This is a genomic window from Flavobacterium sp. (assembly GCF_027533505.1).
Classification (GTDB): Bacteria; Bacteroidota; Bacteroidia; order Flavobacteriales; family Flavobacteriaceae; genus Flavobacterium.
The window spans coordinates 1-47,806 of sequence record NZ_JAPZUB010000069.1; the positions used below are offsets into that span (position 1 = coordinate 1).

A 47,806-nucleotide genomic window follows, 5' to 3' on the forward strand; every position below is an offset into this window, starting at 1 on the left:
TGGTATGCGCTAAAATCAATCATAAATGAAAGTCAAAGTCCGCTAAAGAAAACCGTGTTGTTAATAGCTACATCATTCTCCGCATGGTATGAATTTAAAAACATAATAAATTTACCGTATATTAATTAGACCATAGCCTAATCAATGTATTTATTTATAATATTGATTATATAGCACAAGAGCATTACTTTTTTCATTAACCAAAAACCTACATGAGTTGCGCCAAAAAAGATCCGAATTTTGCCCGATAAATTCCCTTTATTGATTAAAGAGCTTGTGGTGATTGCCCCCCCAGATTGCGATAAACAACCGCAGAAATTTGTTTCAAAACCTCAGGCAACGTTCTAAAATCATTACCTTTTGTCATAACGGTGAGTAAGTAAGTCTTGTCTTGGGTGTAAACGACCACGGTTTCATGCAACTGTTTTTCCACCATATCACCTGCTTCTCCAAATTTGTGAAAACAATCAATATTGTTAGGAATTCCCGCCAATACACCTTGTTTAAATTCCGATTTACTTAATAAAGAAGCTGCGTATTCAGAATCTTTACTCGTGAGATAGGAGGCATTATATAAGGCTCGCATGAATAAAGAAATTTCGTAAGAAGTGATAAAATAATCCGTGGCATTCCAATCAGGAGCGGCCAGCCCTAAATCGGTAAAAACATTTTTAAATACTTCTACATCGATATTTTCATTCAAAAGATACGTGGCATTATTGTCAGAATAAACAATCATGTAGTACAAAAGTTCACGAATAGAATACGATTTACCAAATTCAATCGATTTTGAAGTAAACAAAGGCTTTTTATCGGCTTTGTATATTTTGTTGAAAAGAATTTTTTTGTCCAATAATCCTGGATTTTTTTCATTCATCTTTAAAAAAGCAATCAACTCAGGTACTTTCAAAAGCGAACCAGGTTTAAACTTTTCCTCCAAATTGATTCCCATCCAATCATTGGTACTGTAATCCTTGAGGTATACAGAGGCAGACTTAATCACATTTTTTTGTTGAAAGGCCTGAATAATATTTTGCACCTCTGCCTTCATTGAAACCATGTCTGATGATTCATCAAGATCAACATACAATAATGGCTTAACAAAACGATATCCCTCCAATCGTTTTACTTGTAAGGTATTGGCTACACGAGTTGAAGTTTCACTTGTTTTTTCATTAAAAAAATGGTGGGTAACAAAGTAAGTGGCTATAACTGAGATAAATACTAAAACAGAAACGTATTTAAAGTTAATTTTAAAATTTAAGATTCGGGTCATTTTCTAATTTGAATTCTAATATCGCAAAAATAGGATATTAATTATGAAGAAAACAACACAATTCTCACTCAAAATTGTTAATTTCTCAGTGAAAGGGAAGCATATAGCTTTAAAGGAGTTAGCGCTAACAAAGTGCAATACGCTCTATTTTTTATACAATTTTTACGAATTTTATCGTTTTAGGAATAGTAACTTGCACGAAAATAAAACCGCATGAATCCGATAAAAATTCTTTGGGTCGACGATGAAATCGATTTACTCAAACCCCATATCCTCTTTCTTGAACAAAAAAGCTACCACGTAACGACGTGTAACAACGGTCGTGATGCCTTGGATATTTTTCAAGATGAAAATTTTGACGTGGTCTTTTTGGATGAAAATATGCCCGGCTTGTCGGGTTTGGAAGTCCTTTCGGAAATGAAAGAAAAAAAGTCATCCACGCCCATAATCATGATTACCAAGAGTGAAGAAGAATTTATCATGGAAGAGGCCATTGGTTCTAAAATCGCCGATTACCTTATCAAACCCGTCAATCCCAATCAAATTCTTTTGAGTTTGAAGAAAATCCTAGACCATTCGCGACTTATCTCAGAAAAAACAACCTTAGATTACCAAAAAGAATTCCGAAAAATTGCCCTGGATATGGGCATGGCACGTTCGTTTACTGATTGGTTTGAAGTCTATAAAAAGTTATTGTTTTGGGAATTAGAATTGGAACGCACCGAAGATTCCAACCTAATTAATATCCTGGAATCGCAAAAACAAGAAGCCAATTTCCAATTTGGAAAATTTATTGAACGGAATTACGAAGATTGGTTTGATTCCAAAGCCGATAAACCGGTTCTCTCACATACGGTGTTTAGAGAATGGGTGGTGCCCGAATTGGTTAAAAAGGAAAAACCGATTTTATTTTTAGTTGTTGATAATATGCGCTATGACCAATGGAAAGCCATGGAGTCTTCGGTAAATACTTACTATAAAGTCGAAAAAGAACTCCCCTATTTTGCTATGTTACCTACCGCAACACAATATGCGCGAAATGCTTTATTCTCGGGACTGTTACCTTCTGAAATGGAAAAACAGTTTCCTCAGTATTGGAAAAATGACACCGATGAAGGAGGAAAAAATAATTTTGAAGCCGAATTTTTAACCGCCCACTTAAAACGATTGGGCTTAAACATTAAACACGATTACTTTAAGATAACAAATTTTCAAACCGGAAAAAAATTAGCCGAAAATTTCCGAGGGTTAAAAGACAATCAATTGGTAGCTGTCGTCTACAATTTTGTGGACATGCTGTCGCATGCCAAAACGGAAATGGAAGTGGTAAAAGAATTGGCTTCCGATGACAAAGCCTACCGTTCACTCACCTTGAGTTGGTTTAAAAATTCTCCTCTCTTGGAAATCATTCAACAAGCCCAAAAGTTAGGTTTTAAACTTATCATCACCACCGACCATGGCACCATCAATGTGAAAAATCCATCGAAAGTCATAGGCGATAAAAATACGAGTCTCAACTTACGCTATAAAACCGGAAGAAGTCTCACCTATGAAGACAAAGATGTTTTTGTGGTAAAAGATCCCAAAAAAGTAGGATTGCCAGCCATAAACATGAGTAGCTCGTTTATTTTTGCGAAAAACGATTTATTTTTGGCTTATGTAAATAACTACAATCATTACGTTAGTTATTACCGAAATACCTACCAACATGGCGGTATTTCCCTGGAAGAAATGATTATTCCGTTTATTGTTTTAAATCCGAGATAACCTATGGAAATTCTTTTTTCATTGGATGAAATTGCGCAAGTGGCTCAAAAAATACTACGCGAAAATCCTGCGAAAGTTATCGTATTCAATGGCCCAATAGGCGCCGGTAAAACCACTCTTATCAAGGTTTTATCACAAACTTTGGGCGTTAACGATGCCACGAGCAGTCCCACTTTTTCCCTAGTTAATGAATACGAAAATCAACAAGGAGAGAAAATTTATCATTTTGACATGTATCGCTTAAAATCGGAAATGGAAGCGCTCGACTTTGGGATTGAAGATTACTTGTATTCGGGGCATTGGTGTTTTATCGAATGGGCAGAAAAAATTCCCAACCTTTTGCCAGCGCAATATGCCCGAATTGATTTGAGTGTGCTCCCAGATGGAAAAAGAAAATTGACGTTGCAGGTCTCGTAGATTTTTTATACTTTAGAAGAAAATATAGTACGGTATGCCACTGACCCCTTTCAGTCCGGAACAATTAATTCCTCAAGAAGAAAAATTAGAAATTGCGCGCCATAAATCGGAATTATTTATTGGAATTCCCAAAGAGACGAGTTACCAAGAACGACGTATCTGTCTCACGCCCGACGCCGTAAATTCATTGACTTCGCATGGCCATCGAGTACTGATGGAAGCAGGTGCAGGGTTAAGCTCCAGCTACACCGACAACGAATACCGTGATGCGGGCGCTGAAATTACTAACGACACCCAAAAAGTTTTTTGTTGTCCCATGCTTTTAAAGGTGGAACCTCCTACCATGGCTGAGATTGAAATGATGCAACCCGGGACGATACTAATTTCAGCCTTGCAAATTAAAACACGAAAGAAAGAATACTTTGAGGCCTTGTCCAAGAAAAAAATAACCGCCTTAGCATTTGAATATATTAAAGATGAAGACGGTTCGTATCCCGCTGTAAAATCGCTTAGTGAAATTGCAGGCACCGCATCGATACTCATTGCTGCCGAGTTAATGATCAATAATAGTTTTGGGAAAGGACTTTTGTTTGGAAATATAAATGGAGTTCCCCCAACGGATGTTGTGATTATTGGAGCAGGAACCGTAGGCGAATTTGCTGCGCGTACCGCTATTGGTTTGGGAGCCAATGTTAAAGTGTTTGACAATTCAATCACCAAATTACGCCGTTTACAAAACAACCTCAGTCAGCGGGTTTTTACGTCTACTATCGAACCCAAAGCATTACAAAAAGCGCTACGCCGCTGTGATGTGGCCATTGGTGCAATGCGCGGAAAAGACCGTTGCCCTGTAGTTGTCACAGAAGGTATGGTCGATTTAATGAAAAAAGGGGCGGTCATCGTAGATGTAAGTATCGATACGGGAGGTTGCTTTGAAACCTCAGAGATTACCACTCATGAAAAGCCTACTTTTATTAAAAATGATGTCATCCATTATTGTGTTCCCAATATTCCGTCGCGGTATTCAAAAACAGCTTCCCTTTCTATCAGCAACATCATCATGCCGTATTTGTTACAAATCGCAGAGGATGGCGGCATGGAAAATGCATTGCGATTGAGTAAAGGATTGAAAAATGGAGTGTATTACTATCATGGAATTTTAACCAATAAATCTATTGGAGATTGGTTTCATTTACCCGATAGCGACATTAATTTAATTGTATTTTAATACCGTTTCGGCTTGAGATTTTTTACTTTTGCTAAAAATATGTTATGAAATTTTATCAACGCCTCGCCTACTATAGTTTTGGAGTTTTACTAGGTGCCCTTTTTGTCGCTTTCGTCTTAACAGGCAAAGAGACCCGTTGTAGTTATTTTCCAAACGAACGCGTACTCAATAACATTCGCACTAAACCCTTAAAATACAGTCTAGAAGCCTCACGGAAACTCGCGGAAGATTGGATTGATACCATTGATATTAAAAATACCTTAACCTATGGCGATGTAGATTTTGATAAAAGTAATGTGAAATTTGAGGAGGGTAAATTGTACTGGATTGAAGGATATACCACGCAAAAAGACACGATTCAATTAAAAATTGTGAACTATGAAACCCGAGCGGTTTTAGAAGACATTATTCGGTTAAAAACAAAAAAGAATGTACCTTAAAAAAATCCGGCGTATCACCGGATTTTCTTTATTTAATAAATTCTATTTTTTGAACTTCCTCCGCATTAACGCTGTCAAAGAATCCTTGTTCACTCATCCACTCGTCACTAAATACCTTACTCATGTAGCGTGAACCGTGATCAGGGAATACAATAACCACATTACTTTCAGCCGTAAATTCACCTTCTTCAGCAAACTGTTTTACCGCTTGAAAGGCAGCTCCACTGGTATATCCAACAAACAAGCCTTCTTTCTTGGCAATTTCACGAGCCGTATGTGCACTTTCTTCGTCACTTACTTTCATGAACTTGTCAATGACATCAAAGTCTGTGGCCGTAGGAATCAAATTTTTACCCAAACCTTCTATACGATAGGGGTAAATCTCTGCAGTATCGAATTCTTTAGTTTCGTGGTATTTTTTTAAAACAGATCCAAAAGCATCCACCCCTAAAATACGTATGGATGGATTTTTTTCTTTCAAAAAACGAGCGGTTCCCGAGATGGTGCCACCTGTTCCACTACAAGCCACTAGATGCGTTATCTGACCCCCGGTTTGCTCCCATATTTCAGGCCCTGTAGTATTGTAATGCGCATCAACATTCAAATCATTGAAATACTGATTAATGTAGACGGAACCCTTTGTTTCCTCATGCAATCGCTTAGCTACAGAGTAATACGAACGCTCATCATCAGCAGAAACGTGGGCGGGACAAACATAAACTTTAGCGCCCATGGAACGCAACATATCAATCTTATCCTTCGAGGATTTGGAACTTACCGCCAAGATGCAATCATACCCTTTGATAATGCTCACCATGGCTAAACTGAAGCCCGTATTTCCCGAAGTAGTTTCAATAATGGTATCGCCCGGTTTAAGTATTCCTCGGCGTTCGGCTTCTTCAATAATGTATAAGGCAATTCGGTCTTTGGTGGAATGCCCCGGATTGAATGCTTCAACCTTAGCAAAGAAATTTCCTGAAAGATGCTCAGCAATCCTATTGAGTCGAATAATCGGAGTATTCCCTATTAATTCGAGTACATTATTGTAGGCTTTTATTGTTTCTTTCATAAAAAACAGATTAGCGTCAGGGAATTCGATTAGCAATCCTAGAATGTCCCCAAACCTTGCAAATTTAGTAAATTAATTTAAACTAACTTTTAATTTTTTCTAAATCCAATAAAAAAGCAAACTCTTTTGCCACCTCTTTTAGCGCTTCAAATCGGCCCGAAGCACCTCCATGCCCAGTCGCCATATTGGTGTCCAAAAACAACTGATTCGCATCGGTTTTCATCGCCCTCAATTTTGCCACCCATTTGGCGGGTTCCCAGTATTGTACCTGTGAATCATGCAATCCGGTTGAAATGTACATGTGTGGATAATCCTGAGCACAAACATTATCATAAGGCGAATACGACAACATATAGTCGTAATACACTTTATCATTGGGATTGCCCCATTCGTCATATTCTCCCGTCGTCAAGGGAATTGTGTCGTCCAACATCGTAGTCACTACATCCACAAAGGGCACTTGAGCGATGATTCCGTGAAATAAATCGGGACGCATATTGGCAACGGCTCCCACCAACAAACCACCCGCTGATCCGCCTTCTGCATACAAATGCGATTCACTGGTATACCGCTCTTGGATTAAAAATGCAGCACAATTGATAAAATCGGTAAATGTATTTCGTTTTTCCAATAATTTTCCCGTTTCATACCATCGTCGGCCCAAATCCTCTCCCCCTCGCACATGCGCCATAGCATAAACAAACCCACGGTCTAAAAGACTTAACCGAGTAGTTGAAAAATAAGGCTCTAGCGTAACACCATAGGAACCATAGCCGTAGAGCAACAGCGGATTAGATTGATTTTTTTGAAGTCCTTTTTTGTATACCAAAGAAATGGGCACTTGAACACCGTCGTCTGCAGTGGCCCATATACGCTCTTCGATATAATTGTGCTTATCAAAATCTCCACCCAACACTTCTTGCTCCTTCAAAATTCGTTTTTCGCGCGTGATCATGTTAAACTCAATCACCGAGGCCGGAGTGGCCAACGATTGATACGCATACCGAAGCCACGGCGTGTCAAAATCAACGTTGGTCGTTGTATAAGCAGTATACGTCTCTGAAGCAAACGGAAGGTATTCATCCATAGTACCATCCCAACGAATAATGCGCAATGCATTTAACCCATTATACCGCTCGGAGACCACCAAAAAATCGCTAAAAATATCAATGCCCTCCAACAAAACATCCTCCCGATGCGGCAACACATCAACCCAATGTGGTAATGCAGTGTGCGCGACTTCTGTTTTCATTAATTTAAAATTAGTCGCTTCATCTTTGTTGGTAAGTATGTAAAAATGCGAGCCATAATGCGATACCGAATACTCCAAACCCCGAACACGCGGCTGAAAAAGCTGGAAATCTGCCAAAGGCTGAGCGGCTTTTATAAATCGATACTCTGAAGTGAGCGTGCTTTCGGAGGCTATCATGATGTATTCGCGTGATTTGGACTTAAATACAGAAACGTCAAATGTAGCATCGGCTTCAAAATATACCTTTACGTCCTCGCTTGGATCAGCACCTAAAGCATGCCGGTAAATACTATCCGAACGCAATGTTTTAGGGTCTTTTCGACTGTAAAACAAGTATTTTCCATCTGCCGACCAAACCGCGCCACCTGTAGTATTATCTATAGCGTAGGGTAAAATTTCACCGGTTTCAAGATTTTTTATTTGAATGCTGTACTGACGTCGGGAGACTGTATCAACTCCAAACGACACCCAAACATTATCTTCACTGATGGATAAACCTGTCAAATGAAAATAGGAATGCCCTTTTGCCATTTCGTTGGCATCAAACAGCAGCCGTTCTGGAGCTTCCATGCTTCCCTGTCGTCGGGTGTAGATTGGATAATCGCCTCCTTTTTCAAAACGTGTAATGTAATAATATCCATTGTAAAAATAAGGTACCGAACTATCGTCTTCTTTGATACGACGTTTCATTTCAACAAATAATGCATCCTGCAATTCCTTGGTATGTGCCGTTGCTGCTTGATAATACGCATTTTCTTGTTCCAAATAAGCAATAACTTCAGGATTTTCCCGATCATTCAACCAAAAATAATCATCAATTCGTTCGTGATCATGGTGAAAAAGACGGTGGGGATTTTTCTTCGCTTTGGGCGGTTGAAAAGTAGACATAAGAAATAAACTAATTTTTGCAAAGATACACCGCGAATACGGGCTATGATGAATGAAAAAACTTAAATTTTCAACCAATTCTTTAACAAGATTATTACGTACATTTGTGTTACTAAAAGTAGAAAAATATGTTTGGAGATTTAATGGGAATGATGGGAAAATTACAAGAAACCCAGCAAAAAATAGAAGAAACAAAGCAACGTTTAGCTACCGTTTATATCGATGAAAAAAGCAGTGATGGACTACTTGAAGTGACTTGCTCAGCCAATCGCATCATTCGGTCTATTGTAATTAACGAAGCGCTTTTAGAAGATAAAGAAATGCTCGAAGATTACTTAATTACGGTTCTCAATAAAGCGATTGAACGAGCGGGGCAAATTCAAGAAGCCGAGTTAGCCGCGGTCGCCAAAGAAGGACTTCCAAACATTCCGGGAATGAATTTATTCCGATAATATGCGTTGGGACCTTGGTTTTCTTTTGCTTACACTTGTTGCAGAAATTGTAGGCACTGTGGGAGGTTTTGGTTCTTCGGTTTTCTTTGTTCCTATTGCTAATTTTTACTTTGATTTTCACCATGTATTGGGACTCACCGCGGTCTTGCACCTTGCGAGTAACATTACCAAAATTGCACTATTCAGGAAAGGGCTTCATCGGCCGCTATTACTCACCATGGGGATTCCCTCTGTGCTTTTTGTATTGATCGGTGGATGGCTTACGCCCTATTTATCTTCTCAAATACTGGAACTAATTTTAGGAGTATTTTTGACGTTTTTCAGTTTGTTTTTTATTATTGAAACTAAAAAAACACTATTACCAACCACCAAAAATGCAGTCCTTGGCGGGGTATTTTCAGGGTTTTCAGCGGGATTGATGGGAACAGGCGGTGCCATTCGCGGGTTGACGATGGCTGCATTTAATCTTGAAAAAAATGTTTTTATAGCCACGTCTGCTACAATCGATTTAATGATCGATGCTTCACGAACCGTAGTGTATGCTCAAAATGGCTATGTGACCCAAGACATCATCTATGCAATTCCCGTTTTAATTGGAATTAGTTTACTCGGTTCGGGTCTAGGAAAATTGCTCTTGCGTTATATCGATCAAAATCGGTTCAAACAAATCGCTCTTTTTTTAATTCTGGGTATCGGCCTGTTGACCTTAGGTAAAGTTATTTTACACTAAAATATAAGTTTAGCCAAATGCTCCATTACGTAACTATGCATCACTTGTTTATAGTCCAAATGGGTAACCATTCTAAGTTTTCCGGGGCCCATCGAACTGATGTGTATGTTTTTCTGTTTGAGTTTATCGATCACCCATTGCTCATCCAACGTAGGACGAACAGAGAAAATAATAATATTGGTTTCAATTGGTTCGACTTTTGCTACCCAAGGTAAAGTAGCCAAAAGAGCGCCTAATTCTTGTGCCCTTTTATGATCTTCCTCCAATCGTAAAATATGATTTTGCAACGCATACATTCCCGCCGCCGCCAAATAGCCCGCTTGACGCATTCCCCCACCAAAAATTTTACGTATACGCAACGCTCTTTTCATATCGGCTTTTGTACCTAGCAAAAGAGATCCTACTGGAGCACCCAAACCTTTTGATAAGCAGACCGAAATGGTATCAAATAACTCCCCAAATTGTTTAGGATGTTGTTTCTTGGCCACCAAGGCATTCCAAAGACGCGCACCATCCAAATGATACTTCAAGTTATGCTCAACACAAACTTGTTTAATGCGCTTTAATTCAAGAACTTCATAGCAAGCACCGCCCCCTTTATTGGTTGTATTTTCGATACTCACTAATGCCGTTTTTGGAGCATGATAAAATTCAGGATCGTTGATAGATGCCCTAACTTGCTCTGCTGTAATCATCCCGCGGGTTCCATCGACGAGACAGCAAGAAACACCACTGTTGAAGGAAGCACCGCCGCCTTCATAATGATATATGTGCGAATATTTGTCGCAAATGACTTGCTCTCCAGGTTGGGTATGCAACTTTATCGCCGTTTGATTGGCCATAGTGCCACTCGGAAAAAACAAAGCCGCTTCCATACCAAAAAGATGCGCTACAGCTTCCTCCAATTCGTTTACCGAGGGATCCTGTTTATAGACATCATCCCCTACTTTGGCCCGAAACATATACTGCAACATTTCTTGGGTGGGTTTGGTAACGGTATCGCTGACTAAATTAATTTCCATATCCGACAACAATGCTTTACTTTTGCGGCTACAAAACTACATTAATTTATGACAAATACCGAACAAATCAAAGGTATTGTAGAACGCCTTGGTGCGTTGAGGAGGTATCTTTGACATTGATGCCAAATTAATCGAAATTTCGAATGAGGAAGAGAAAACCTTTGCACCCGACTTTTGGAACAATGCCAAACAAGCCGAAATAATCGTTCGCAATTTACGCTCCAAAAAAAAGTGGGTCGAAGATTTTACCAAGGCCGAAAATCTTGCCGAGGAACTTCAAATTACCTACGAATTTTTCAAAGATGGCGATGCCTCCGAAGAAGAATTGGATACGCAGTATGCCTTGACGTTACACCAAATTGAAGACCTAGAGTTCCGAAATATGCTTTCGGATGAAGGCGATTCCATGAGTGCCGTGTTGCAAATTACCGCAGGCGCTGGTGGTACAGAGAGTTGTGACTGGGCCTCCTTGTTGATGCGTATGTACTTGATGTGGGGTGAAAAACAAGGATATAAAATCAAAGAGCTGAATTTTCAAGAAGGCGATGTGGCAGGGATAAAAACAGTCACCTTGGAATTTGAAGGTGATTTTGCTTTTGGGTATCTAAAAGGCGAAAATGGAGTGCATCGATTGGTGCGTATTTCTCCTTTTGATAGCAATGCCAAACGCCATACTTCCTTTGCTTCAGTTTATGTATATCCTTTGGTAGACGATACGATTGAGATCGCCATTAGTCCTGCCGACATTGAAATTACTACCGCACGATCGAGTGGTGCTGGAGGACAAAATGTAAATAAAGTGGAAACCAAAGTTCAATTACTTCACAAACCGACTGGAATTCAAATTCAATGCTCTGAAACCCGTTCAAAACACGATAACCGAGAACGTGCTATGCAAATGTTACGCTCACAATTGTATGAAATCGAGTTGAAAAAACGCATGGAACAGCGCGCTGATATTGAAGCAGGGAAAATGAAAATTGAGTGGGGCTCCCAAATTCGAAATTATGTGATGCATCCCTATAAACTCGTGAAAGATGTGCGTACAGGACATGAAACCAGTGATGTCGATGCCGTTATGAATGGAGAAATCGATACGTTCTTAAAAGCGTATTTGATGATGATGGGACAAAAAGAATCTTAAATAACAACCTACAACGGTCTAGAAATAGACCGTTTTTTTATTCAAAAACTTCCAAAAGAAATTGCAGCAACCGATTCCAAGATCGTTTTGCAGCATTGGCGTTGTAGGCCGCTCCCCTCTTATTATCCGAACCAGCACCTTTGTCGGTAAAGGAATGTACGGCATTAGCATAATATATCATTTCCCAATCAGCTTTGGCAGTGCGCATTTCTTCTTGAAAAGCTTTGATTTCGTCTTGTGGAACATACGGATCGTCGGCTCCATGCAGCACTAAAACACGCGTTTGAATAGGTTCTATGGAACGTGAGGCATCGCGACCTAATCCCCCGTGGAAACTAACAACCCCACGAACGGGTAAATTCATTCGAGCGGCCTCCAAAGCACCTGTCCCGCCAAAACAATACCCCATGACCACAATGTTTTTGGGAGACACCCCCAACTGCACCAATTGGTCATAAGCCAATTGGATTCGTTTTTGATAGGCTAAAATATTTTTCTTGTAAAATCCGGCCTTTTCTGATGCTTCTTTAAAATTTTTGGGGCGTTGGTCAACCCCATAAATGTCGGCAACGAAAGTATAAAATCCTAATTTTTGCAATTTCTCAGCGGACTCTTTCGCATGTACATCGATCCCCATCCAAGCGGGAAGAATCAAAACACCTCGTTTTTCCGCTACCTCTTTTTGAGGAATACCTGCAAAACCCTCTAAAGCTTGTGTTCCATCAACATAGGAAACAGCATTGAGATGTGCGTTTGTAACAAGGGTAAACAAACAAAAGAGCGAAAACCATTTGGATTGCATAGTACGTTGTTTTTTTTAAATTATTTATATCCCCATTTCGATTTGAAATCGAACATACCAATTGTTTTGCTCACTACTTTGCGAAAACTGTAGGCGATCGTAGGTAACTTCAGCCTGTATTTTGAAGGCATGTTCCCAAACATATTTAGTAAGTCCCAATGTATATTCTTGAGTATCGGTCGCTAGATTTACAATGTCTGCTCCGACTTTTTGGGTCGAATACCGAACAATAAACTCGTAATTAGACGGGGTTAGATAACTGCATTGATAGTCAAATCCACTACCAACATACACAAAACGTGTTTGCGTGGGATCAAGAGGGTTTACTGTAATCGCATTTCGCGTTGTGGATCGAGACATGTACGTGGCCATCGCCGCAAATCCTTTGTATTTAAACATACCGTCTAGTAAAACCGACTTTAACGTTCGGGCTTGAAATAAATTGTCGCCGAGTTGCCCCTGAGTGCGCTGGGCATTGTTGTTTTGCTGAAAGGCGGCAGAGAAAAAGAGTTTGGGTTTGGCTTCCCGAATCAAATCCCCTTCAAAGTAAACGCCGTCTTTGGTAAAAGCGCCTAAGGGCATCAATTCGACTTTACCGGTAAGGGCCAAGCCACTATCAGGACCGTTGGTTGTGTTGCGTCCCTCTCCTGTTGACAATGCGGCTTTGAGATTATACGAAAACTGGTTACTGCGCTGTTTTAGATGGTGAACTTGAAATCCGAAATCGCGGTCAATATTAAAACGCGCATTATTTATTGAACGGTCGGTTAATTGAAGGGCTCCTGAAGAATTAATTCGCTGGCGGTTTCCGGGCAATTTCGTCTGTCCAAAACTAAAATTCCATTGTGGATTAGGACGATACGTAATTACAGCATCCCGTATTATGTTATAATTATCCCCTTCACGAATTTCGCCAGTATCCCCTGGAGCAAATGATAATTGAATGACGTATAAAAACTTTGGACTTCCCACAAAACCATCAAAACGAAGGCGCAAGCGACGAATCTGCCAATCATAGCCTCCTTCTTCAAATTCATTTTTGACATAAGTAGCCCGGTTTTGAATCCGGAAACGCAAATTCATTTGAAATAAGCTGTCAGGGGCGGTAAGCCCTAATCCTTTTCCGAAACTGTAATACGGTAATGTGGATAATTTCAGGTCATTATCACTTTTGTTTTTTTCCAAAACGGGTTGTGCCCAACTATTGGTAAAAATTAAAATAAAAAGAAGAAAAAAATAGGTTCTAAATTGTATTCCCATAAAATAATCTATTGGCGTACAAGTTAGAAAGAAAATTAAACATGAAGCAAAAAAAAGTCACCGTTGTAGGTGACTTATTATTTTATAAAAGCAAATTAACTAAGTAATAGAAAAGAGCAGCCATAATAGCTGATACGGGTATGGTTAATATCCATGCCCAGAGTAAATTAACAGTAACCCCCCACCGAACCGCAGAAATGCGTTTGGTAACCCCTACTCCAATAATCGAACCGGTAATGGTGTGTGTGGTGGAAACCGGTATTTTAAAATGTTCGGTTGAAAACAAGGTCAAAGCACCCGCCGACTCGGCTACAACACCTTCAAAAGCATTTACTTTGGTAATTTTGGACCCCATCGTTTTCACAATTTTCCAGCCTCCACTCAACGTACCTAGGGCAATCACCGTGTAACAGGTAAGTGGAATCCATTCGGGCATCTGACTTTTTATACCTTCCTCTTCATTGGGTAAAACCACACGCAACCACTCGGGCATTGTTAACACTTCTTGATGGGTTGTATTTAAATACACGGCTACGGCAGCCGCAATAATACCCATTACTTTTTGCGAATCATTCCCCCCATGTCCCAAACTGAATGCGGCAGAAGACAACAACTGCATTTTTTTCAACACTGACTCTGCTTTGGCTGCAGAATACGAACTGAAAATAAGATTGAATAGGGCCAAACTATAAAAAATAACAGCCACCAATAACCATTTTATATTATGCGGTTCAGTGACCACCGACCAAAAATGACTTTCGAAACGTGGTTTTTCAATCGACTCATACCCAATCATCACGGTAGACAAAAACCAAAAAACCAAAAGCATTAAGGCTACTGTAAATACTTTAGGGCCTATCGCTTTACGCGAAGAGTACATCATCCATAACGACAAACAGTAGGAAATAAACATTCCTACCAAAGGTGCTAAGACAATAAAACAAATTACAATCAAAACCCCACTCGGTAACAAATCACCTTCTTTGTATTTATACCATGATACAATATTCCAACCCGCATGTTCCAAATCGGTCACTCTTCCTGAAAACCCATGTGCAATAGCGGCGCCGGCAAAACCACCGATCAAGGTGTGCGACGATGAGGACGGAATTCCTTTCCACCACGTTAATAAGTTCCAAACAATAGCAGCTAAAATTCCCGCGAGAAGAACCGTTAAATCCAAACTACTGGTTTTGGCGGTTTTGGCCACCGTATCGGCAACCCCAAATCCAAAGACCCAATACGCCAAAAAGTTAAAGAAAGCGGCCCAAAGTACGGCTTGAAAAGGAGTCAATACTTTTGTCGCAACAATAGTGGCAATCGAATTGGCCGCATCATGAAATCCATTGATGTAATCAAAGGCAAGCGCCAAAAAGATAATAAGAATTAATAGGGTAAATTCCATGAATCCAATGATTAAGAGTGTTTCACAGAAATTTGCTCCATCACATTGGAAACACTTTTACACTTGTCAGAGGCCATTTCTAAAGACGACAATACTTCTTTGTATTTTATGATGTTTTTGGCATCGGTTTCATTTTCAAAAATATCGGCCACGGCTTTGTCAAAAACGGCATCAGCTTTGCTTTCCAAACGATTGATTTTTTTACACGTATCTTTAATCGCTTTAGGGTTTTTAAGATCTTTTAACTCCTTAATTCCTACTTCAATTAACTGACAAGCTTCCAAGTTAATTTCAGTTAATTTTCTAATGGATTTGGTAATTTTATCCACCTGATACAAACGAATTCGACTAGCGCCACCATGCATATTATCGGCCACATTGTCGATTGACTTGATCAGAGAATGAATATCTTCACGGTCAAAGGGTGTGATAAAATTACGACTTAATTCTAAATGGGTTTTGTGCGCAATATCTTCAATGATAGCTTCCAATTCCTCAACCTTGCGAAACAATTCCTCACGCTCCGCCTTGGGTGCATTGACGGCGTCGTGCAATGTACTGGCCATAAGCGTCAAATTTTTGGAGGCTTGTTCAAATAATGGGAAGAATTTTTTATCTTTAGGAACTAAGAACTGAAATATGCTGTTAAGTGTCATGTTTTGTCGATTTTTGTGCTACAAAATTAGAGTCGCAATGTTAAGTTAACATTAATAAAAAAACAAGTCCCCGTTATTTTTTTACAATAAATTAATATAGAACATTTTTTGGTGATTAGTCCAATTTCAATCGTTTTCGTACTTTAGCGACGCAAAAAAATAACCCCATGGACCTGAACTTTAATAAAAACGAAGACCACAATAGATTACTGCTTTCTGAACTTAAACAGCGCTTTGCGAAAGTGAGATTGGGCGGCGGTGAAAAACGTATTGAAAAATTACATGCGGAAGGTAAAATGACCGCCCGTGAACGTATCGATTACCTGTTGGATCAAAATACACAAAGTATTGAAATTGGGGCTTTTGCTGGTGATGGCATGTATGCCGAACATGGCGGATGTCCTTCGGGAGGGGTCGTGGTAAAAATCGGATACATTCACGGAAAACAATGTATGGTTGTTGCCAATGATGCCACGGTAAAAGCGGGAGCTTGGTTCCCCATTACAGGCAAGAAAAACTTACGTGCCCAAGAAATTGCGATGGAAAATCGATTGCCTATTATTTATCTAGTCGATTCAGCAGGAGTTTATTTACCCATGCAAGACGAAATCTTTCCTGACAAAGAACATTTTGGTCGTATTTTCCGAAACAACGCGATCATGAGTAGCATGGGCATTACCCAAATTGCAGCAGTCATGGGGAGTTGTGTGGCCGGAGGCGCCTACCTTCCTATTATGAGTGATGAAGCGCTTATTGTGGATAAAACAGGAAGCATCTTTTTGGCAGGCAGTTATTTGGTCAAAGCCGCCATTGGGGAAAATATTGATAATGAAACGTTAGGAGGCGCTACTACCCATTGCGAAATATCGGGTGTAACCGATTATAAAGCCAAAGACGACAAAGATGCTTTAGACCGAATTCGTCGTATAGTTCAAAAACTAGGGGCTTACGAACAAGCCGGTTTCAATCGTATCAAAGCCGAAAAGCCAGCCTTAGAACCTACCGATATTTATGGTATTTTACCCAAATCACGTTCCGATCAATACAATATGATGGAAATCATCAAACGTTTGGTTGATCAATCGGAATTTGACGAATACAAAGCGGGGTATGGACAATCTATCATTACAGGATATGCCCGTATTGACGGCTGGGCTGTGGGTATTGTGGCCAACCAACGCACGGTTTCCAAAACCAAAAAAGGAGAATTACAATTCGGAGGTGTAATCTATTCCGATAGCGCAGATAAAGCCACACGGTTTATCGCCAATTGCAACCAAAAGAAAATTCCATTGGTATTTTTACAAGATGTCACCGGATTTATGGTGGGCTCCAAAAGTGAACATGGGGGTATCATTAAAGACGGCGCCAAAATGGTAAATGCAGTTTCCAACTCCGTAGTGCCTAAGTTTACCATAGTCATCGGTAATTCATATGGAGCAGGGAATTACGCTATGTGTGGAAAAGCATACGACCCACGACTTATTGTGGCTTGGCCGAGTGCCGAATTGGCCGTGATGGGAGGTGCGCAAGCCGCCAAAGTATTAATGCAAATTGAAGCCGCTTCCCTAAAAGCGAAAGGAGAAGTAGTAGATGAAGTAAAAGAACAAGAGTTGTTTGACCGTATTAAAGCACGCTACGATGCCCAAGTTTCCCCCTACTACGCTGCTGCGCGATTGTGGACCGACGCCATTATTGATCCATTGGAAACACGTACATGGATTTCTATGGGAATTGAAGCCGCCAATCATGCCCCGATAGAAAAGAAATTCAATTTAGGCGTGATTCAGGTTTAAGTTTCTATTTTTAGATAAAAAAATGCCCCGAGAACAAAAACTACGGGGCATTTTCATCTATATAGAAACCTAACAAAATTATGGTTTTTCCTCACCACCTACCAAAAACGGTGCCTTGCCGTCGGTGATGATGATTTTACTGTTGTTGGATTTTGCCAATTCCAAGAATGCTTCGATACTACGCAATTTTATGATTTCTTGCGACAAACCTTCGGCTAAAATTTTCTGTGCATCGCGGGTTCCTTTGGCTTGGATAATTACGCGATCAGCCTCCAATTTTTCTTGCTGCAATACAAACTCCATACGCATGGCCTCTTGCTCAGCTTGCAATTTTCGTTCAATCGATTTGGCTAAACCATCAGGGAGCTGAATACTTTTTAACAACACCGATTCAATACGAATCCCTTGTGGCCCAAGAATGGTATCCATTTGTTTCCGAATTTCCTCTTCAATATTGGAGCGCATCCCCGAGTGCATGTCTTTGGCATAAAAACGCGCACACACATCGGCTGAAGCAGAACGAAAAACATTGGAAATAATTCCTTCATAGCCTAAACCTAAATTGCGAATAATATTGGGCACCTTGTCTTGATCCAATCGGTATAAAATCGAAATTTGTGAACTGATACTAAGCCCTTCTTTACTAGGCAAACTCAAGGTCAATTCTAAATCGTTGGTTTGAATGGAAGTCTTTACCACTTTGGAGGTAAATGGATTGAAAAACACTGCGCCTTGGGTGTGAATCTTGTCCGATAATCTTCCCATTTTCTGACGAATGCCGACCTCTCCGGGACGAACAACGGCACAACTAACCGAAAGTATCGCAAGGCCTGAAAGTAAAAGTATTTTTTTCATAGTCAAAAGTTTTTATTTCAAAATTAAAAGTATTACTTTCAGCATGCTCCCAACAAAATGCCAAAATTTTATTAAAAAAATCTTAATTTTTTCTAGCACAAATGCTTTCATTTCCTACGGAATGACTAGTTTTAGCCCATGGATCGGCCAACACATTTTATTCCTTTCTCCACTCCTGTAGAAGGTATTGCATTGCCTGAAAAATTTACGTTTCCTTTTTTCTATGAACCTCATGCTTTGAGTCGTATCGCAGCCAAAGAACTACAAGCTTATTTGACGCATCAAACGGATTTCGACCACAATTTTGGATTAAATGAAAATAAAAGTGGCGCTGTTATTGGGAAAATGTTTGGCGTTTTAGTGGTACAAACTTCCTCAGGCGACCTCGGACAATTATGGGCTTTTTCTGGGAAATTGGCCGATCAAAACCATTGGCCCAAATTTGTGCCCACCGTTTATGATATGCTTACGGAAAAAGGATATTTTAAAAAGGAAGAGCTCGTTTTGAATGCCTTGAACGAGAAGATTGCTCAAAAAGAAACTTCGCCCGAAGGGTTGGAAGCCCAAGCAAATGCCTCGTTATTAATCAACCAAGCCTCCAAAGCAATAGCGGACTATAAAAAAATGCAAAAACAGAATAAGCAACGAAGAGCTGATTTTCGAACAAACAATCCTACGCTATCGGAAGAAGTAGTACAGCAATTGATACAGGAAAGTCAATTAGAAAACATTCGTTTACGCCATTTGCAACTCGAATGGAAAGCAAAAATAGCGACTGCACAGGCAACTTTTCATCGATGGGAACAAGAAATTGAAGCGCTAAAAGAGGAACGTCGGCAACGCTCGGCCCAATTGCAAAATCAATTGTTTTCAGAATATGCGTTTCTCAATCGCTATGGCGTTACCAAGAATTTATTGGACTTGTTTGAAGGAAATCCCCCAGCGGGAGCGGGCGAATGTGCAGCCCCAAAACTGCTGCATTATGCCTTTCAACAGCAGCTAACCCCTTTGGCTATGGCTGAATTTTGGTGGGGACAATCCCCTAAGTCAGAAATCAGAAAGCACCAACAGTTTTATCCCGCTTGCACCGGCAAATGCGCTCCGATACTGTCTCACATGCTCGAGGGAATTCCACTCGAAGACAATCCGTTTTTAGTAAATGAAGGGCAAACAAAAACTTTAGAAATAATTTACGAAGATGCCTATCTTATGGTAATCAACAAACCCGAATCGTTGTTATCAACACCGGGGAAAAACATTTCCGATTCGGTTTATACCCGAATAAAAGCGAAATATCCCGAAGCAACCGGTCCATTGTTGGTGCATCGTTTGGACCAAGCTACCTCGGGCTTACTTTTAATCGCCAAGACGCAAGAAATTCACAAAAAATTGCAATATCAATTCATTTCTAGAAAAATAGAAAAGAAGTATATCGCTGTTTTAGAGGGTGTCCCCCAAAATAGTGAAGGTACTATCGATTTACCCTTGCGGGTTGATTTGGACAACCGCCCCTATCAAATCGTCTGTGAAACCTATGGAAAACCCGCTACAACATATTGGAAGATTTTGCAAAAAGACGAAAAAAATGTTGTCGTTGAATTGCAACCCGTCACCGGAAGAACGCATCAATTACGAGTGCATGCCGCTCATCCTGGGGGACTTAATTGCCCTATTAAAGGGGATGATTTGTATGGAACGAAAGCAGATCGATTATTTTTACACGCATTTGAAATAAGCTTTTGGCATCCCATACACAAGTGTGGTATAACAGTGAAATCAGAACCAGATTTTTTTAATATTTAATTTTGACTAAGATGATGAATCCCTATGCAATATATTTTAGTTTAATGTTTAGCTTTTCATTGGTAGCCCAGCCCTTCACCCGAAAAGACTCCCTCATGGGCGGATTTCCTAAAGAGCGTCTTTGTTTTGATGTGAAACGCTATGAAATTGATATACGTGTAAATCCAGAGAAAAAATTCATTTCAGGCCACAATGCCATTCGATTTGAGGTGACAGAAGCTACCAAGCGTATTCAGTTGGACTTGTTTGCCAACATGCAAGTGGATTCTATCCTTTGGCAAACAAAAAAACTATCGTATACCCGCGAATTCAATGCTGTTTTTATTGATTTTCCCGAAATATTACCCTCAGGAGCAACCGAACTACTAACATTTTATTACTCGGGACACCCAATTATTGCACGTCAAGCGCCTTGGGATGGCGGTTTTGTTTTTTCGAAAGACAAATTAAATCGTCCTTGGATTGGTGTCGCGGTGCAAGGTACAGGCGCTTCGGTTTGGTATCCCGTTAAAGACGGACAAAGCGACGAACCTGAGCAAGGCGTATTGCTCAAGGTTGCCGTCCCCAACGAACTGATAAATGTCTCCAATGGCCGATTAAAAGGTTCGACTCCACTGAATGATGGGTATACCCGATGGGATTGGGAAGTATTGAATCCTATCAACACCTATAATGTGACCCTAAATATTGGACACTACACCCGAATTACAGACCGTTTGGAAGACTTGGATATTGACTATTATGTCTTGGATTACAACCGCGAAAAAGCCATGAAACACTTTGAAGAAGTCAAACCCATGCTGACCTGCTTTCAGTCCAAATTTGGTCCCTATCCTTTTAAAGAGGATGGGTATAAATTGGTAGAAACTCCTTATTTGGGTATGGAACACCAAAGTGCGGTAGCCTATGGAAATAATTTCCTTAAAGGATATCGCGGGATGGATTTATCGGGTAGTGGTGTCGGACTTACCTTTGATTACATCACCATTCACGAAAGTGGTCATGAATGGTTTGGAAATAGCATTACCTCGCGCGATATCGCTGATATGTGGATCCATGAAGGGTTCACCCAATATAGTGAACTCGTGTTTATTGAATGTCAGTTAGGGTACCTTAAGATGTTGAAGTATGCCTTTGGATTACGTCGCAATGTAGCCCACGACCGCCCAATTATAGGGCCTTATGGTGTCAATCAAGAGGGTTCGGGTGATATGTATCCTAAAGGCGCATTATTACTTCATACCCTTCGACATGCCCTCAACAACGATACCCTTTGGTGGAAACTGATTTGGGAATATTGCCACAGGTTTAAGCACAAAATTATCGATACCGAAACGGTTGTACACTTTTTTAACGAAGCCTCAGGGATGGATTGGACCCCTGTTTTCAATCAATATTTGCGTCATACGCGGCTGCCCATTTTGCATGTGCGTTCGCGCGGTAAGCGATTGGAAGCACGATGGGAAGCCGATGCCACTTCATTTGCTATGCCTATAACGCTGAATGTCAATGGCACTCCCTTTCAAATCAAACCCCAATCGGATTGGACACGAACGAAAGTAAAAATGAAGAAAAATGCCATTGTAACAGTGGATCACCAAAAGTTTTTTGTCAAACTCAATCTTGAAAAAAACGAGGCTCAGTAATCCGTTACTTTAACAAACTCGCTTTACGAATAATTTTTCCGTTTTCCGTTTCGGCAAAATGAGGGATAAAATGGATTGTTTTAGGACGTTCGTATTTATCCAAGCGGTCAAAAATTTTGGGCGAAATTTCAAAGGGTTCGCCTTCCACAATGAGAACTACTTTATCTCCCAATTCGGTGTCTTCTTCGCTTGAAATAAAAAAGCGTCGGTCGAGCTTCCCATCCAACTTATGCTCTACTTGCTCGGGTAGAATTTTCACCCCACCACTATTAATTACATTGTCAATTCGCCCCAAAAAAACAAATTGGTTTTCATTGACTAATTCTACCAAATCATTGGTCACAACCGTTTCTTCGGCGATGATGTGCGGCGCGTGGATGACCAGACAATTTCTTTCATCATACGAAATAGTAACATGCGGTAAAACAGTAAAAGCCTTCTCTCCTACGCGCTTGGCAGCAATATGAGTAATCGTTTCTGTCATGCCATAGGTTTCAAATACCTGAGTAGGCAACTGCATCAATTGTTGTTCTAATACAGCATTTATTCGGGCACCTCCAACAATTAACTTCTTAATCTGTGTCAATTTTGGAATCGAGCATTGGGCCTGTAAAGGAACCATGGCCGCAAAATCGTACTTGTCCTCCAAGCGTTCCATGGGGTGTGAAGTTGGTGCCACATAATCCAAATCCAATCCTAAAACAATAGAACGAATAAGCATCATTTTACCCGCGACATATTTTACGGGTAAGCATTGCAAAGCACGATCACCGGGTTTTAAGTCAAAAAAATCTCCTGTCGCCAAAGCTGAGTGTACCATGGCTTGTTTGTCAACCTGAATGATTTTGGGCAAACCTGTTGAACCGGAAGTTTGCATTTCGATATACGGTTTTTCATCAAACCAATCCAATAGAAATTCGCCTACAGGCTTTTCAAAATCTTCCCCTTCTTTAATGAAACTATAGGCTACCCGGCATAAATCATCACGGTCTAAATGAAAACCATTTAACTTAAACTGATTGTGGACGTTGGTAAAATGAGGTGTCATAACGTTTTGGTATTTGTTGGGTCTGGAATTAATATTGGACCTGCTAAGCGCTGTTTCCAGTCGGTCCAACGGTATAGTTTTGAAAATATAAAAATCAACAACGGATACAATACCAATAAAGGTAAAAAAAGCTCCAAACTGAGTTGTGGTTTTTCGGTGTCTTTAAAAATGGCATACGTTTGAAAAATTGAACTATCAGAAGTAATTAATAACGCTGCCATAAGATTATTGGCCGCATGAAATCCGAGCGCCAATTCCATACCTTCGTCCATTAAGGTAATGATGCCGAGAAATAATCCTGTGCCTACATAATAAAAGAGTACAACATATCCCAATGCCTCTACCTCAGGATTGGTAATATGTAAAAGTCCAAAGATGAGTGAGGTCCAAAACAAGGGAAACCATCGATGCGGATGCAACTGCGCAAATCCTTGCATAAGATACCCTCGAAATAAAAATTCTTCCAGGGAGGTTTGCAAGGGAATCAACGCCACGGCGATAAGGGCTAAAATCAAAAACCGCTCGGGTTGAAAATTCCACACTAAAGTTGTATCGGAGGCTTTGTAGGAAATAATGGTGATTATCAAAGTGAGAATTGCCCACAAAGAAAATGCTGCAATCACCCGCTTCCAATCCAATTGCATTCGTGAGGTAGCGATACTTCGCAAGGTTTGCTTATGCATAAAACGAATCACTACATAAAAACCAGCAAAAGCAACCACAAAAGTGAGCAGCAATAAAAACAAGGACAGGTTAAGGTCCATTACTTGCAACATTTCTTTCATCGTTTTGGGCAACCCTTTGCCAGAAGCCATAGTCTTAAATGCAATAGCTACTGTGAAAGGAATTTGTCCAATCACTGAAGCTACAATAACGATAACAGAACCCAACAGATACCAACCGAAATTCAGCGGTCGCTCTAACCCAAAAAGTGGTGTCATACAACTTTATTTTATTGTAGCAATTTAGTTATTTTAGCCATATAAAAAACATGACAATGATCACAATTTATCACAATCCTCGTTGTGGCAAGTCGCGCGATTGTGTGCGCCATTTTGAAGCAATAAACGAAGAAATCAAGATAGTTCTCTACCTGCAATCGCCTTTAGACCGTGAGGGCATTACCACGTTACTGCAACAATTAAATTGTACCGCAATGCAATTAGTACGAACCAAAGAGCCGCTATGGATTGCCAACTATAAAGGGAAAGCACTTGCTGAAAACGAAATAATTAACGCCTTGGTGCAACATCCTATCTTGATGGAACGCCCCGTAGTTGTCAAAGGCAATAAGGCTGTAATTGCGCGTCCGTTGGAACGAATTGTTGAATTATTTTAATGATTGCTGAAGCCTAAGATTAACAAAACTTTGGCAACCATGCCCTCAAGTTCTTCTAATTTTGCACCCAACAGGAAAGCAAAAAATTACATACATGAAATTAGCAAAAGTTCTACTTACTACTTTTGCACTCATTGCCGGATTATACGCTAACGCTCAAGCACGTCCCGGGGGAGGCAAAAAAGTTAAAGTAACAGGGACCATAGTGGCCCAAACAACCAAACAACCCTTAGAGTATACCGAAGTTCGCTTTGTTAGTACCCAAACCAACAAAGTGGTAACGGGAGGTTTAACCGATGCCAAAGGAGCTTTCGCTATTGAAGTTCCTCAAGGCACGTATTCCGTGAACATTGAATTTCTATCGTTCAAACCCAAAGTGTTGCCCAACAAAACCCTTCAAACGGATACGGATTTGGGAACCATTGCCTTGGAAGATGCCGCTACCCAATTGGACGAAGTGGTCGTTCGTAAAGAAAAAACAACCGTAGAAATTAAATTGGACAAAAAAGTCTACAATGTAGGGCAAGACCTTATGGTAAAGGGCGGAACGGTGAGTGATGTCTTGGACAATATTCCCTCTGTGGCAGTCGATGCCGAAGGAAATGTAAGTCTCCGTGGAAATGAAAACGTGCGTATTCTCATCGATGGTCGTCCCTCCAATGCCATCAGTATGACCGACGCTTTACGCATGATTCCCGCCGATGCTATCGACAAAGTAGAAGTCATTACCAATCCTTCTGCACGCTATGATGCCGAAGGGGGGGGCGGTATTTTGAATATTATCCTTAAAAAAGGAAAAACCAACGGCATTAACGGTACGCTTATGGCGACTACAGGAGTTCCTGATAACCATGGTTTAACCGCAGCACTAAATTTCAAATCCAAAGAGTTTAACTTTTTTACGAATCAAGGCTACAATTACCGCAACAATCCCGGAAAGTTCCGCATGGACAGCCGTTATTTGACAGCTACTAATGATACGAGAGACTTCATCGACGAAACGCGTGACACCGATCGATTTAGTAAAGGATACAACGGTAATTTTGGATTTGACTGGTTTTTGGACAAACAAACCACGTGGACCAATAGTGTGAATTATCGCCGAAATACAGGAACTACTGAAGATGATGTAGATCAAGTAACCTATGATGCCAATCGCGTGTTTACAGGAACACTATTTCGAGATAATTTTGAAGATACGCGGAGTGAAAATATCGAGTTTGCTTCCAACTTGATTCGTAATTTCAAAGGCGATGGTCATAAATTGACCGTTGATTTTTCGATTTCAAAAAATAAAGACGACAATACGGCTGACATCAAGAATTTCTCTACCATCAATCCCAATGTCTTTTTGGATCAATCGTTCAATATCCAACGTCAAGACCGTTTGTTGTTGCAGGCCGACTATGTATTGCCTTTTGGGAAAAATAAAGAAAGTCAGTTTGAAGCGGGATACCGTGGAAACTTTTTGGATTTAGCCACCGACTATACGGTATTGAATGATGGAGTATTGAATACATTCTTTACCAATTTTCTAAATTATATTGAAAATGTAAATGCTGTATACACGCAGTTGGGTACCAAATGGAAGAATTTTTCATTTTTGGCCGGTTTACGCTATGAGCATTCTGACATAGTAGTCGACCAAGTAACCTCTAATATTTATGCAAATAAAGTGTACGGTAACTTTTTCCCTTCTGGAACAATTGCTTACGAATTTAATAACAGCACCAATATTTCCGTGAACTACAGTAAACGGATTAACCGTCCGAGGGGACGTGAAATCAATCCTTTTAGCAGCTATTCCAGTAACATCAACCTGTTTCAAGGAAATCCTGATTTAGACCCTTCTCGCACTGATGCGTATGATTTAGGATTTTTAAAACGTTGGAGCAAATTAACCTTCAACACCTCGGTATATTTCAACAGAACGGTTGACAATGTACAGTATGTACGACGCGAAAGTGGAGAATTTGTAGGGACAACCCCTGTTATTGTAACTACTCCTGTTAATTTATCTACGGAATACCGCGCTGGGTTTGAATTCAACTTTAATTATACCCCTTACAAATGGTGGCGAGTGAATACCAACTTTAACTTTTTCCGTTTGGAAACCGTTGGGGTGTATCGTTACCTAACGTCCACGAATATTGAACGGGTCATTGATTTTGCTAACGTTGCCAATACATGGTCGGCACGGGTCAATTCAAAACTAACCTTACCAGGAAAAGTAGATTGGCAAACAAATATCAACTATAATGGCCCTCAAACTACGGCGCAAGGGTTAAATAAAGGAATCTTTGCTATGAATTTAGGTTTTAGCAAAGATGTACTTAAAGAAAAAGCGACAGTTGCCTTAAATATTAATGACGTGTTTAACTCACGCGTGCGCCGCTACGAAAACTTCATTGATGGTCAAGTAGAAACCGATGGAGCAATGCAATGGCGCGTGCGTCAAATAACATTGTCATTCACCTATCGTTTTAATAAAACCAAAAACGAACGGGAAAATAATCGTCCCCGACGCGGTGGTGAAGACGGTGACGGTGGTGAATATGCCGGATAAGCGCACAAAAAAAGTCCCGAATCATCGGGACTTTTTTTTTAAAACAAAACGATTACGCTTGTTCTAAAGCTTTTTTCTCTTTTCGCTCTTGAAGCAACTCTTTTGTTACTCCAAACACCCAGTAAAATACGAAGTGTATTAAGAAAATCATCAACCAGAAACCGGCTGTGAGAATCGTTAGGAAAAGAAGAAAACCGAGGTACTGTTGAAATTCAAACATTGTTTTCCGGAATAATTTGTGAATTCCCTCCAAAATTACGCCTTAATATTCAAATGACCAATAGTTGTAGGGATTTTATTCACGAGGTTATGAACATTAGAACCATTTACGCTTTTTGAAATAAATAATCATCCCCAAAAGCAACACAAACATCACTCCAAGAATAATGAAATACCCGTACTTCCAATGCAATTCGGGCATGTGATCAAAATTCATCCCGTAGATGCCTACAATAAACGTTAGCGGCATGAAAAAGACAGAGACCACCGTTAATGTTTTCATTACCTCATTCATTTTGTTGCTTTGAGAGGCAAAATAAAAATTGGAAGCACTGTCCAATGTCGTCATATCATAATCGATTTGTTCCAATAATTCTTGTGCCTTTTGATACAAACGATCAAAAAAACTAAAATTTTCATGGGCAATGGCATTGAAAACATCATCGTCTTTAATGGTTTTTATTGAATACAACGAATCGCGTAACGGAACAATAGAACGCTTTAAAAAATTAAAATTATCGCGATGTTTTTCAATTTGCTCCAAGACAATGGGTCGGGAATGCGACTTCGATAAATTAATCAATTGTTCTACCTTATCTTCTTCATTCTCAATGGTAATGTAAAAATTTTCCATCACAGCGTCCAACATCAAGTACAGCAAATAATCGGCCCCTTTTTCACGCACAATACCCGAATGCATACGCAATCGTTCCCGAATATGACTGAAGAAATCGCTTCGTTTTTCTTGAAAAGAAGCCAAACAATCCTTTTTTAATAAAAAACTAATCTGTTCCACTTGAATATTATCTGAATGTTCAATGGGGAGAAGCGATTTGATATTAAAAAAAAGAACGTCATGGTATTCATCCAATTTGGTTCTTTTGGTAGTATTTAAAATATCCGATAACATGAAGGCATCCACATGCAAAAAATCGCCAATTCGTTGAATAATCGATATATCATTCAATCCGTGTACATTCAGCCAATTTACTTTTTGGGGAACAAACGAAGTTTCGAATGCGTCTACATGAAACTTTTCAAACTCGGTTATCGTGTCTGAATCGTATACAAATAGTTGCAATTCTGTTTTTACCGATTTGTGGCAACCTGTATATTCTAGCAAGGTGGGCTGTACTTTGCGCCCTTTTTTATAACTAATCTTTCGCACCTGAAGGAATTTGGACTAAAGTTAGAAATAAATCGTTTTTAAAAGTATTTTTACCAAAAATATCCTCATGCGAACGTTAATTATTCATATAAAAACACTGCTCCAAGTTAGAGAACCCGGAATGGATAAAGTATCAGGGGCTGCTATGGCCGATTTACCCTATTTGGAGGAGGCTTTTTTGCTTATAGAAAATGATATTATCTCCGATTTTGGATTGATGAGGGATTGTCCAGCCCTGGAAGATGCCATGATCATCGATGCGCAACACGGCACGCTACTCCCTTCATGGATTGATAGTCATACCCATTTGGTGTACGCCGGCAATCGGGTGCAGGAATTTGTAGATCGCATTAACGGACTTTCGTATGCTGAAATTGCACAACGCGGTGGTGGGATTCTAAACTCAGCCGCCCGTCTCAACGCTATGGAAGAAGACCAACTGTATCACGAATCGGCGGTTCGTTTGGAGGAGATAATCCGTCAAGGAACAGGCGCGGTCGAAATCAAATCGGGATACGGACTAACGGTCGAAGGGGAATTAAAAATGCTACGCGTAATACAACGCTTGCGCGAAAATTATCCCATTACGATTAAAGCTACTTTCCTTGGAGCGCATGCCTTTCCTCTAGTGTATAAAGAAAATCGCGAAGGATATTTACACTTGTTAGAAACCATGATACCGCAAATCGCTGAAGCGAAATTGGCCGATTATCTCGATGTTTTTTGTGAAACGGATTATTTTACGGTAGAAGAAACCGAACGCTTAATGGCTTTGGGGAATCAGTATGGTTTGCGTCCTAAAATTCATGTCAATCAATTTACAGCCATTGGAGGTATTGAGGCTGCCGTGCGCCATAATGCCTTGTCGGTTGATCATTTGGAACTCATTACAGATGACGATATCGCCGCCTTACAAGGATCTGCAACCATGCCGGTCGCCCTACCCTCCTGCTCATACTTTATAAGTATCCCCTACACCCCAGCCCGTCAAATGCTAGAAGCGGGACTCCCTTTGGCCTTGGCTTCTGATTTTAATCCCGGGACGTCACCCAGTGGCAATATGAATTTCGTAGTGGCTACCGCCTGCATTAAAATGAAAATGACACCCGAGGAAGCCATTAATGCAGCTACAATCAATGCCGCCTATGCCATGGGTATTAGTGCCACGCATGGCAGTATCACACGCGGAAAAAAAGCCAACTTTTTACTTACACAACCGCATATTCACTACCATGAATTACCCTATGCTTTTGGCTCCAACCGCATTGCAAAAGTGTTTTTAAACGGGGTGTTACTACCATAAAAAAAGTCCGAAGTTGCATTCGGACTTTTTCGTATCTATAAAAGTTGTATTAACGTAATGTGAAACTCGATTTTGAAACCAATTCGCCTTTGTCAAAAATATTGACAAAATAGGTTCCTTTTTCAAAACTTTTCCCCGGTAAGTCCTGACTAACATCTACCGTTTTATTTTCATATTTCACTTTGGCAATAAAGCTATACGTTAGCGATTGTGACCCAAAAGTAACCGTTTCTTTATCTCCTAAAACATTGCTTTTCGAGTCGATAATTTGCACATAATAATTTTTATCCCCTGACTTTGCCACAGCATTTTCGGCAATGGTAAAGCTAATTTTCAAAATATCGGCACGACTTGCTTTGTCAGTTTCAATTTGTTTTCCTGAGCTTTTCTGTTTGTAAGCAGCTGTTTTTAAATTCAATACCGATAATTTAGACGCTTTCTCAACGGTTTTAGACAATTGCTCGTTTTGACCGACCAACACTTGATTATAATTTTTAGAATCTTGTAAAACGACTGCCGTACTGTCTAAGTTTTTGGCCAGCTTTTGGTTTTCGCCTTTTAACGTTTCAACTTCCACCATTAAAGTTTTCATCTTGGCTTCTAATGCTTTGTATTGATTTCTGTATTTTTCTAAAGCTCTTGCATCCCCTTTAACTTTTTCCAACTGCGCCATCAATTGGACCACTTTTTCACGCTCTGCAATTAACTCATCCGACATCGAGGTGTTTTCGGCAATAGCGGCATCATACGTAGCTTTAAGGGCCTGAAGATCTTTAATGACATTTTCTTTCTCTGTGGTAACCGCGGTAACCTTTGTTTCCAAATTCTGCGTATCTGTCGTGAGTTTGAAAATGTAAAACAAACTTCCCAACAATAAGAGGGCCAGAATTAAAATAATCGCTTTTAACGAATTGTTGCTTTTCTGATTTTCCATATCAAAAGATTTAGTAGTGAGGCAAATTTAATAATTAATACGAGGATAACGTTGGTTTTGGGAATTATATTATTTTTGGGCGTTAACTTTTTGTATGGAACATTTAATTCGATTTACCGCCGCTGATTTATCTAAAATTACCAACCATCGAAGTGGTGAGGTAAAATTTGGGGAGCGCATGCAAGTTATTCCCGAAAACGAACCTATCCTAGACGCCTTAAAAAAAATGGAAGCGCAGTTTGTGTTGTTTGGGATCCCGGAAGACATTGGTGTTCGAGCCAATTCAGGTCGCCCAGGTGCCGCTACAGCATGGGAAAGTGCAATTCGAAGCATTGCCAACATTCAGCACAATCGATTTTGCAAAGGGTCGCAAATCCTCATTTTAGGAACACTCGATGTCTCGGCCTTAAATCAACAAGCCGATTCGCTACAATTTTCGGAAACAGCCGATCGAAAGACTTTTCATACCTTGGTGAGTGAAATTGACAAGGAAGTATCGCATATTATCAGTCTTATCGTTCAAAATGGGAAAATCCCAATTGTAATTGGAGGCGGACACAACAATGCCTATGGCAACATCAAAGGAACAGCGCTAGCCAAAGGAAAGCCTATTAATGCCATCAACCTTGATGCACACTCTGATTTTCGTATTCTTGAAGGACGCCATAGTGGCAACGGTTTTTCGTATGCCTTTGAAGAAGGGTTTTTAAAAAAATACTTCATCTTCGGATTGCATGAAAGTTATACTTCCAAAAATGTTTTAGACAAATTGAAATCGCTTAAAGAACGGGTCCTTTACAATACATACGATGCATTAAATATTCGTCGAGAAAAAGAGTTTCGTTTGGAGATGCAAATTGCCATTGATTTTATCAAATCAGATGCTTATGGTGTGGAAATTGATCTTGATTCCTTACCTATGGTGCCCACGAGTGCCATGACACCCAGTGGCTTTTCGGTGGAAGAAGTTCGCCAATTCGTTTACTTTTTCGGAAAACATACACAAGCCGCTTACTTGCATATTTGTGAAGGGGCACCGGCGTTGGACTTTGAAACCAACAAGCATATGGTGGGCAAGTTAATCGGTTATCTCGTTACGGATTTTATCAAAGCCAAAAACAGTTTGGATTAATCCCTATCTTTGCGACCATGCTGTGCTAATGCAGCTTTTTGTATGACATTTCAAGACCTTCACTTATTACGCAATATTCAAGAGGCCCTCGTTGAAGAAGGCTATACGCAACCCACTCCTATTCAAGAGAAAGCCATTCCCGTCATTTTAAAGGGCGATGATTTGGTCGGCTGTGCGCAAACGGGTACCGGAAAAACGGCCGCCTTTGCCATTCCCATCATTCACCAAATTCATCCCATTGTGGGTTCGGCAAAAAAACGAAAGCTAATTCGTGCGTTAATCATTACCCCTACGCGTGAATTAGCGATACAAATTCAAGAGAGTTTTGCCACCTACGGACGCTATACCAACATCGTGTCAGCGGTTTTGTTTGGCGGCGTAAATCAAGTGCCACAGGTTGACCAACTCAAACGCGGGGTTGATGTATTGATTGCCACACCTGGGCGATTATTGGATTTGCATAAACAAGGCCATGTCAATCTGGATCATTTACATCATTTGGTATTGGACGAAGCCGACTTAATGTTGGATATGGGATTTATCAACGACGTAAAAAAAATTGTCAAATTAACTCCTGATAATCGTCAAACGCTACTCTTCTCAGCGACGATGCCGTTGCCGATTCGCGAGTTGGCAGAACAGTTTTTGACCCAACCCCAATATGTGACCGTAACGCCTGTGGCTTCAACGGCAGAGAAGATTACCCAACACGTTTATCAGGTGGAGAAAGAGGATAAACGTAAATTACTCCATGATATCCTTCAAGCGCATCCTGAGGAGCAAATTCTTATTTTCACGCGAACCAAACATGGAGCTGATAATGTGGTAAAGTTTTTAAAAAAGCAACATTACAAAGCCGAAGCCATTCATGGAGATAAGTCGCAATCGGCACGACAACGGGTCTTGGAGCAATTTAAAAACAAAGAGATTCAACTCCTCGCCGCTACCGATATTGCTGCACGCGGTCTCGATATTGAGAATTTACCTTTTGTCATCAACTTTGATATTCCAAACATACCCGACACCTATGTGCATCGAATTGGTCGAACAGGTCGGGCTGGAAAAGAGGGCAAAGCAATTTCATTGTGTGGTAAAGACGAATGGGTGTATTGGCAAGCCATCGAGAAATTGATTCGTTTAAAAATTAAGGTCGTCGAAACCCATGCGTTTCCATGGAGAGATGCTGCTACTACTAATTCTAATGAAAGTAAACCGAGTTCAGCGGCCCCCAAAAAAGATTTTAGAAACAAGAAGAAGTTTTCATTTCGCGGCAAAAAATCGGGAGGAAAGCGATAAACTACCGTTCAATTAAGGTGCTAATCACTTGAAATAACTTTGAAGGCTCAAAAGGTTTGATAATAATATCATTGATGCCGCTGGAAAGGGCTTGTTCTGTAATTTCTTGTTTGTCAAAGGCCGTTAATGCAACAACTGGAGTTTCTATCCCTTTTTTACGGATTAATTTTGTAGTTTCAAAACCATTGATAATGGGCATGTTAATATCCATGAGTACCAAGTCAAAGTGTTCTTTTTCCAACAAATCAATTGCCGCATAACCATCATCTAAAATAGTGCATTTGAAATGGTGGCTTTCCAGGATTTTTTTGGTAACGATTTGATTGATTTTGTTGTCTTCCACCACTAAAATACGATACACTTGCACCGTTGACAGGTCGACATCGATATTGTTGATAATTTCGATGCGTTTTTTCTCATCGGCATCAAAGGCCAAAGTAAACGAGAAAGTGGTTCCTTTACCGATTTCACTTTCCAACTGAATGGTGCTCCCGAAGAGCTCCACCAACTTTTGCACAATCGAAAGTCCAAGTCCTGTTCCCTGATAATCGCCTTCTTTGCGCTCGATTTGCACAAACTTTTCAAATATTTTCTTCTGGTCCTCGGGCGCAATACCTACCCCTGTATCGGCGATAGAAAAATGAATAAAATACCGGGATTCGACCACCTCTTGCAATTGTGCAGTCACGGTTACAGTACCGTCTTTGGTGAACTTCAACGCATTACTGACCAAATTCATAAATACTTGCGACAACCGTAATTTGTCACCAATCAAAAATTCAGGAATGGCTGGATCGATGTTTTTAACTAAGGTATTGTTGTTTTTTTTGGCGATAAAATCCAACGAATCGACTATGGTATTGATTTCATCGGGAATATTGAAAATCATATTCTCCAAGACAATCTTATTTTCTTCAATCTTATTGATTTGCAACAAATCATTGACTAAGGATAATAAATACCGCGCGGAAAATTTTAAGGAATTCAAATGCGGACTTTGGGCCAACTCTTTGTGTTCATCCAAAATGATATTGGTAATCCCTACAACGCCATAAAGTGGGGTTCGTAATTCGTGGCTAATTGTAGATACAAATTGTGTTTTCAATTGCGATGCTTCCTCGGCTTTTTCTTTGGCTTCTTGCAGTTCGGTGTAGGCTTGTTGTAACTCGCGATACGTTTTATCTCTAAAAATGGAATTGCGATACAGCGAGAAAAGGAGCAATAAAAGAATGAAAAGAATAATCACAAACAATAGCACAATAAGCTTGGACTCTTTTAAATACTTGCTTTGTTGTGATTTTTCATCTTCTATCTGATCAATTTGCTTTTGATATTCTTCAATTTCCAACTGACTTCCCGCTAATTTTACTTTACGGGTTCGCTCCTCATTGTACACTTTTTCTTTTAACGACTTGTGTAAATCGGCATAGAAAAGGGCATTCTTAAAATCTTTTTTTCGTTTAAAGTGACTGGAATAATCGTTATACACGTCAATCATGTAGGCATCGAGTAAACTGCCCGATTCTTTTTTCCCCAATTGAACCGCTTGGTCAAAAAACGATTCTGCATTGGCATAATTTCCAATATGACTATAATAGTCACCGTACATGGAATAGTAATGTAGTTTGGCTTCAATATCACCCCTTTGAAGAATGTAATTGGATATACTTCGCATGTAGGTCTCCCCTTGACGGAATTTGTTTGCTCCAAAATAAGCCCCTGCAATACTGAGCTTCGAATACATTATTTCGGATGAATCCTTTATTTTTTCTGCAAAATATAAGGCGCGTTTGTAATATTGAATACTGTTTTTAAAATCATTTTTCCGGTACGAATAAAAATTACCAATATTGTTACATAACCAAATTTGAACCGAATCATTTTTGGATTTTTCGGCGTGTTTTAATCCGCGCAGGTAACATTTAAGTCCTTTAACCGGATCGTAAAACTCATCAAAATTTAACCCAATCATATTGTAGGCTTGGGCTACTAATGCGGAATTATTGATGGATTTGGCTTGGTCAAGGGCTTTTTTGGAAAACTCAAGCGAGGCAACACCATCCAATTGGTAAAAAGCATCCCCTGCCTTGCCCAATAATTCATTCACAGATTTCTCTGATGGTTGCGCGTACGCCCATCCAAAGAATACTAAAAATGATATGTACCAAATTTGCTTCAAGTTTCAAGAAATAAAAACAAAGTCCCAACATCATTGGGACTTTAACAAATATATTTAATTTCTGATTAACTTTTTATATTTAATTCGCGTAGGCGTAATTTCGGTTCCCAATCGCTTACGACGGTTTTCCTCGTAATCGGAAAAGCCTCCTTCAAAGAAGTATACTTGTGAATCGCCTTCAAAAGCCAATATGTGCGTACACACACGGTCGAGAAACCAACGGTCGTGGGAAATAATCACAGCACAACCTGCAAAGTTTTCCAAGCCTTCTTCCAATGCGCGTAACGTGTTAATATCCAAGTCGTTGGTAGGTTCATCCAGCAACAAGACATTACCTTCTTCTTTTAAGGTCATGGCCAAATGCAAACGGTTGCGCTCCCCACCGGAGAGGGTGGCTACTTTTTTATTTTGATCACTTCCCCCAAAATTGAAGCGGGATAAGTACGCTCTTGAGTTCACTTGACGTCCGCCCATCATGATTAATTCTTGTCCATCACAGAAATTTTCCCAAATCGTTTTGTTGGGATCGATATTGGAATGGTTTTGATCTACATAGGCAATTTTTACCGTATCCCCAATCGAAAATTCACCAGCATCGGGTTGTTCCTCGCCCATAATCATGCGGAAAATAGTAGATTTACCTGCACCGTTGGGACCGATAATACCAACAATTCCAGCTTGAGGTAGAGTAAAATTCAAATCTTCGTAGAGAATTTTATCCCCAAAAGCCTTTGATACATGATGCGCATTGATCACATTGGTACCTAAGCGCGGACCGTTGGGGATATAAATCTCCAATTTTTCCTCTAATGCTTTTTGATCTTCATTCAAAAGTTTGTCGTAATTCTGCAAACGCGCTTTTTGTTTGGTTTGACGTCCTTTGGCGCCTTGGCGAACCCATTCCAACTCGCGTTCCAGGGTTTTACGACGCTTGGAAGCCACTTTCTCTTCTTGATCCAAGCGTTTTCCTTTTTGATCCAACCATGACGAATAGTTGCCTTTCCATGGAATTCCTTCGCCACGATCAAGCTCCAAGATCCAACCGGCCACATTGTCTAAGAAATAACGGTCGTGGGTTACGGCGATTACAGTACCTGCATACTGTTGCAAGTGCTGCTCCAACCACAATACCGACTCAGCATCCAAGTGGTTGGTCGGTTCGTCTAACAACAATACATCGGGCTGTTGCAACAACAAACGGCATAAGGCTACGCGTCGTTTTTCACCACCCGATAATACGTTGATGGGCGTATCCCCTTCGGGCGTTCGCAATGCATCCATGGCGATCTCCAATTTGGTGTCTAACTCCCAACCGCCCACAGCATCGATTTTATCTTGCAATTCGGCTTGACGGTCCATGAGTTTTTGCATTTTATCGGCATCTTCATAGACTTCCGGCAACCCAAACATATCGTTGATTTTGTTGAATTCGTCCAAAACGCCTACAATTTCAGCCACTCCTTCACGTACGACTTCAATCACCGTTTTCGTTTCATCCAATTGGGGCTCTTGTTCCAAATAGCCCACAGTATAGCCGGGCGCAAAGACCACATCCCCTTGGTAGTTTTTCTCAACACCAGCGATGATTTTTAGCAATGTCGATTTTCCCGATCCGTTAAGACCCAGAATCCCAATTTTGGCCCCATAAAAGAAACTTAGGTAAATATCTTTTAAAACCTGCTTGTTTGTACTCGAGTACGTTTTGTTGACTCGAGACATGGAAAATAAAACTTTCTTATCGTCTGACATATGCGTTTAGAGTTTTGAGTTTAGAATTTAGATTATAGACTTTAGTCGTTGGACGTTGGACATTAGACGTTAGACGTTGGACTTTAGACGTTGGACGTTGGACATTAGACGTTGGACGTTGGACATTAGACGTTGGACGTTGGACGTTGGACGTTGGATTTTCGGGAGAATTTATAAATTATAATACCCCCATTTAAAATAATCTCACACCCGTCCTTTCAACGAGCTAAACACCCATGCATTGGCTAAAAATCCTACCCCTACTGCGCCAAATCCCCAACCTGCGATTTCGTTATAGCGAAAAACGCCCATTCCAATGAGCAATAACCCCATGATAATCATGATGAGTGTTGCCCAACCGAGTACTGTATTTTTATTCATTGCCATCGTTTCATTTTATTTTAATCGGAAGGCAAATATCGGAAAAAAACTCAATTGAAAATCGTCACTAACAATTCCTTTAACAAATCGGCATGACTGATGGAATTGGCCCCTACCCCTTTTCCTTTGGCATCGACTTCACGGAGTTTGGCTATTATCGCCGATACTTTTTTCATCGGGTAATGGCGTGCAGCCAATTCGTAATCTTTCACAAAATAGGGACTAATGCGCAGCACCTTAGCCACATTCGCCTGACCCTTATCTTTCAACCCATGGTATTGCAATACTTGGGTGAAATACGAGAACACCATGGCTGTGGTAACTACCAACGGATTGTCTTTCGAATTTTGAGCAAAATACTGGGCAATGCGGTACGCTTTTTTCTCATTTCGCTCCCCTATTGCTGTACGCAATTCAAAATTGTTGTAATCTTTGCTAAACCCAATATTTACCTCGATATCGTTGGGAGTCACCACATGTCCGGCCGGAAAAATGATTTTTAATTTGTCCAATTCATTGCTTATGCGGCTTAAATCATTCCCCAAAAACTCCACCAACATCGCCGCCGCTTTGGGTTCGATGCCCAAACCTTTCCCTTTGATTACTCGAGTAATCCATGTAGCGACCTGATTTTCATAAAGTTTTTTACTTTCAAACACCAATCCGTTTTTTTCCAACGCTTTGATCACACGCTTGCGCTTATCCAAAGTTTTGTACTTGTAAGCCAAAACCAATACGGTCGTGGGTTGGGGATTTTCGGCGTAGGGTTCTAATTTTTCTATGGTTCGTGCTAATTCTTGAGCTTCTTTCACAATCACTACTTGGCGTTCGGCCATCATAGGGTATCGTTTGGCTTGTGCCATGACATCTTCAATGGTCGTATCGCGTCCGTACATCACCATCTGATTGAATCCTTTTTCATCTTCAGTGAGCAAGTGATCTTCGATGTAATTTGTAATAATATCAATGTAATAGGGTTCTTCCCCCATTAAAAAATAAATTGGGGCTATTGTTCCGCTTTTTATCGCATTGATGATATGTACCGCTTCGTCCATAGTTTTTGTCTCCTTGGCTTGCGATGAAAAAAGTGTACTTTTGCCTAATGCAAGCACTCAATTTCCCACCGTTTTCCTTTCGCCTCAAAAATAGTGAAAATAAAACGGCAATATTTGACGCTATCCGGAAAAAATTTGTAGTCTTAACCCCCGAAGAATGGGTTCGACAACATACTGTTCGGTTTTTGCAAGAGGTTAAAAAAATTCCGATATCGTATATCAATGTTGAAAAATCGATTGCACAAAATGGTTTAACTAAACGCTATGATGTGGTTGTTTTTCAGCAAGATGGAGGAATCGCTGTTTTGATCGAATGCAAAGCGCCCGAGGTAAAAATTACCCAAGCGGTTTTTGATCAAATTGCGCGGTACAACCTCGTTTTGAAGGCCAAGTATTTGATGGTAACCAACGGATTGGAGCATTACTTTTGTCAAATGGACTTTGAAGCGCAAACGTATATTTTTCTACCTGATTTACCTGAATTTAATCTTTTGTAGTCTGTGAAATCAATAGCTGTCGTTGTTTTAAATTGGAATGGAAAAGCGTTGCTCGAAACGTTTTTACCTTCGGTGGTACAACATTCCGATGAGGCGCAAGTGTACCTCGTAGATAACGCCTCTACCGATGATTCGGTGTCGTTTGTAAAGGCGACTTTCCCCTCCGTAAAAATCATACAAAATGCAGGAAATTATGGATTTGCACAAGGATACAACGAGGCCTTACAACAAGTTGAAGAGCCTATTTATGCCTTAGTGAATTCAGATATTGAAGTAACCGAAAATTGGTTGCAGCCCATCATAACCCATTTTGAGTCCCATCCCCATACCGCGATTGCGCAACCCAAATTAATGGATTACAAAAACAAAGCGTTTTTTGAATACGCTGGGGCAGCAGGCGGATTTATTGATCGTTTGGGATATGCCTATTGCCGTGGACGCGTGTTTGAAACCTTGGAAAAAGACGAGGGACAATACAATCAACCCGCAAAAATCTTTTGGGCTACTGGGGCATGTTTTTTCATTCGTCGCGATGTCTATCATCATTTGGGTGGACTGGATGCCTCTTTTTTTGCGCATCAAGAGGAGATCGATTTATGTTGGCGTGCGTTTAATCAAGGGTATGATTGCTACTACCTTCCCGACTCGGTGGTGTATCATCTGGGGGGCGCAACTTTAAAAACAGGAACTCCGCATAAAACCTTCTTGAATTTTCGGAACTCTTTATCAATGATGCTCAAAAATTTACCTGCCCGTACCTTGTTGCCCATCCTTTTTTTACGCTTGGTCTTGGACGGTATAGCCGGAATTCAATTTTTGCTGCAAGGAAAAGGAGCACACACTTGGGCCATTGTTAAGGCACACTTTTCATTTTATGGAAGAATAAGGGCTACCCTCGCCTTACGAAAGGCACCGCAACGCAAGGATTATTATAGATTGCATAGTATTGTTTGGAATTATTTTGTGAAAGGAAAAAAGTATTTTGAACGATAATTAACAAATCTTAACCTTTTTGTAGTCCTATTTCACACAACATCCTTTAATTTTGTCAAAAACAAAAAAGATATCCCATGAGAAAAGTATTGTTTCTTTCTTTAGCAGCGTTAACATTAGCTTCTTGCGGCAGTAAAAAGAAAATTGCCGAATTGGAACAAAAGAACAAAGAATGTCAGGATTTGTTGAATTCTACCACCATGAAGTTGAATCTTTGTTTGACCGAAAAAGATGCCTTGAGTCAGCAGAATGAGTACTTGAAAAAGAACAACAGCGACTTGATTAATAGTTCCAAAGAATTAACGATGTTGACCACCAAAGGAGCTGAAAACTTACAGCGCTCTTTGGAAAGTTTGAAAGAAAAAGACTTAAAAATCAACCGTTTACAAGATGCCTTAACGAAGAAAGATTCCGTGACATTGGCATTAGTAACCAGTTTGAAGAAAAATGTAGGTCTTGACGATCAAGATGTGAACATCAGTGTAGAAAAAGGAGTCGTTTTCATCAACATCTCTGATAAAATGTTATTCAAAAGCGGCAGTTATGTGGTGACCGACAAGGCCAAATCCGTATTGGATAAGGTAGCTAAAGTCATCAACGACAAGCCTGATTTTGAATGTATGGTGGAAGGGCACACCGACAATGTTCCTTTTACGGGGAATGCGATATTGCTTGACAACTGGGATTTGAGTGTCAAACGCGCTACAGCCATTGTGCGTGTATTGACCAAAGATTTAGGTGTAAATCCGAAGCAAATTATTGCGGCGGGACGTAGTGAATATATTCCTTTGGTTGACAACAATACGGCTGAAAATCGAGCGACCAACCGCAGAACACGTATTGTCATTTTACCCAAAATCGACCAGTTCTACGATATGATTGAAAAAGAAATGAAAAACCTAAGCAAGTAATGGCTTACCAACACTCAAAGCGTCTCCTTATCGAGGCGCTTTTTTTTTACAAAATATCGAGTGAACCCTTGCCTTCACGCACCACAACAGGTTCGTACCCCGACAAATCAATCACGGTAGAGGGGGTGTTATCGCCATAACCGCCATCAATAACCAAGTCTACATGATTTTGCCATTTTTCAAAAATCAATTCCGGATCGGTGGAATATTCCAATACTTCATCTTCATCGTGGATGGAAGTCGAAATAATCGGATTACCTAGGGTATTGACCAGTGAACGAATGATGTTGTTATCGGGGACGCGAATTCCCACCGTTTTTTTATTTTTAAAAACTTTAGGCAAATCGTTATTCCCGGGCAAAATAAACGTATAGGGTCCTGGTAAGGCGCGTTTTAGCAACTTAAACGTCGATGTGTCAATTTGCTTTACATAGTCTGATATATGACTTAAGTCGTAACAAATGAAGGACAAATTCGCTTTTTCCAACTTAATTCCTTTCAGTTTGGCGACCCGCTCCAACGCTTTGGCATTGGTGATATCGCAGCCCAATCCATAGACCGTATCCGTGGGGTAAATGATGATACCACCGTTGCGCAATACCTCGACGACCTTTTTTAGGGCCGCTTCGTTGGGATTGTCGTTGTAGATTTTTACAAATTGAGCCATCGCTTGGAAATTAGGTAGTTAAAGTTAGCCAATTACATCGAGCTTGGCAAAACGCAAGAGCAGTTTTTTGATCCCGCCTACCTCAAACTTGATTTCGGCTTTTCGGTCGGCTCCTACGCCTTCCAAATTGAGCACCTCCCCTTTCCCGAAGCGTTCGTGGAGCACGATATTCCCGATCGCAAGTTTACTGTCTCCATGGCCCGATGAAGAAGTGGGAGCACTTGCATTCACAGGCTTTAAGCGACGTATATTGGCACTTGGTGTGGGTTCGTCCTCATGCATTCGACGTGGCGGTGTTCCCGAAACGGGTTTTTGCAAACGCAATTTGGATTTATCGACATCGCCAAAAATATCCATATCAATCATGGGTTTGTAGCGGTAGCTAGAGGTTTCAGCGGGATTGACAAATTCTAGGTATTGCGGATCGATTTCTTCAATAAAACGCGAGGGTTCGGCATCGGTAAGTTTTCCCCAACGGTACCGTGATTGGGCATAGGTGAGATAGGCTTGGTGTTCGGCACGGGTGAGCGCCACATAAAACAAACGGCGTTCTTCTTCAAGTTCGCTTCGGGTATTTAAGCTCAAAGCGCTAGGGAACAAATCTTCCTCCAAACCAACTATGAAAACGTAGGGAAACTCCAGTCCTTTGGCCAAGTGAATGGTCATTAAGGCCACGCGATCATCGTCGCCGGTATCGTTGTCCAAATCGGTGGCGAGGGCAACATCTTCAAGAAATTCGGCCAAGGCGCCCCGTGCGCCATCGACTTCTTTTTGCCCTTCGGTAAAATCTTTAATTCCGTTAAGCAATTCTTCGATATTTTCTACCCGAGCGACGCCCTCTGGAGTACCGTCTTTTTTCAACTCCTGAATCAACCCTGTTTTTTTGGTCACGTGTTCGGCCAAATAGAACGCGTCTTGATTTTCATTGATTATTTGAAAACTTTTAATCATGTTCACAAAATCGTGAAGCTTGTTTTTGGTTCCCGCATTCAATTTCAAATCAATTTTGTCAATATGCTCCATCACTTCAAATAGGGAACGCTTGTAATGGTTGGCCGCAATAGTCAATTTTTCAATCGTCGTATCACCAATACCGCGTGCGGGATAATTGATGACGCGCACCAATGCCTCTTCGTCTTTGGGATTGATAATTAAGCGAAGGTAACACAACACATCTTTGATTTCTTTGCGTTGGTAAAACGATAGACCGCCATAAATACGGTACGGAATGTCGCGTTTGCGCAAAGCATCTTCAATGGCTCGGGATTGTGCATTGGTACGGTATAACACAGCAAACTTCCCATTGGTGAGCTGTTCCCGCATTTTCATTTCAAAAATCTCTCCCGCCACATAACGTCCCTCCTCACTATCGGTTAAACTGCGGTGGACTTTTATTTTTGGTCCCAACTCATTGGCCGTCCAAACGACTTTATCCAATTTGGTTTTATTTTTATCGATAATGGTATTGGCCGCTTCAACGATGTTTTTGGTCGAACGGTAATTTTGCTCCAAGCGGTAGGTTTGCACCCGATCGTAATCTTTTTGGAAATTGAGTATATTGTTGATGTTGGCTCCGCGAAAGGCATAGATACTTTGGGCATCATCGCCTACGACACAGATATTTTGAAAGCGATCGGACAATGCGCGTACGATCAAGTATTGCGAATGGTTGGTATCTTGGTACTCATCGACCATGATGTAGCGAAAACGGTCTTGGTATTTGGCCAACACATCGGGGAACCGGTTAAGCAGTTCGTTGGTTTTTAACAACAAATCGTCAAAATCCATGGCACCGGCTTTGAAGCAGCGGTCGACATAGTTTTGGTAGATCTCCCCCATCCGCGGGCGTTTGCTCATGGCATCGGCTTCTTGTAATTCGGGGTTGTTGAAATAGGCTTTTACCGTGATGAGTGAATTTTTGTACGACGAGATGCGTCCCAAAATTTGTTTGGGTTTGTAAATATCCTTGTCCAACTGCATCTCTTTGATGATGGCCGAAATCAACCGCACGGCATCTTGAGTATCGTAAATGGTGAAGTTGGACGGGTATCCTAATTTATCGGCTTCAATGCGAAGAATTTTAGCAAACACCGAGTGAAATGTTCCCATCCAGAGGTTTTTGGCTTCGTTACTTCCCACGATAGCCGCAATCCGCGATTTCATTTCACGGGCGGCTTTATTGGTGAAGGTAAGTGCCAAAATATTGAAAGCATCAACACCGTGGTGCATGAGGTAGGCGATACGCATGGTCAGCACGCGTGTTTTCCCCGAACCGGCTCCGGCAATCACCATCATGGGACCGTCTTTTTGCAGTACGGGCGCCCGTTGCGCTTCATTTAATTGGTTGAGATACTGTTCGAGCATTTTTTTTAAGCTACTGAGTTACTGAGACGCTAAGCCTCTGAGTTGCGACCCATTTATAAAAAATCCAATAATTTAATTCCAAAATCTTAAATTCCAAATTCCAATAGTTAAAATTCCAATAGTTAAAATTCCAAAAGTCACTAATCACTAATAACTAATCACTAATAACTAATCACTAATAACTAATCACTAATAACTAATCACTAGTCACTAATCACCCCCAAAGTTTCGGGACTAATCACTCTAAAGTCTAAATAAAGTCCTTGATTTCGCTCTTCAAAAACTCCAATGCCAATTGCGAAGCAGATTCGGTTTCCATTAAAGAACTCAAAACTTTCATTCGGTAGTGGTCGGCGTCTTTGATTTCGCTATCGGCAGCTAGGTTGCGGAGGTTTTGGATAATAGCATTTTTGGCATTGACTACCATCACCCAAGCTTCATCGGAGAGGTAGATTTGTTGCGTTACATTGTGTTCGTATTCTTGCTCGATATTTTGAATCAAAAGATTCATATAATCGGCGGTATCGTTGTTGAAAGGCGCCACGCGAATCATGAGTTTGAGCGGATTAATGCGTTCGAGGAACAAGGCCATGCGTTCATAGGCTTGGAGGCGAATGGGCAGCGCTTGTTTCTGGTTGTCGCGCAGCAATTGGAATTTGCGGCGATTTTCGTCCAAGTTCACAAACTTTTGCATCATCAAGTAGGCGATTCCGCCGGTCACTACAGCGGGTAACGTATACATCGCCAATTCAATCCACTTATCGGTTTCCATAACGCGTTTGGGTTTAATTTTAGTGTTACAAAGAAACGAAATTCTAAGGTTTGGGCAAGGGGGTTTTGCGTTTCTCCCAAAATTATGGAACAGGTTTGACGTCGAAAGTCGAAAGTCATAAGTCGTAAGTCTTTTTAGCGGTCAGCCCCGAAGGGGGGGAATAGTTGGTTTCAAGTTTCAAGTTTAAGGTTTCAGGTTGTGTCCTAAGAAGATGTATTTTAAATAGTCGTTAGACGTTAGTCGTTAGTCGTTAGACGTTAGTCGTTAGTCAAGGAGGACATGTTAGCACGCTCATTTATAATTTAAAATACAACATTTAAAATAGTCAAAGAGGACATGTTAGCACGCTCATTTATAATTTAAAATACAACATTTAAAATAGTCAAAGAGGACATGTTAGCACGCTCATTTATAATTTACAATTCAACATTTAAAACAACTCCAAAGGGGGTCTTTGCTCTTGCTTCTTTGTGTTCGTTTCTTTCGGACCTTGTTCGGACGTTCTTCGGGACTTGTTCGGCAAAATGCCGTTTTTCGGGGGTTTTTCCGAACAAGTTCCGAACAAGTCCCGAAGGAGGTGGTGGAGAAAATTGCATGCAAGAACAATAAAAATTAAAAACCAGCATTATTGATTTATATCATCCCAATCAATTGAAGTTATGAACTATTTTTCGCTAGCGCTATTGTTTTTTTCGGGTTTCACCTGTATCGCACAAACATTTCAAAAAAAGCGGGATCCTATTTACCGTACGGATTTTGAAACAGTACTAGTAGCTGCATCCAGTACAATCACTGTTTCCCGCTACAAGTCCCCTTCTGAATTAGAGTACACCTTGCAGGTACAAACTCAAAACAGTTCGTGTGGCAGTCAATCCGGCCTTCGTTTGGTACTTTTGAATGGTGAGCAAATTACACTTCCCGACAATCCTGTGCGATGCGACGCTTTACGTTCGCATCAATTTCAATTATCGAGTTCGTTTGTATTAACGCCTCAACTTTTACAAAAGCTTACACAACAGGATATTGCGTATTTTGTAATTGGAGATGTTACCGTTCCCGTACAGTATAAAGAAGAGGGTGAAAACATCCCCCAATTATTGATGACCGTGATTAGTGACTAGTACAGGGCTTTGAAACTACTAAGTTGTGTGCGGGGGAACCTGGCAAAGACTGCGGTTAAATACGGCTATGATTATTGGAGGATTTGTAAAAAAAAAACCTACTTTTATACAACCCTAAGAAATCAGGCATATACACCCAATGGGTTTGCCTAAGTCTGAATGCTTCAGGGGTATAAACGAGTTATGTGTAAGCTTATTTGACAACAAACACCAGTAAACATCACAGAATTTATATCTTTGTACATTGAATATTAAGATAATGAATCGAATAGAAATAAAAAATATTGGACCCATAAAAGAAGTTGATATTGAGCTAAACAAAATCAATGTCTTAATGGGACCTCAAAGTAGCGGAAAAAGTACGATTGCAAAAATTATCAGTTTTTGCCAATGGGCTGAAAAAAGATACTTGCTTGACGGTGAATTTAAATATGATGTAAGGGAACAATTATTAGATTTTCACAGACTTAGTGACAACTATTTTTATGACAACTCTTCTTTTACGTATGAAACAGACTTCATTATAATTACATACAAAGGAAGGAAACTAAAGAGGAGTATTCGTAAAAAGCAAACTTCAAAAATTTATAAAAAGACAAAAAATATTTACATACCGTCAGAACGAAACTTTGTATCAGTTATACCAAACTTATCGAAATACAAAGAAACGAATGATAACATAATGAGTTTTGTTTATGATTGGTTTACTGCAAAAAGAATCTTCAACAATAATAATCTTCTTCCAGTATTAAATTTGGGAATTCAATTTTACAACAAGTCTGAAAATGATAATGATATATTGCTTTTAGACAACAAAAGAGAAATTTTACTACGTGAGGGCTCAAGCGGTTTGCAATCAATAATTCCATTGATAGTAATTATCGAACATCTAACAAACTATATCTATAAAAACAATATTTCAAACTCTGTTGAGGAAAAAGACTCTTTAAAGAACTTCTTACTGAAAAACATTACTGAAATTTTAGACTTGTCGAAATATAAAGACATAGAAAATATTAAGTTAGACGAAAAAGATATGAAAAAGCTACTTTTCTCGTATCAACGTGCTAAATATTTAGAATCATACAATTCGACAAATTTCATTATAGAAGAACCTGAACAAAATTTATTTCCTTCAACACAGAGGGAACTCATAAATTATTTGTTCAATAAAATGAATGAAGAAAGGAATCATTCCTTGCTCTTAACAACTCACAGCCCATATATCCTTTACTCAATAAACAATTGCCTAATGGGTTTTAATATAAAGGATAAAATTGGCAAAAATGAAGAAACTGACATCATAAATAAAGAGTCTTGGATAAACCCTGATTTGGTCTCTATTTGGCAAGTACAAAACGGAAAAGTTGTTTCTGTAAAAGATATTACAACAAAAACGGTAACTAAACATTATTTCAATGAGATTACCAAAGACATAATGGATGAGTATTTTGAAATGTTAGGTTACTACGATTATGATTCAAAGAATTAATGAAATTATTGCTGGACAAAGCAATGGCACAATTGACGCTGAAAATATATATGTAATTGACTATAAAAATATCAACGGTGGAGAAGTTGAAATATTAGAAAATCAGCCAGAACATGATTGCGTTCATTTGACAAATGAGAAAAAAGTGAATGTTCATTATGTTGCGTTTAAAGAAAACGCTTTAAAAGTAAAGACTCCAGAAGGTCAAGTAAAGCAATGTGAGTGTGTATTGTTTCCTACATCTTTGAACGCTGACGATTGGGTTCTTTTTATTGAGACAAAATACACATCAAATCTAAAAACAGCATTGGACGAAAAGGTTGACTATCCTAACACTATGATAGCTCAAATAATAAGCACAGTAAGTTATTTTCGTGACAATGGTATTTTGCCGCCAGACAAAAAAGTTTTCGCAATTGTTTCATTTCCTAAATTAATTGAAGCATTTAGTGAGGCTTTCTTCACTAGAAGCAATTTGACAAGAGAAGAAATATCAATAAGGCATAAAATTTTACTTAGCCCGACTAATGAGGGAATTATTAAATCGCAAACTAGAATAAAGATATAAAGCCTACACACAACAGCGGTAACTGTTGCACAACCCATTCAAAATAAAATTTTTCAAAATAATTCGTAAAAAACAACCTCGTTTAAGCTCCCGAAACTTCGGGATAAGCGAGGTTTATTTTTTAGTTGTAGTCCAAAACTCCAA

The 47,806-nt window shown here is 40.0% G+C and carries 41 protein-coding genes; 21 read left to right on the forward strand and 20 right to left on the reverse strand.

Annotation, left to right across the window (positions count from 1 at the left end; genetic code table 11):
* Positions 1-265: 265 nt before the first annotated feature.
* Positions 266-1,276 (reverse strand): serine hydrolase, encoded by a 1,011-nt coding sequence (locus O9316_RS12590; protein WP_298204498.1) that lies wholly within the window; start codon positions 1,274-1,276, stop codon positions 266-268.
* A gap of 213 nt (positions 1,277-1,489) precedes the next feature.
* Between O9316_RS12590 and O9316_RS12595 the strand changes: the two genes are divergently transcribed.
* From O9316_RS12595 to O9316_RS12610, 4 genes are read left to right on the forward strand one after another with little or no spacing between them, the layout of a single operon-like run.
* A complete protein-coding gene (locus O9316_RS12595) occupies positions 1,490-3,043 on the forward strand; it encodes a PglZ domain-containing protein (protein ID WP_298204499.1) in 1,554 nt (517 codons plus the stop codon).
* Between the two features lie 3 nt (positions 3,044-3,046).
* Positions 3,047-3,460 (forward strand): tRNA (adenosine(37)-N6)-threonylcarbamoyltransferase complex ATPase subunit type 1 TsaE, encoded by a 414-nt coding sequence (gene tsaE, locus O9316_RS12600; RefSeq protein WP_298204500.1) that lies wholly within the window; start codon positions 3,047-3,049, stop codon positions 3,458-3,460.
* 34 nt (positions 3,461-3,494) lie between these two features.
* Positions 3,495-4,688 carry an alanine dehydrogenase gene (locus tag O9316_RS12605; RefSeq protein WP_298204501.1) on the forward strand — a complete coding sequence of 398 codons (1,194 nt, stop codon included), beginning with the start codon at positions 3,495-3,497 and terminating at the stop codon, positions 4,686-4,688.
* A gap of 44 nt (positions 4,689-4,732) precedes the next feature.
* Complete coding sequence (locus O9316_RS12610) at positions 4,733-5,128, forward strand: DUF4258 domain-containing protein (RefSeq protein WP_298204502.1); 396 nt, start codon at positions 4,733-4,735, stop codon at positions 5,126-5,128.
* A gap of 28 nt (positions 5,129-5,156) precedes the next feature.
* Here O9316_RS12610 and O9316_RS12615 read toward each other — a convergent pair whose 3' ends face one another.
* Both O9316_RS12615 and O9316_RS12620 read right to left on the reverse strand, forming a co-directional pair.
* Positions 5,157-6,197, reverse strand: coding sequence for a PLP-dependent cysteine synthase family protein (locus tag O9316_RS12615; protein ID WP_298204503.1), 1,041 nt, complete (start codon positions 6,195-6,197; stop codon positions 5,157-5,159).
* An 82-nt stretch (positions 6,198-6,279) separates the two neighbouring features.
* Positions 6,280-8,337 carry a S9 family peptidase gene (locus O9316_RS12620; RefSeq protein ID WP_298204504.1) on the reverse strand — a complete coding sequence of 686 codons (2,058 nt, stop codon included), beginning with the start codon at positions 8,335-8,337 and terminating at the stop codon, positions 6,280-6,282.
* Positions 8,338-8,465: 128 nt separating this feature from the next.
* Here O9316_RS12620 and O9316_RS12625 point away from each other — a divergent pair, with 128 nt between their 5' ends.
* Positions 8,466-8,789 carry a YbaB/EbfC family nucleoid-associated protein gene (locus O9316_RS12625; protein ID WP_298204505.1) on the forward strand — a complete coding sequence of 108 codons (324 nt, stop codon included), beginning with the start codon at positions 8,466-8,468 and terminating at the stop codon, positions 8,787-8,789.
* 1 nt (position 8,790) lies between these two features.
* Positions 8,791-9,519, forward strand: coding sequence for a sulfite exporter TauE/SafE family protein (locus O9316_RS12630; RefSeq protein ID WP_298204506.1), 729 nt, complete (start codon positions 8,791-8,793; stop codon positions 9,517-9,519).
* Here the strand turns inward: O9316_RS12630 and O9316_RS12635 are convergent.
* A complete protein-coding gene (locus O9316_RS12635) occupies positions 9,516-10,541 on the reverse strand; it encodes a GntG family PLP-dependent aldolase (RefSeq protein ID WP_298204507.1) in 1,026 nt (341 codons plus the stop codon). The genes O9316_RS12630 and O9316_RS12635 overlap by 4 nt on opposite strands.
* 48 nt (positions 10,542-10,589) lie before the next feature.
* On the opposite strand from O9316_RS12635, the gene prfB reads away from it, so the two are divergent.
* Positions 10,590-11,685 (forward strand): peptide chain release factor 2 gene (prfB, locus tag O9316_RS12640; RefSeq protein ID WP_298347291.1). Its coding sequence is split into 2 segments (ribosomal slippage): positions 10,590-10,652 and positions 10,654-11,685, totalling 1,095 coding nucleotides; the frame shifts between segments, so codons are not numbered across the junction.
* A gap of 37 nt (positions 11,686-11,722) precedes the next feature.
* On the opposite strand, the gene O9316_RS12645 is transcribed toward prfB, so the two are convergent.
* The 4 genes from O9316_RS12645 to O9316_RS12660 form a co-directional block, all read right to left on the reverse strand.
* A complete protein-coding gene (locus tag O9316_RS12645) occupies positions 11,723-12,487 on the reverse strand; it encodes a dienelactone hydrolase family protein (protein ID WP_298204509.1) in 765 nt (254 codons plus the stop codon).
* 24 nt (positions 12,488-12,511) lie between these two features.
* Positions 12,512-13,747, reverse strand: a complete 1,236-nt coding sequence (locus O9316_RS12650; RefSeq protein ID WP_298204510.1) for a porin — start codon at positions 13,745-13,747, stop codon at positions 12,512-12,514.
* Positions 13,748-13,829: 82 nt separating this feature from the next.
* Positions 13,830-15,152, reverse strand: coding sequence for an inorganic phosphate transporter (locus O9316_RS12655; RefSeq protein WP_298204511.1), 1,323 nt, complete (start codon positions 15,150-15,152; stop codon positions 13,830-13,832).
* An 11-nt stretch (positions 15,153-15,163) separates the two neighbouring features.
* Positions 15,164-15,808: a DUF47 family protein gene (locus O9316_RS12660; RefSeq protein WP_073362141.1), complete on the reverse strand. Its 645-nt coding sequence runs from the start codon at positions 15,806-15,808 to the stop codon at positions 15,164-15,166.
* A gap of 167 nt (positions 15,809-15,975) precedes the next feature.
* Between O9316_RS12660 and O9316_RS12665 the strand changes: the two genes are divergently transcribed.
* The gene (locus tag O9316_RS12665) at positions 15,976-17,604 is read left to right on the forward strand and encodes a carboxyl transferase domain-containing protein (RefSeq protein WP_298204512.1); all 1,629 of its coding nucleotides are present in this window, start codon (positions 15,976-15,978) and stop codon (positions 17,602-17,604) included.
* A 78-nt stretch (positions 17,605-17,682) separates the two neighbouring features.
* On the opposite strand, the gene O9316_RS12670 is transcribed toward O9316_RS12665, so the two are convergent.
* Positions 17,683-18,459 (reverse strand): prohibitin family protein, encoded by a 777-nt coding sequence (locus tag O9316_RS12670; protein ID WP_298204513.1) that lies wholly within the window; start codon positions 18,457-18,459, stop codon positions 17,683-17,685.
* A gap of 138 nt (positions 18,460-18,597) precedes the next feature.
* Here O9316_RS12670 and O9316_RS12675 point away from each other — a divergent pair, with 138 nt between their 5' ends.
* Positions 18,598-20,262 carry an RluA family pseudouridine synthase gene (locus tag O9316_RS12675; protein WP_298204514.1) on the forward strand — a complete coding sequence of 555 codons (1,665 nt, stop codon included), beginning with the start codon at positions 18,598-18,600 and terminating at the stop codon, positions 20,260-20,262.
* An 11-nt stretch (positions 20,263-20,273) separates the two neighbouring features.
* The gene (locus tag O9316_RS12680; RefSeq protein ID WP_298347293.1) at positions 20,274-21,908 is read left to right on the forward strand and encodes a M1 family metallopeptidase; all 1,635 of its coding nucleotides are present in this window, start codon (positions 20,274-20,276) and stop codon (positions 21,906-21,908) included.
* Between the two features lie 4 nt (positions 21,909-21,912).
* On the opposite strand, the gene O9316_RS12685 is transcribed toward O9316_RS12680, so the two are convergent.
* Entirely contained in the window at positions 21,913-22,956 is a 1,044-nt protein-coding gene (locus tag O9316_RS12685) for an AMP-binding protein (RefSeq protein ID WP_298204516.1), read from the reverse strand.
* Positions 22,953-23,897 (reverse strand): CPBP family intramembrane glutamic endopeptidase, encoded by a 945-nt coding sequence (locus tag O9316_RS12690; RefSeq protein WP_298204517.1) that lies wholly within the window; start codon positions 23,895-23,897, stop codon positions 22,953-22,955. Before O9316_RS12690 ends, O9316_RS12685 begins: the two co-directional genes overlap by 4 nt.
* A gap of 56 nt (positions 23,898-23,953) precedes the next feature.
* Here O9316_RS12690 and O9316_RS12695 point away from each other — a divergent pair, with 56 nt between their 5' ends.
* Together O9316_RS12695 and O9316_RS12700 are read left to right on the forward strand one after the other, a co-directional pair.
* The gene (locus O9316_RS12695; RefSeq protein ID WP_298204518.1) at positions 23,954-24,295 is read left to right on the forward strand and encodes an arsenate reductase family protein; all 342 of its coding nucleotides are present in this window, start codon (positions 23,954-23,956) and stop codon (positions 24,293-24,295) included.
* A gap of 94 nt (positions 24,296-24,389) precedes the next feature.
* Positions 24,390-26,861 (forward strand): TonB-dependent receptor, encoded by a 2,472-nt coding sequence (locus O9316_RS12700; RefSeq protein WP_298204519.1) that lies wholly within the window; start codon positions 24,390-24,392, stop codon positions 26,859-26,861.
* A 316-nt stretch (positions 26,862-27,177) separates the two neighbouring features.
* Here O9316_RS12700 and corA read toward each other — a convergent pair whose 3' ends face one another.
* On the reverse strand, positions 27,178-28,248 hold the full coding sequence (gene corA / locus O9316_RS12705) for a magnesium/cobalt transporter CorA (RefSeq protein WP_298204520.1): 1,071 nt from the start codon (positions 28,246-28,248) through the stop codon (positions 27,178-27,180).
* 67 nt (positions 28,249-28,315) lie between these two features.
* On the opposite strand from corA, the gene hutI reads away from it, so the two are divergent.
* A complete protein-coding gene (gene hutI / locus O9316_RS12710) occupies positions 28,316-29,551 on the forward strand; it encodes an imidazolonepropionase (protein WP_298204521.1) in 1,236 nt (411 codons plus the stop codon).
* 49 nt (positions 29,552-29,600) lie between these two features.
* Here the strand turns inward: hutI and O9316_RS12715 are convergent, their stop codons facing one another.
* Positions 29,601-30,485 carry a hypothetical protein gene (locus O9316_RS12715; RefSeq protein ID WP_298204522.1) on the reverse strand — a complete coding sequence of 295 codons (885 nt, stop codon included), beginning with the start codon at positions 30,483-30,485 and terminating at the stop codon, positions 29,601-29,603.
* 94 nt (positions 30,486-30,579) lie between these two features.
* Here O9316_RS12715 and O9316_RS12720 point away from each other — a divergent pair, with 94 nt between their 5' ends.
* Both O9316_RS12720 and O9316_RS12725 read left to right on the forward strand, forming a co-directional pair.
* The gene (locus tag O9316_RS12720; RefSeq protein WP_298204523.1) at positions 30,580-31,617 is read left to right on the forward strand and encodes a formimidoylglutamase; all 1,038 of its coding nucleotides are present in this window, start codon (positions 30,580-30,582) and stop codon (positions 31,615-31,617) included.
* A 42-nt stretch (positions 31,618-31,659) separates the two neighbouring features.
* Positions 31,660-32,913 (forward strand): DEAD/DEAH box helicase, encoded by a 1,254-nt coding sequence (locus O9316_RS12725; RefSeq protein ID WP_298204524.1) that lies wholly within the window; start codon positions 31,660-31,662, stop codon positions 32,911-32,913.
* Between the two features lies 1 nt (position 32,914).
* On the opposite strand, the gene O9316_RS12730 is transcribed toward O9316_RS12725, so the two are convergent.
* The 4 genes from O9316_RS12730 to holA all read right to left on the reverse strand — a co-directional run bounded on the left by O9316_RS12730 (position 32,915) and on the right by holA (position 38,277).
* A complete protein-coding gene (locus tag O9316_RS12730) occupies positions 32,915-35,020 on the reverse strand; it encodes an ATP-binding protein (protein WP_298204525.1) in 2,106 nt (701 codons plus the stop codon).
* Positions 35,021-35,146: 126 nt separating this feature from the next.
* Positions 35,147-36,841 carry an energy-dependent translational throttle protein EttA gene (gene ettA, locus O9316_RS12735; protein ID WP_298204526.1) on the reverse strand — a complete coding sequence of 565 codons (1,695 nt, stop codon included), beginning with the start codon at positions 36,839-36,841 and terminating at the stop codon, positions 35,147-35,149.
* 204 nt (positions 36,842-37,045) lie between these two features.
* The gene (locus tag O9316_RS12740) at positions 37,046-37,228 is read right to left on the reverse strand and encodes a CAL67264 family membrane protein (RefSeq protein ID WP_297515165.1); all 183 of its coding nucleotides are present in this window, start codon (positions 37,226-37,228) and stop codon (positions 37,046-37,048) included.
* 44 nt (positions 37,229-37,272) lie between these two features.
* Positions 37,273-38,277 (reverse strand): DNA polymerase III subunit delta, encoded by a 1,005-nt coding sequence (holA, locus tag O9316_RS12745; protein WP_298204527.1) that lies wholly within the window; start codon positions 38,275-38,277, stop codon positions 37,273-37,275.
* 47 nt (positions 38,278-38,324) lie between these two features.
* Here holA and O9316_RS12750 point away from each other — a divergent pair, with 47 nt between their 5' ends.
* The 3 genes from O9316_RS12750 (at position 38,325) to O9316_RS12760 (ending at position 40,678) form a co-directional block, all read left to right on the forward strand.
* Positions 38,325-38,774 carry a type I restriction enzyme HsdR N-terminal domain-containing protein gene (locus O9316_RS12750; protein WP_298204528.1) on the forward strand — a complete coding sequence of 150 codons (450 nt, stop codon included), beginning with the start codon at positions 38,325-38,327 and terminating at the stop codon, positions 38,772-38,774.
* A gap of 3 nt (positions 38,775-38,777) precedes the next feature.
* Positions 38,778-39,767, forward strand: coding sequence for a glycosyltransferase family 2 protein (locus O9316_RS12755; RefSeq protein WP_298204529.1), 990 nt, complete (start codon positions 38,778-38,780; stop codon positions 39,765-39,767).
* Between the two features lie 77 nt (positions 39,768-39,844).
* On the forward strand, positions 39,845-40,678 hold the full coding sequence (locus O9316_RS12760; protein WP_298204530.1) for a flagellar motor protein MotB: 834 nt from the start codon (positions 39,845-39,847) through the stop codon (positions 40,676-40,678).
* Positions 40,679-40,724: 46 nt separating this feature from the next.
* Here the strand turns inward: O9316_RS12760 and O9316_RS12765 are convergent, their stop codons facing one another.
* The 3 genes from O9316_RS12765 to O9316_RS12775 all read right to left on the reverse strand — a co-directional run bounded on the left by O9316_RS12765 (position 40,725) and on the right by O9316_RS12775 (position 44,481).
* The gene (locus O9316_RS12765) at positions 40,725-41,345 is read right to left on the reverse strand and encodes an L-threonylcarbamoyladenylate synthase (protein WP_298204531.1); all 621 of its coding nucleotides are present in this window, start codon (positions 41,343-41,345) and stop codon (positions 40,725-40,727) included.
* A gap of 24 nt (positions 41,346-41,369) precedes the next feature.
* The gene (locus tag O9316_RS12770; protein ID WP_298204532.1) at positions 41,370-43,709 is read right to left on the reverse strand and encodes an ATP-dependent helicase; all 2,340 of its coding nucleotides are present in this window, start codon (positions 43,707-43,709) and stop codon (positions 41,370-41,372) included.
* Between the two features lie 250 nt (positions 43,710-43,959).
* Complete coding sequence (locus O9316_RS12775; RefSeq protein WP_298204533.1) at positions 43,960-44,481, reverse strand: hypothetical protein; 522 nt, start codon at positions 44,479-44,481, stop codon at positions 43,960-43,962.
* Positions 44,482-45,140: 659 nt separating this feature from the next.
* Here O9316_RS12775 and O9316_RS12780 point away from each other — a divergent pair.
* From O9316_RS12780 to O9316_RS12790, 3 genes are all read left to right on the forward strand, one after another.
* On the forward strand, positions 45,141-45,602 hold the full coding sequence (locus tag O9316_RS12780) for a hypothetical protein (protein WP_298204534.1): 462 nt from the start codon (positions 45,141-45,143) through the stop codon (positions 45,600-45,602).
* A gap of 259 nt (positions 45,603-45,861) precedes the next feature.
* Positions 45,862-47,094, forward strand: coding sequence for an AAA family ATPase (locus tag O9316_RS12785; RefSeq protein ID WP_298204535.1), 1,233 nt, complete (start codon positions 45,862-45,864; stop codon positions 47,092-47,094).
* Complete coding sequence (locus tag O9316_RS12790; protein ID WP_298204536.1) at positions 47,078-47,662, forward strand: hypothetical protein; 585 nt, start codon at positions 47,078-47,080, stop codon at positions 47,660-47,662. Before O9316_RS12785 ends, O9316_RS12790 begins: the two co-directional genes overlap by 17 nt.
* Positions 47,663-47,806: the final 144 nt, after the last annotated feature.

Bases quoted from the DNA above. Each gene is read 5' to 3' on its own strand.
- O9316_RS12590 (WP_298204498.1), bottom strand. From the start codon at position 1,276: ATGACCCGAATCTTAAATTTTAAAATTAACTTTAAATACGTTTCTGTT.
- O9316_RS12595 (WP_298204499.1), top strand. From the start codon at position 1,490: ATGAATCCGATAAAAATTCTTTGGGTCGACGATGAAATCGATTTACTC.
- tsaE (WP_298204500.1), top strand. From the start codon at position 3,047: ATGGAAATTCTTTTTTCATTGGATGAAATTGCGCAAGTGGCTCAAAAA.
- O9316_RS12605 (WP_298204501.1), top strand. From the start codon at position 3,495: ATGCCACTGACCCCTTTCAGTCCGGAACAATTAATTCCTCAAGAAGAA.
- O9316_RS12610 (WP_298204502.1), top strand. From the start codon at position 4,733: ATGAAATTTTATCAACGCCTCGCCTACTATAGTTTTGGAGTTTTACTA.
- O9316_RS12615 (WP_298204503.1), bottom strand. From the start codon at position 6,197: ATGAAAGAAACAATAAAAGCCTACAATAATGTACTCGAATTAATAGGG.
- O9316_RS12620 (WP_298204504.1), bottom strand. From the start codon at position 8,337: ATGTCTACTTTTCAACCGCCCAAAGCGAAGAAAAATCCCCACCGTCTT.
- O9316_RS12625 (WP_298204505.1), top strand. From the start codon at position 8,466: ATGTTTGGAGATTTAATGGGAATGATGGGAAAATTACAAGAAACCCAG.
- O9316_RS12630 (WP_298204506.1), top strand. From the start codon at position 8,791: ATGCGTTGGGACCTTGGTTTTCTTTTGCTTACACTTGTTGCAGAAATT.
- O9316_RS12635 (WP_298204507.1), bottom strand. From the start codon at position 10,541: ATGGAAATTAATTTAGTCAGCGATACCGTTACCAAACCCACCCAAGAA.
- O9316_RS12645 (WP_298204509.1), bottom strand. From the start codon at position 12,487: ATGCAATCCAAATGGTTTTCGCTCTTTTGTTTGTTTACCCTTGTTACA.
- O9316_RS12650 (WP_298204510.1), bottom strand. From the start codon at position 13,747: ATGGGAATACAATTTAGAACCTATTTTTTTCTTCTTTTTATTTTAATT.
- O9316_RS12655 (WP_298204511.1), bottom strand. From the start codon at position 15,152: ATGGAATTTACCCTATTAATTCTTATTATCTTTTTGGCGCTTGCCTTT.
- O9316_RS12660 (WP_073362141.1), bottom strand. From the start codon at position 15,808: ATGACACTTAACAGCATATTTCAGTTCTTAGTTCCTAAAGATAAAAAA.
- O9316_RS12665 (WP_298204512.1), top strand. From the start codon at position 15,976: ATGGACCTGAACTTTAATAAAAACGAAGACCACAATAGATTACTGCTT.
- O9316_RS12670 (WP_298204513.1), bottom strand. From the start codon at position 18,459: ATGAAAAAAATACTTTTACTTTCAGGCCTTGCGATACTTTCGGTTAGT.
- O9316_RS12675 (WP_298204514.1), top strand. From the start codon at position 18,598: ATGGATCGGCCAACACATTTTATTCCTTTCTCCACTCCTGTAGAAGGT.
- O9316_RS12680 (WP_298347293.1), top strand. From the start codon at position 20,274: ATGATGAATCCCTATGCAATATATTTTAGTTTAATGTTTAGCTTTTCA.
- O9316_RS12685 (WP_298204516.1), bottom strand. From the start codon at position 22,956: ATGACACCTCATTTTACCAACGTCCACAATCAGTTTAAGTTAAATGGT.
- O9316_RS12690 (WP_298204517.1), bottom strand. From the start codon at position 23,897: ATGACACCACTTTTTGGGTTAGAGCGACCGCTGAATTTCGGTTGGTAT.
- O9316_RS12695 (WP_298204518.1), top strand. From the start codon at position 23,954: ATGATCACAATTTATCACAATCCTCGTTGTGGCAAGTCGCGCGATTGT.
- O9316_RS12700 (WP_298204519.1), top strand. From the start codon at position 24,390: ATGAAATTAGCAAAAGTTCTACTTACTACTTTTGCACTCATTGCCGGA.
- hutI (WP_298204521.1), top strand. From the start codon at position 28,316: ATGCGAACGTTAATTATTCATATAAAAACACTGCTCCAAGTTAGAGAA.
- O9316_RS12715 (WP_298204522.1), bottom strand. From the start codon at position 30,485: ATGGAAAATCAGAAAAGCAACAATTCGTTAAAAGCGATTATTTTAATT.
- O9316_RS12720 (WP_298204523.1), top strand. From the start codon at position 30,580: ATGGAACATTTAATTCGATTTACCGCCGCTGATTTATCTAAAATTACC.
- O9316_RS12725 (WP_298204524.1), top strand. From the start codon at position 31,660: ATGACATTTCAAGACCTTCACTTATTACGCAATATTCAAGAGGCCCTC.
- ettA (WP_298204526.1), bottom strand. From the start codon at position 36,841: ATGTCAGACGATAAGAAAGTTTTATTTTCCATGTCTCGAGTCAACAAA.
- O9316_RS12740 (WP_297515165.1), bottom strand. From the start codon at position 37,228: ATGGCAATGAATAAAAATACAGTACTCGGTTGGGCAACACTCATCATG.
- holA (WP_298204527.1), bottom strand. From the start codon at position 38,277: ATGGACGAAGCGGTACATATCATCAATGCGATAAAAAGCGGAACAATA.
- O9316_RS12750 (WP_298204528.1), top strand. From the start codon at position 38,325: ATGCAAGCACTCAATTTCCCACCGTTTTCCTTTCGCCTCAAAAATAGT.
- O9316_RS12760 (WP_298204530.1), top strand. From the start codon at position 39,845: ATGAGAAAAGTATTGTTTCTTTCTTTAGCAGCGTTAACATTAGCTTCT.
- O9316_RS12765 (WP_298204531.1), bottom strand. From the start codon at position 41,345: ATGGCTCAATTTGTAAAAATCTACAACGACAATCCCAACGAAGCGGCC.
- O9316_RS12770 (WP_298204532.1), bottom strand. From the start codon at position 43,709: ATGCTCGAACAGTATCTCAACCAATTAAATGAAGCGCAACGGGCGCCC.
- O9316_RS12775 (WP_298204533.1), bottom strand. From the start codon at position 44,481: ATGGAAACCGATAAGTGGATTGAATTGGCGATGTATACGTTACCCGCT.
- O9316_RS12780 (WP_298204534.1), top strand. From the start codon at position 45,141: ATGAACTATTTTTCGCTAGCGCTATTGTTTTTTTCGGGTTTCACCTGT.
- O9316_RS12785 (WP_298204535.1), top strand. From the start codon at position 45,862: ATGAATCGAATAGAAATAAAAAATATTGGACCCATAAAAGAAGTTGAT.
- O9316_RS12790 (WP_298204536.1), top strand. From the start codon at position 47,078: ATGATTCAAAGAATTAATGAAATTATTGCTGGACAAAGCAATGGCACA.